The 57,671-nt window shown below is 36.9% G+C and carries 62 protein-coding genes (2 of these 62 cut by a window edge); 41 read left to right on the plus strand and 21 right to left on the minus strand.

What is annotated here, in order from left to right:
- On the minus strand, positions 1 to 4,127 hold the 5' end (the start) of the coding sequence (locus tag GS03_RS09890; RefSeq protein WP_136152381.1) for a T9SS type B sorting domain-containing protein. It extends 6,241 nt beyond the left edge of the window; only the first 4,127 of its 10,368 coding nucleotides appear in the window; the start codon lies at positions 4,125 to 4,127; its stop codon lies beyond the left edge, outside the window.
- 161 nt (positions 4,128 to 4,288) lie between these two features.
- On the opposite strand from GS03_RS09890, the gene folE reads away from it, so the two are divergent.
- The 4 genes from folE to lgt all read left to right on the plus strand — a co-directional run bounded on the left by folE (position 4,289) and on the right by lgt (position 7,820).
- Positions 4,289 to 4,960: a GTP cyclohydrolase I FolE gene (gene folE / locus GS03_RS09895; protein WP_136152382.1), complete on the plus strand. Its 672-nt coding sequence runs from the start codon at positions 4,289 to 4,291 to the stop codon at positions 4,958 to 4,960.
- A 105-nt stretch (positions 4,961 to 5,065) separates the two neighbouring features.
- Positions 5,066 to 6,544, plus strand: coding sequence for a cysteine--tRNA ligase (cysS, locus tag GS03_RS09900; RefSeq protein ID WP_136152383.1), 1,479 nt, complete (start codon positions 5,066 to 5,068; stop codon positions 6,542 to 6,544).
- A gap of 58 nt (positions 6,545 to 6,602) precedes the next feature.
- A complete protein-coding gene (yidD, locus tag GS03_RS09905) occupies positions 6,603 to 6,845 on the plus strand; it encodes a membrane protein insertion efficiency factor YidD (protein WP_136152384.1) in 243 nt (80 codons plus the stop codon).
- A 69-nt stretch (positions 6,846 to 6,914) separates the two neighbouring features.
- Positions 6,915 to 7,820 (plus strand): prolipoprotein diacylglyceryl transferase, encoded by a 906-nt coding sequence (gene lgt, locus GS03_RS09910; RefSeq protein WP_136152385.1) that lies wholly within the window; start codon positions 6,915 to 6,917, stop codon positions 7,818 to 7,820.
- Positions 7,821 to 7,874: 54 nt separating this feature from the next.
- Here lgt and GS03_RS09915 read toward each other — a convergent pair whose 3' ends face one another.
- Positions 7,875 to 8,921 carry an RluA family pseudouridine synthase gene (locus GS03_RS09915; protein ID WP_136152386.1) on the minus strand — a complete coding sequence of 349 codons (1,047 nt, stop codon included), beginning with the start codon at positions 8,919 to 8,921 and terminating at the stop codon, positions 7,875 to 7,877.
- Positions 8,911 to 9,528, minus strand: a complete 618-nt coding sequence (locus GS03_RS09920) for a PASTA domain-containing protein (protein WP_136152387.1) — start codon at positions 9,526 to 9,528, stop codon at positions 8,911 to 8,913. The genes GS03_RS09915 and GS03_RS09920 overlap by 11 nt, the downstream gene beginning before the upstream one ends.
- A gap of 93 nt (positions 9,529 to 9,621) precedes the next feature.
- Here GS03_RS09920 and GS03_RS09925 point away from each other — a divergent pair, with 93 nt between their 5' ends.
- The 3 genes from GS03_RS09925 to coaD are packed head-to-tail and all read left to right on the plus strand — an operon-like array spanning position 9,622 to position 11,673.
- On the plus strand, positions 9,622 to 10,596 hold the full coding sequence (locus tag GS03_RS09925; RefSeq protein WP_136152388.1) for a D-alanine--D-alanine ligase: 975 nt from the start codon (positions 9,622 to 9,624) through the stop codon (positions 10,594 to 10,596).
- A 3-nt stretch (positions 10,597 to 10,599) separates the two neighbouring features.
- The gene (locus tag GS03_RS09930) at positions 10,600 to 11,211 is read left to right on the plus strand and encodes a zinc ribbon domain-containing protein (RefSeq protein ID WP_136152389.1); all 612 of its coding nucleotides are present in this window, start codon (positions 10,600 to 10,602) and stop codon (positions 11,209 to 11,211) included.
- The gene (gene coaD / locus GS03_RS09935; protein ID WP_136152390.1) at positions 11,212 to 11,673 is read left to right on the plus strand and encodes a pantetheine-phosphate adenylyltransferase; all 462 of its coding nucleotides are present in this window, start codon (positions 11,212 to 11,214) and stop codon (positions 11,671 to 11,673) included.
- Positions 11,674 to 11,698: 25 nt separating this feature from the next.
- On the opposite strand, the gene GS03_RS09940 is transcribed toward coaD, so the two are convergent.
- The 8 genes from GS03_RS09940 to GS03_RS09975 form a co-directional block, all read right to left on the minus strand.
- Positions 11,699 to 12,400 (minus strand): VIT1/CCC1 transporter family protein, encoded by a 702-nt coding sequence (locus tag GS03_RS09940; RefSeq protein ID WP_136152391.1) that lies wholly within the window; start codon positions 12,398 to 12,400, stop codon positions 11,699 to 11,701.
- Between the two features lie 40 nt (positions 12,401 to 12,440).
- Positions 12,441 to 12,899 (minus strand): DinB family protein, encoded by a 459-nt coding sequence (locus GS03_RS09945; RefSeq protein WP_136152392.1) that lies wholly within the window; start codon positions 12,897 to 12,899, stop codon positions 12,441 to 12,443.
- A 59-nt stretch (positions 12,900 to 12,958) separates the two neighbouring features.
- Positions 12,959 to 13,387 (minus strand): hypothetical protein, encoded by a 429-nt coding sequence (locus tag GS03_RS09950; RefSeq protein WP_136152393.1) that lies wholly within the window; start codon positions 13,385 to 13,387, stop codon positions 12,959 to 12,961.
- 176 nt (positions 13,388 to 13,563) lie between these two features.
- On the minus strand, positions 13,564 to 14,451 hold the full coding sequence (locus tag GS03_RS09955; RefSeq protein ID WP_136152394.1) for a TIR domain-containing protein: 888 nt from the start codon (positions 14,449 to 14,451) through the stop codon (positions 13,564 to 13,566).
- Between the two features lie 142 nt (positions 14,452 to 14,593).
- The gene (locus tag GS03_RS09960) at positions 14,594 to 15,940 is read right to left on the minus strand and encodes a DEAD/DEAH box helicase (protein ID WP_136152395.1); all 1,347 of its coding nucleotides are present in this window, start codon (positions 15,938 to 15,940) and stop codon (positions 14,594 to 14,596) included.
- A gap of 27 nt (positions 15,941 to 15,967) precedes the next feature.
- The gene (locus GS03_RS09965; protein WP_136152396.1) at positions 15,968 to 16,333 is read right to left on the minus strand and encodes a DUF2200 domain-containing protein; all 366 of its coding nucleotides are present in this window, start codon (positions 16,331 to 16,333) and stop codon (positions 15,968 to 15,970) included.
- A 17-nt stretch (positions 16,334 to 16,350) separates the two neighbouring features.
- Positions 16,351 to 16,779 (minus strand): DUF1801 domain-containing protein, encoded by a 429-nt coding sequence (locus GS03_RS09970; RefSeq protein ID WP_136152397.1) that lies wholly within the window; start codon positions 16,777 to 16,779, stop codon positions 16,351 to 16,353.
- 29 nt (positions 16,780 to 16,808) lie between these two features.
- Positions 16,809 to 17,411 (minus strand): NUDIX hydrolase, encoded by a 603-nt coding sequence (locus tag GS03_RS09975; RefSeq protein WP_136152398.1) that lies wholly within the window; start codon positions 17,409 to 17,411, stop codon positions 16,809 to 16,811.
- A 7-nt stretch (positions 17,412 to 17,418) separates the two neighbouring features.
- Here GS03_RS09975 and pyrE point away from each other — a divergent pair, with 7 nt between their 5' ends.
- Both pyrE and GS03_RS09985 read left to right on the plus strand, forming a co-directional pair.
- Complete coding sequence (pyrE, locus tag GS03_RS09980) at positions 17,419 to 18,060, plus strand: orotate phosphoribosyltransferase (protein ID WP_136152399.1); 642 nt, start codon at positions 17,419 to 17,421, stop codon at positions 18,058 to 18,060.
- 51 nt (positions 18,061 to 18,111) lie between these two features.
- Positions 18,112 to 18,504, plus strand: a complete 393-nt coding sequence (locus tag GS03_RS09985; protein WP_136152400.1) for an SRPBCC family protein — start codon at positions 18,112 to 18,114, stop codon at positions 18,502 to 18,504.
- A gap of 105 nt (positions 18,505 to 18,609) precedes the next feature.
- Here the strand turns inward: GS03_RS09985 and GS03_RS09990 are convergent, their stop codons facing one another.
- A complete protein-coding gene (locus tag GS03_RS09990) occupies positions 18,610 to 20,535 on the minus strand; it encodes an LTA synthase family protein (protein WP_136153099.1) in 1,926 nt (641 codons plus the stop codon).
- A gap of 119 nt (positions 20,536 to 20,654) precedes the next feature.
- On the opposite strand from GS03_RS09990, the gene GS03_RS09995 reads away from it, so the two are divergent.
- The 25 genes from GS03_RS09995 (at position 20,655) to GS03_RS10110 (ending at position 40,322) form a co-directional block, all read left to right on the plus strand.
- On the plus strand, positions 20,655 to 22,433 hold the full coding sequence (locus tag GS03_RS09995) for an AMP-dependent synthetase/ligase (protein WP_136152401.1): 1,779 nt from the start codon (positions 20,655 to 20,657) through the stop codon (positions 22,431 to 22,433).
- A gap of 87 nt (positions 22,434 to 22,520) precedes the next feature.
- Positions 22,521 to 23,573 carry a proline iminopeptidase-family hydrolase gene (locus GS03_RS10000; RefSeq protein WP_136152402.1) on the plus strand — a complete coding sequence of 351 codons (1,053 nt, stop codon included), beginning with the start codon at positions 22,521 to 22,523 and terminating at the stop codon, positions 23,571 to 23,573.
- A 206-nt stretch (positions 23,574 to 23,779) separates the two neighbouring features.
- Positions 23,780 to 24,178 carry a hypothetical protein gene (locus tag GS03_RS10005; RefSeq protein WP_136152403.1) on the plus strand — a complete coding sequence of 133 codons (399 nt, stop codon included), beginning with the start codon at positions 23,780 to 23,782 and terminating at the stop codon, positions 24,176 to 24,178.
- 183 nt (positions 24,179 to 24,361) lie between these two features.
- Positions 24,362 to 24,556: a hypothetical protein gene (locus GS03_RS10010; RefSeq protein WP_136152404.1), complete on the plus strand. Its 195-nt coding sequence runs from the start codon at positions 24,362 to 24,364 to the stop codon at positions 24,554 to 24,556.
- A gap of 171 nt (positions 24,557 to 24,727) precedes the next feature.
- Complete coding sequence (locus GS03_RS10015; RefSeq protein WP_136152405.1) at positions 24,728 to 25,069, plus strand: cupin domain-containing protein; 342 nt, start codon at positions 24,728 to 24,730, stop codon at positions 25,067 to 25,069.
- Positions 25,070 to 25,188: 119 nt separating this feature from the next.
- Positions 25,189 to 25,749 carry a helix-turn-helix domain-containing protein gene (locus GS03_RS10020; RefSeq protein WP_136152406.1) on the plus strand — a complete coding sequence of 187 codons (561 nt, stop codon included), beginning with the start codon at positions 25,189 to 25,191 and terminating at the stop codon, positions 25,747 to 25,749.
- 104 nt (positions 25,750 to 25,853) lie between these two features.
- The gene (locus GS03_RS10025) at positions 25,854 to 26,399 is read left to right on the plus strand and encodes a helix-turn-helix domain-containing protein (RefSeq protein ID WP_136153100.1); all 546 of its coding nucleotides are present in this window, start codon (positions 25,854 to 25,856) and stop codon (positions 26,397 to 26,399) included.
- 16 nt (positions 26,400 to 26,415) lie between these two features.
- Positions 26,416 to 29,139, plus strand: a complete 2,724-nt coding sequence (locus GS03_RS10030; RefSeq protein ID WP_136152407.1) for a PAS domain S-box protein — start codon at positions 26,416 to 26,418, stop codon at positions 29,137 to 29,139.
- 3 nt (positions 29,140 to 29,142) lie between these two features.
- Positions 29,143 to 29,577: a response regulator gene (locus GS03_RS10035; RefSeq protein ID WP_136152408.1), complete on the plus strand. Its 435-nt coding sequence runs from the start codon at positions 29,143 to 29,145 to the stop codon at positions 29,575 to 29,577.
- A gap of 136 nt (positions 29,578 to 29,713) precedes the next feature.
- The gene (locus tag GS03_RS10040; RefSeq protein ID WP_136152409.1) at positions 29,714 to 30,100 is read left to right on the plus strand and encodes a hypothetical protein; all 387 of its coding nucleotides are present in this window, start codon (positions 29,714 to 29,716) and stop codon (positions 30,098 to 30,100) included.
- A 19-nt stretch (positions 30,101 to 30,119) separates the two neighbouring features.
- Complete coding sequence (locus GS03_RS10045; RefSeq protein WP_136152410.1) at positions 30,120 to 30,452, plus strand: ferritin family protein; 333 nt, start codon at positions 30,120 to 30,122, stop codon at positions 30,450 to 30,452.
- A 248-nt stretch (positions 30,453 to 30,700) separates the two neighbouring features.
- Complete coding sequence (locus GS03_RS10050) at positions 30,701 to 32,155, plus strand: OmpA family protein (RefSeq protein ID WP_136152411.1); 1,455 nt, start codon at positions 30,701 to 30,703, stop codon at positions 32,153 to 32,155.
- A gap of 235 nt (positions 32,156 to 32,390) precedes the next feature.
- Positions 32,391 to 32,711 (plus strand): hypothetical protein, encoded by a 321-nt coding sequence (locus tag GS03_RS10055; RefSeq protein WP_136152412.1) that lies wholly within the window; start codon positions 32,391 to 32,393, stop codon positions 32,709 to 32,711.
- 128 nt (positions 32,712 to 32,839) lie between these two features.
- The gene (locus GS03_RS10060) at positions 32,840 to 33,598 is read left to right on the plus strand and encodes an MlaE family ABC transporter permease (RefSeq protein WP_136152413.1); all 759 of its coding nucleotides are present in this window, start codon (positions 32,840 to 32,842) and stop codon (positions 33,596 to 33,598) included.
- Positions 33,598 to 34,335, plus strand: coding sequence for an ABC transporter ATP-binding protein (locus GS03_RS10065; protein ID WP_136152414.1), 738 nt, complete (start codon positions 33,598 to 33,600; stop codon positions 34,333 to 34,335). Before GS03_RS10060 ends, GS03_RS10065 begins: the two co-directional genes overlap by 1 nt.
- 15 nt (positions 34,336 to 34,350) lie before the next feature.
- A complete protein-coding gene (locus GS03_RS10070) occupies positions 34,351 to 35,076 on the plus strand; it encodes an MlaD family protein (protein WP_136152415.1) in 726 nt (241 codons plus the stop codon).
- A gap of 115 nt (positions 35,077 to 35,191) precedes the next feature.
- Complete coding sequence (locus GS03_RS10075) at positions 35,192 to 35,956, plus strand: DUF4382 domain-containing protein (protein WP_136152416.1); 765 nt, start codon at positions 35,192 to 35,194, stop codon at positions 35,954 to 35,956.
- Positions 35,957 to 36,363: 407 nt separating this feature from the next.
- Positions 36,364 to 36,516 (plus strand): lmo0937 family membrane protein, encoded by a 153-nt coding sequence (locus GS03_RS10080; protein ID WP_136152417.1) that lies wholly within the window; start codon positions 36,364 to 36,366, stop codon positions 36,514 to 36,516.
- Between the two features lie 32 nt (positions 36,517 to 36,548).
- The gene (locus GS03_RS10085) at positions 36,549 to 36,788 is read left to right on the plus strand and encodes a YtxH domain-containing protein (RefSeq protein WP_136152418.1); all 240 of its coding nucleotides are present in this window, start codon (positions 36,549 to 36,551) and stop codon (positions 36,786 to 36,788) included.
- Positions 36,789 to 36,821: 33 nt separating this feature from the next.
- Positions 36,822 to 37,178 carry a hypothetical protein gene (locus GS03_RS10090; RefSeq protein ID WP_136152419.1) on the plus strand — a complete coding sequence of 119 codons (357 nt, stop codon included), beginning with the start codon at positions 36,822 to 36,824 and terminating at the stop codon, positions 37,176 to 37,178.
- Positions 37,179 to 37,182: 4 nt separating this feature from the next.
- Positions 37,183 to 37,515 carry a hypothetical protein gene (locus GS03_RS10095; protein WP_136152420.1) on the plus strand — a complete coding sequence of 111 codons (333 nt, stop codon included), beginning with the start codon at positions 37,183 to 37,185 and terminating at the stop codon, positions 37,513 to 37,515.
- Between the two features lie 433 nt (positions 37,516 to 37,948).
- Complete coding sequence (locus GS03_RS10100; protein ID WP_136152421.1) at positions 37,949 to 38,713, plus strand: DUF4382 domain-containing protein; 765 nt, start codon at positions 37,949 to 37,951, stop codon at positions 38,711 to 38,713.
- A 281-nt stretch (positions 38,714 to 38,994) separates the two neighbouring features.
- A complete protein-coding gene (locus GS03_RS13350) occupies positions 38,995 to 39,153 on the plus strand; it encodes a hypothetical protein (protein WP_168710296.1) in 159 nt (52 codons plus the stop codon).
- A 123-nt stretch (positions 39,154 to 39,276) separates the two neighbouring features.
- Positions 39,277 to 39,597 (plus strand): hypothetical protein, encoded by a 321-nt coding sequence (locus GS03_RS10105; protein WP_136152422.1) that lies wholly within the window; start codon positions 39,277 to 39,279, stop codon positions 39,595 to 39,597.
- A 194-nt stretch (positions 39,598 to 39,791) separates the two neighbouring features.
- Positions 39,792 to 40,322, plus strand: a complete 531-nt coding sequence (locus GS03_RS10110) for a YceI family protein (RefSeq protein WP_136152423.1) — start codon at positions 39,792 to 39,794, stop codon at positions 40,320 to 40,322.
- A 185-nt stretch (positions 40,323 to 40,507) separates the two neighbouring features.
- On the opposite strand, the gene GS03_RS10115 is transcribed toward GS03_RS10110, so the two are convergent.
- The 7 genes from GS03_RS10115 to GS03_RS10140 form a co-directional block, all read right to left on the minus strand.
- Positions 40,508 to 41,401, minus strand: coding sequence for a lysophospholipid acyltransferase family protein (locus GS03_RS10115; protein WP_136152424.1), 894 nt, complete (start codon positions 41,399 to 41,401; stop codon positions 40,508 to 40,510).
- Positions 41,402 to 41,433: 32 nt separating this feature from the next.
- Positions 41,434 to 41,595, minus strand: coding sequence for a hypothetical protein (locus GS03_RS13355; protein WP_168710297.1), 162 nt, complete (start codon positions 41,593 to 41,595; stop codon positions 41,434 to 41,436).
- 59 nt (positions 41,596 to 41,654) lie between these two features.
- Complete coding sequence (locus GS03_RS10120; RefSeq protein ID WP_136152425.1) at positions 41,655 to 43,058, minus strand: efflux transporter outer membrane subunit; 1,404 nt, start codon at positions 43,056 to 43,058, stop codon at positions 41,655 to 41,657.
- A gap of 31 nt (positions 43,059 to 43,089) precedes the next feature.
- Positions 43,090 to 46,263: an efflux RND transporter permease subunit gene (locus GS03_RS10125; RefSeq protein ID WP_136152426.1), complete on the minus strand. Its 3,174-nt coding sequence runs from the start codon at positions 46,261 to 46,263 to the stop codon at positions 43,090 to 43,092.
- Positions 46,264 to 46,330: 67 nt separating this feature from the next.
- Entirely contained in the window at positions 46,331 to 47,461 is a 1,131-nt protein-coding gene (locus GS03_RS10130) for an efflux RND transporter periplasmic adaptor subunit (protein ID WP_136152427.1), read from the minus strand.
- A 204-nt stretch (positions 47,462 to 47,665) separates the two neighbouring features.
- Positions 47,666 to 48,244, minus strand: coding sequence for a TetR/AcrR family transcriptional regulator (locus GS03_RS10135; RefSeq protein ID WP_136152428.1), 579 nt, complete (start codon positions 48,242 to 48,244; stop codon positions 47,666 to 47,668).
- 301 nt (positions 48,245 to 48,545) lie between these two features.
- Positions 48,546 to 49,187 carry a DUF6266 family protein gene (locus GS03_RS10140; RefSeq protein WP_317128573.1) on the minus strand — a complete coding sequence of 214 codons (642 nt, stop codon included), beginning with the start codon at positions 49,185 to 49,187 and terminating at the stop codon, positions 48,546 to 48,548.
- Between the two features lie 398 nt (positions 49,188 to 49,585).
- Here GS03_RS10140 and GS03_RS10145 point away from each other — a divergent pair, with 398 nt between their 5' ends.
- From GS03_RS10145 to GS03_RS10155, 3 genes are all read left to right on the plus strand, one after another.
- On the plus strand, positions 49,586 to 50,638 hold the full coding sequence (locus tag GS03_RS10145) for a type I restriction enzyme HsdR N-terminal domain-containing protein (RefSeq protein WP_136152430.1): 1,053 nt from the start codon (positions 49,586 to 49,588) through the stop codon (positions 50,636 to 50,638).
- Positions 50,639 to 50,730: 92 nt separating this feature from the next.
- Positions 50,731 to 51,510: an FRG domain-containing protein gene (locus GS03_RS10150; RefSeq protein WP_136152431.1), complete on the plus strand. Its 780-nt coding sequence runs from the start codon at positions 50,731 to 50,733 to the stop codon at positions 51,508 to 51,510.
- 119 nt (positions 51,511 to 51,629) lie between these two features.
- Positions 51,630 to 51,959 (plus strand): YegP family protein, encoded by a 330-nt coding sequence (locus tag GS03_RS10155; RefSeq protein WP_136152432.1) that lies wholly within the window; start codon positions 51,630 to 51,632, stop codon positions 51,957 to 51,959.
- A 213-nt stretch (positions 51,960 to 52,172) separates the two neighbouring features.
- Here the strand turns inward: GS03_RS10155 and GS03_RS10160 are convergent, their stop codons facing one another.
- Both GS03_RS10160 and GS03_RS10165 read right to left on the minus strand, forming a co-directional pair.
- A complete protein-coding gene (locus tag GS03_RS10160) occupies positions 52,173 to 52,943 on the minus strand; it encodes a S1/P1 nuclease (RefSeq protein ID WP_136152433.1) in 771 nt (256 codons plus the stop codon).
- 465 nt (positions 52,944 to 53,408) lie between these two features.
- A complete protein-coding gene (locus tag GS03_RS10165; protein WP_168710298.1) occupies positions 53,409 to 53,666 on the minus strand; it encodes a helix-turn-helix domain-containing protein in 258 nt (85 codons plus the stop codon).
- Positions 53,667 to 53,978: 312 nt separating this feature from the next.
- Here GS03_RS10165 and GS03_RS10170 point away from each other — a divergent pair, with 312 nt between their 5' ends.
- The 4 genes from GS03_RS10170 to GS03_RS10185 form a co-directional block, all read left to right on the plus strand.
- Positions 53,979 to 54,386, plus strand: a complete 408-nt coding sequence (locus GS03_RS10170) for a hypothetical protein (protein WP_136152435.1) — start codon at positions 53,979 to 53,981, stop codon at positions 54,384 to 54,386.
- Positions 54,387 to 54,428: 42 nt separating this feature from the next.
- Positions 54,429 to 54,812, plus strand: coding sequence for a hypothetical protein (locus tag GS03_RS10175; RefSeq protein ID WP_136152436.1), 384 nt, complete (start codon positions 54,429 to 54,431; stop codon positions 54,810 to 54,812).
- 143 nt (positions 54,813 to 54,955) lie between these two features.
- Positions 54,956 to 55,387 (plus strand): MarR family winged helix-turn-helix transcriptional regulator, encoded by a 432-nt coding sequence (locus GS03_RS10180; protein WP_136152437.1) that lies wholly within the window; start codon positions 54,956 to 54,958, stop codon positions 55,385 to 55,387.
- Between the two features lie 76 nt (positions 55,388 to 55,463).
- Positions 55,464 to 57,671: the 5' portion of a 3-hydroxyacyl-CoA dehydrogenase/enoyl-CoA hydratase family protein gene (locus tag GS03_RS10185; RefSeq protein WP_136152438.1), read on the plus strand. 183 nt of this gene lie beyond the right edge of the window; 2,208 of the gene's 2,391 nt are visible here — the first part of the coding sequence; it begins with the start codon at positions 55,464 to 55,466; its stop codon lies off the right edge, out of view.

Here is a 57,671-nt window from a genome sequence, read left to right on the forward strand (position 1 = left end):
AAACTTGTATCAATGATACATGGCGCTGTTCCAGTCAAAGTATAAGTAAACGTTGAAGTAGTAGCCCCAATCGCAGGTGTATATGTCCCTGCTGCGGCATTAAAAGTTCCTCCGGTTCCCGAAGTTTGTGTCCAAACTCCACCAACCTGCTCACCAGTGATTAAACTGGATAGATTAATTGCCGTAGTACTGGTCTCACAAACAATAGTTCCACCATCTGTTCCTGCATTTGGTTGTGCATTAATAGTTATTGTAGCAACACTGCTATCAGTAGTACACGGAGCTGCTCCTGTTACTGTATAAGTGAATGTTGAAGTAGTGGCTCCAACTGCAGGAGTATAGGTTCCTGCAGCAGCACTGAAAGTTCCTCCGGTTCCTGTTGTTCTTACCCAAGTTCCACCAGCTGCTTCACCAGTAATTAAACTAAATAAATCTATAGCTGTTGTACTTGTTTCACAAACAACTGTGCCACCGTCAACTCCAGCTGTAGGTTGAACAACAATGCCTACAGAAGCAATACTCGCATCTGTGATACATGGAGCAACACCTAATATTGTATAGGTAAAGGTTGAACTCGTAGCACCAACTGCCGCAGTATATGTGCCCGCACCGGCATTGAAAGTACCTCCTGTTCCTGTGGTTCGTGTCCAAGATCCTCCTGTTTGTTCTCCTGTAATTAAACTAAATAAATCTATAGGTGTCGTGCTCGTTTCGCAAACAACTGTACCTCCGTCAACACCTGCGTCCGGCTGTGCGCCAAAAGTCACTGTTGCAACGCTACTATCAGGACCACAAGGTGCAATACCCGGTACTGTATAGGTAAATGTTGAGCTTGTTGCTCCGGCTGAAGGTGTAAATGTACCTGCAGCTGCATTGAACGTTCCACCAGTTCCCGTTGATCTTACCCAAGTTCCACCTGCTTGCTCACCTGTTATTAAGCTGAATAAATCTATAGGTGTAGTACTGGTGGCACAGATAACAATCCCTCCATCAGTTCCCGCAGTCGGCCCTGGAATGATATTTACAGTAGCAATACTACTATCATTAGCACAAGGAACTACTCCGGTTATCGTATAAGTAAATGTTGATGTTGATGTTCCTGCAGTTGGTGTAAATGTTCCTGCAGCTGCATTGAATGTTCCTCCGGTTCCTGTTGTTCTTACCCATGTTCCACCTGTTTGTTCCCCTGTTATTATAGTGAATAAATTAATAGGTGTAGTATCCCCATCACATATATCGATGCTTCCGTCTGCTCCTGCATTTGACATAGGGCTGACAATGAGATCAAAATCTGTCGTGTAATACGTAGTCGGAACAGCATTGCTCTGCATTCGGATGTAAATGGTCTGATTTGTCCCGACAAAAGCATTGATAGGACTTATTTCTGTGCCAGGTACACCGGCATTAGCTGCTGCCTGAGATGTATAATATGTTATCGTATAATCCGCAGGACTTTCACTGCCTAAAGCAATTGCTGTTTGAGGTGTTAAATTAAAGACCGCAGTTCCACTTCCTAATGAACTCTCACAGAGAGTCAAATCCGGAACCGGAGATATTGCTCCACAGGAAACTATTAAATTAAAAGGTTTGACAACTGTACATCCATAGGCATTCAGATAAATTGCCACATAAATAGTTTGTCCTGAACTCACAAAAGCAGTTGGGTTTGTAATCGGATTAGAAACCGTAGCTGCATCAGCAGCACTTAAGTGGTATGATATATCATAGTCAACTGGATTTAAAGATCCCAAAATAACACCCGCATTTGTTGTTAAGTCAAAAGTATTTGGACATTGAGTAATATCAACAGGTGAATTTGTTAAATCCGGATTTACATTTAGCGTTACTGATGTAGTTGCCGTTTGTGGTACACCGCAAACATTATAAACCGCATTAGCTGTATAGGTTGTGGTAGCAGTTGGACATACAGTTATATTTGCTCCTGTACCAATTGGTGTTGTTCCCTGTAACCAATTTATAACAACTGGAACCGGTGGCCCTGTTGGTGTAAATCTCCATGCTTCCGAAGCGGCTGACCAGTTTCCTGTATCTCTTCCAGGAGCAGCAACCCATTGTCCTGGTGTACCACCAATCAAACCTATTGCTCCAGAACCTGCCCAAGGTGATCCTGCAACTCTTCTTTGAACAAATACTTCAATTATATTTGATACTTCATACAAAACAATCTGAGATGTTTGTAGTCCCGGATTGGTTGCTGTAGAATTCCATTGTCCCAAATGATAAAAATTAACAATAAGTTTTCTACAAGGATAAGTCCCCTGAAGAACCCAATTGACCTGACGATCTGCAGCCGCAGGTGGTATAGCCATGTCTGTATCCTGATATACTCCGAAAATTGATTGAGATTGGTTTTGTCCAGATATTGGAACACTTGTCGATGGCCATGGACAAAATGACCCAGGTGTCTTTGGTACAAAAGTTAGTAAACCATTGGTTCCTGCGTTACATGAAGTATAATTATTTCCATAAAAACAAAAGTTAAACGGCAAATTAATTACATCTGACCAAAAATCATCTCCACCAGTAATAGGAACAACATTATAACTTGGGTCAGTAAAAGGATAAGGGCAATATGGTATCTGACTAGCCGCATAAGAACCTGTACCTGGAACATCAGATATGTTTGCCTGTATGTTTCTACATTCCCCTGTTGTGCATAAAGTCAAATCTAATGGTAAACTTGTTGGTCCCGGAATAGTTCCAACAGTAGCACAACCATTAGGAACAACAGTAATTGTTACTGTTACTCCGGAGTAATTACTTTGACAACCGGTAGCAAAATTTTTAATACTTACAAGAGTGTATGTGGTAGTTGCATTTAAAGCGGGAGTTGGCCATAAAAGTGTTCCTGAAGCAGGAATAAATGGAGCATAGGTATTCCCTAAATTATTCGTTATAGTTACACTGGAATTAGGAGTTCCTACAAAACTGAGAGTAGCCGTACTTCCCGGACATATTACTGAATTTCCACTAACAGTCATAGTAACAGTAGGCAAAGGATTTACTGTGATGTTAATCGATTTTGTTATAGTACAGGCTCCAATTGTTGAAGATGCTGTGTATGTGTGGACAACTGCAGCTGTTGGGGTAACTGTTGGATTAGCAACGCCAGGAGTTGTTAATCCAGCCGTAGCAGCCGGAGTGGCTGTCCATGTGTAAGGATTCGAACTTCCAGTAGCAGTAAGTGTGGTCGGACTTCCTAAACAAACTGCCGAACTGGTAGGAGTTATAGCAAGGCTAGGCCCCACTACGACATTACCCATCGATACCGTGGTAGGTGTTGGAAGCGAACTATCCGTAACCGAAACGGAATAAATCCCCGGAGGTACTCCGGCAAAAACACCTGTTGCATTATTTAAGGTTACCGGTCCGGTAATGTTATAATTTGTATAAGGCAATGTACCACCTAAACCACTTACTGTAATAGAACCGTCACTAGCAGTAGCACACAATCCATCTGTAACATTATAGGTTACCATAAGGTCATCAGTAAGCATAAAATCGTCAACAGCAAAGTCATTACCCGTTGCGCTTGTATTGTTATTCCATAACTCAATAGTAGCTGTTGTAGCGGTAGCCGTGAAAGAATAGACCACATGTCTCCATCCCATAGCCGGTAAAGGAGCTAATGTCGTTCCCGACACTAATGTTGCAGTTCCACCTGTAATCTGTACTCCGATATCAGCTTGTGAAGCAGGTCCTGTAACTAAACTAGAAACCGATTTAATCCAATAACTAAATCTGTAAGTAGTTCCTATCGTGAGTGTTGTAATTCCGGCTCCGGTATTACCTGCTCTCCAAAATCTTGGATTTCCAGCAGTCGTATTACCATCAATAATCAGCATTCTTCCGGCTCCTGATGTATGATCAGAACTTGGGATAAAATTGGCTGTATTTATTAAACTGGGGTTTGTTGTAAATGCAAAATTTCCTGTAGTCGTGGTTCCGGAATAAGGGGCGGTCAAAAGCGAATAACCGGCACCGTTAGTGACAAAACCAACCCCAGAGCCGCCTAGTTCAAAGCCTGGATTGACAATTAAATTCTGAGAAAAAAGAGCATTTGTAAATAAAAAAATAAAAAGTAGTAGTGTTGATTTTTTTTTCATTTTTGGGAACAATTTTTTTTAGCAGCGAAATTTAAGCTTTTTTGGGAAATAATTATCTTAAAATTTTTAAATTTTTAATTAATACAACTATTCCCAACAGATTAATTATAATTATTTATCTTTGTTTTTTAATTTCAAAACCCAAATTAATAAAGAATTTGATGATAAATAGTGACCAAATTAATGACGAGTTAGGCGAAAATCATATTGCAACTAGTGCTCAAAATCCTGTAAGAAATGATGCGTTTACTTTGTCCGATGAACAAAAAATTGAACTAATAAAAAAAGATGTTGAGAATATTCTTCATACACTGGGAATGGATTTAACAGATGACAGCATAAAAGGAACACCAAATCGTGTCGCTAAAATGTTTGTCAAAGAAATTTTTGGTGGCTTACATCCTAATAAAAAACCGAAAGCTTCCACTTTTGCCAATAACTATAAATATGGTGAAATGTTGGTCGAAAAAAATATAACCCTCTACTCTACCTGTGAGCATCATTTATTGCCAATTATTGGTAAAGCGCATGTTGCTTATATTTCAAACGGAACCGTTGTCGGACTTTCAAAAATGAACCGAATTGTAGATTATTACGCCAAAAGACCTCAAGTCCAAGAGCGTTTAACGATGCAGATTGTTCAGGAATTGCAACAGGTTTTAGGTACAGAAGATGTGGCTTGCGTGATTGATGCCAAACACCTTTGCGTAAATTCCCGTGGTATTCGCGATATTGAAAGCAGTACCGTAACTTCTGAATATGGCGGTAAATTCAACGACGAACAAACCAGAAGAGAATTTCTGGATTATATCCAATTAGACACCAAATTTTAATAGCCCGGATTGTAGTGAAAATCCTTTTGTTTTGTCATCCTGAGCTTGTCGAAGGACAAAACAAAAGATTGAAACGAAAAGCCGGAAATAGCTCCTAAAAAAACTATGCAATTATATAAAAACCATCAACTAAAAATATACAACTCTCTTTCGGGAGAAAAAGAAGTTTTCAAGCCTGTGCATGACGGAAACATTGGCATGTATGTTTGCGGCCCAACGGTGTACAGCAATGTGCATCTTGGAAACGTTCGAACGTTCATGTCGTTTGATATGATTTTCAGATACTTTTTGCATTTAGAATATAAAGTCCGCTATGTGCGAAACATTACCGATGTGGGTCATATTGTAGATGATGTGGATGATGGTGAAGATAAAATTGCCAAAAAAGCAAGAGTTGAGCAACTCGAACCAATGGAAATTGTACAGCGTTATACTGTCGATTTTCACGATGTTTTAAATCAGTTTAATTTTCTTCCACCAAGCATTGAACCTACAGCTACCGGACATATCATTGAGCAAATTGAAATCGTAAATCAGATTATTGAAAAAGGATTTGCTTATGAAAAAAATGGCTCGGTGTATTTTGATGTGGTGAAGTTTAATGAGAACAATCATTACGGAAAACTAAGTGGCCGAAACATTGACGAAATGCTCGCCAATACTCGAGATACCGACGGTCAGAGCGATAAGAAAAACCCACAGGATTTTGCGCTTTGGAAAAAAGCCGAACCGGAACATATTATGCGTTGGCCTTCGCCTTGGGGCGTTGGTTTCCCGGGCTGGCATTTAGAATGTACTGCTATGAGCACCAAATACCTTGGTGAAACTTTTGATATTCACGGTGGCGGAATGGATTTAAAATTCCCACATCACGAATGTGAAATTGCACAAAACGAAGCCTGCACAGGACAAAGTCCGGTGAATTACTGGATGCACGCCAATATGCTTAATCTGAATGGCAAAAAAATGTCGAAATCTACCGGAAATAATTTACTTCCGGGTGAAATTTATTCAGGTGGAAGTCCGTTTTTGAGTAAAGCTTTTTCTCCTAATGTGGCACGTTTCTTTATGATGCAGGCACATTACAGAAGTATACTTGACTTTACCAACGACGGAATTTTAGCTGCAGAAAAAGGCTTTAACCGATTGATGGAAGGTCTTGATGTTTTAAAAGATTTACAGCCAGCTGCTGCTTCTACGCTTGATATTGCAACTTGGAAACAGGCTTGCTATGATGCGATGAATGACGATTTCAATACGCCGATTTTGATTGCCAATTTATTTGAAGGAATTCGTTTTGTCAATTTAATAAATGACGGAAAAGAAACGCTTACTGCTGCCGATTTAAAAATGCTTTCCGACACTTTAAACACTTTCACTTTTGATGTGATTGGCGTTAGAGATGAAAAATGTGCGGCAGATAATTCAGAAAAATTAGATGGTGTTGTCGAAATGCTAATCGGTATGCGAAATGAAGCCAGAGCCAATAAAAACTTTGCGTTGTCTGACCAAATTCGGGATCAGTTGTTAGCACTCGGAATTCAATTGAAAGACGGAAAAGACGGAACAACCTTCAGTATTTAATTAAATCTAGAGTAATTTATAACCGAATGTCCACTGGACATTCTCCTCTTAATATCAAATGTTGAAAAAAATTGCCATAGCGCCATTACTTGTACTTATTTATTTTTACAAAATTGTGCTGTCTCCATTGATGCCGGCAACTTGTAGGTTTCAACCAACCTGCTCCAGCTATTTCATCGAAGCATTAAAAATTCATGGTCTATTTAGAGGAACTTATTTAGGAATAAAAAGAATTGGAAGCTGTCATCCTTGGGGAAAGAATGGCTACGATCCGGTTCCCGAAAAAAAATGTTCTCATTAAAGTTTCCTTAATTTGTATAGACTTTTGGCACAAATTCTTATTTTTACAATCTAACTCACCCAACTAATCATGATTTGGAATCCATCAGAAGGAATTAATATTGGTTTTTTTACTATCCGTTTTTACAGCTTGATGTTCGTCATAGCCTTCGCACTTGGATGGTACATCATGAAACATATTTTCGTTAGAGAAAAAGAACCACTTGAAAAATTAGACACATTATTCATCTGGACCGTTATTGCTACCTTACTTGGAGCTCGTTTAGGCCATGTGTTTTTCTACGATTGGGAGTATTACAGAAATAATTTATTAGAAATTTTACTGCCATTCCGATTTACTCCAAAATTTGAATTTACCGGTTTTCAGGGTTTAGCCAGCCATGGCGCAGCTGTTGCCATCATAATTTTCATGTATTATTATAGTACAAGAGTAATCAAAAGACCTTTGCTTTGGGTGTTAGACAGAGTTGTTATTCCGGTAGCATGTGGTGCTGTTTTTGTTCGAATTGGAAATTTTTTCAACTCTGAAATTGTGGGTAAAATAACCGATTCGCAATTCGGAGTTCGATTTGTTCGAGATTACTATTCTTCGAAAGACGTTGTTAATGCTACTAAGATTTCCAATGTAAACGATGCTTATCACGCATTGGTAAACGACCCAAAATACGCTTCACTTTTAGAAAAAGTTCCGGCAAAACATCCGGCACAATTGTATGAAGCCTTTGCTTATGTTTTTGTGTTTTTGATTCTGTTTTTCTTGTATTGGAAAACTAAAACTGCTGAAAAGCATGGATTACTGTTTGGTTATTTCCTAATACTGCTTTGGTCAGTTCGATTTGTTGTTGAATATGTAAAAGAAAGCCAGGGCGGAATTGAAGATACTTTTGGATTGCTTTCAACCGGACAATGGTTGAGTATTCCTTTTATATTAGTCGGGATTTATTATTTATTCGTTGCCGAAAAACCGATGGAATAATTTCAAATTTATATAACAAAAAACCTCAATTTAATTGAGTTTTTTTTTATTCTTCTATTCTTCACTTTCTGTCAAACCAGTCTTAGCATAATTGCGCCATTTCTCAATGCAATCCTGCATGTCTTGTGGCAATTCGGTATCAAATGACATAAATTCTTTTGTTACCGGATGCGTAAATCCCAATGTTTTTGCGTGCAACGCCTGTCTTGGCAACGTCTTAAAGCAATTATCAATAAACTGCTTGTATTTGGTAAATGTGGTTCCTTTCAGAATCAAATCGCCACCATAACGCTCGTCATTAAATAAAGTGTGTCCAATATATTTCATGTGCACACGAATTTGATGTGTTCTTCCTGTTTCCAATTTGCAGGAAACCAAAGTAACATAACCAAAACGCTCCAAAACTTTATAATGAGTAACCGCGTGTTTTCCTATATCGCCTTCAGGAAAAACAGCCATTTGCATTCTGTCTTTCACGTGTCTTGCAATATTGCCTTCAACGGTTCCTTCGTCTTCTTTTACATTACCCCAAACCAACGCAATGTATTCACGTTCCGAAGTTTTATCTTCAAATTGCTTTGCCAGATGTGTCATCGCCTGCTCTGTTTTGGCAACGACCATAAGTCCGGAAGTGTTTTTATCAATTCGATGCACCAATCCGGGTCTGTCGCTGGAATTTTTTGGCAGGTTTTCAAAATGAAAAGCCAAAGCGTTTACCAATGTTCCTGTATAATTTCCGTGTCCGGGATGAACAACCAGTCCAGGTGGCTTATTGATAACCAACAACGAATCATCTTCATAAACAATATCAAGCGGAATGTTTTCGGGAAGGATTAAGTTTTCAAATGGCGGATGAGCCAGCATCACACGAACCACATCAAAAGGCTTGACTCTGTAACTCGACTTTACCGGAACATCATTTACCCAAATGTTTCCATCATCCGCGGCTTTCTGAATTTTATTCCGCGTAGCATTGGCAACCAACTGCATCAGGAATTTATCGACACGCAACAACGATTGCCCTTTGTCAGCAACATGTCGGTGGTGTTCGAATAATTCTTCGTCTTCTAATTCGGGAGTATTATCAATATTATTGTCCATCTAAAGGTGGCATTTCAACAGAATCTACAACCGTAGAATCAACAGTTTCTTCATAAGTAATTTTCCCGTCGCCAAGAACCAAATCAATTTTGGATGATTTCAGGACTTTGTCACCCGCTTTTAATTTCTTTCCGTTTTGACGCAATTCAAGAACCATGTCTTTACCTAAATAAGGTTTATAAGTAATCGTTCCTTCTAATAAACCTATAGCTTCAAGTGTTGGCACAGCCTGACGATACGTTTTCTCAATCAAATCGGGCACGGAAACCATCGTATATTTTGAAGCGTTTATTTTAATATAAATCTTTCTGCCTTCTTTTACTTTCGCACCTGCCTTTGGCTCCTGCTCAACAATAGTCAGCTTTGGAAAATCAGGTTTGAAATCAACGGTGTCAAGGATTATATAATCTAAATCGACAGCACTTAATTTTTCTTCTGCCTGTTCTGCAGAAAGTCGGGCTAAATCAGGAACGGTAATTTCCTGTCCGTGATGTGTGGTATATGTTATCCAATGAAAAAATAAATAGGCGATTCCGGTAACAATTGCCATCGAGGCAAGAATTTGGAGAAAAAAAACGCGACTGGTTAAATACTTTCGTAAACTCATAAAGAAATTTAATTTGCACAAAGATATAAAAAACATAAAGGTTTTTCGTTTCGAAAAAAATGATAATTTTGTTTAACCTAACATATATTACAAATGAAAAAAATTGCCATCATCATGGGCGGTTATTCCAGCGAATACAAAATATCGTTAACCAGCGGAAATGTAGTTTATCAAAATTTAGATAAAACAAAATTCAAAGGATACCGCATCCATATTTTTAAAGAAAAATGGGTTTATGTTGATGACAATGATGCCGAATTCCCGATAGACAAAAACGACTTTTCGGTTACGGTAAACAATGAAAAAATCACCTTCGATTGCGTGTTTAACGCCATTCACGGAACGCCTGGCGAAGATGGACTAATGCAGGCTTACTTTGAATTGCTTGGAATTCCGCAAAACTCCTGTGATTATTATCAGGCAGCATTGACCTTTAACAAACGTGATTTATTATCGGTTTTAAAACCTTATGGTATAAAATCGGCGACATCTTATTATTTAAATCTTGGTGACGAAATCAAACAGGATGAAATTCTGGAAAAAGTGGGATTGCCTTGTTTTGTAAAACCAAACAAATCGGGTTCCAGTTTTGGAATCAGTAAAGTAAAAACCAAAGACGAGCTTTTGCCTGCCATTGCCAATGCGTATAAAGAAGACAACGAAATAATCATCGAGAGCTTTCTTGATGGCACCGAAGTTTCTGTTGGTGTCATAAATTACAAAGGAGAAACCGTAGTTTTACCTATTACGGAAATTGTTTCCGAAAATGATTTCTTTGATTACGAAGCCAAATATCTTGGAAAATCTCAGGAAATCACACCAGCCAGAATCTCTGAAGACATTGCCGAAAAAATTCGGGCTGTTGCCAAAAAAGCCTATACCATTTTAAAAATGAGTGGCTTTTCGAGAAGCGAATTTATAATTGTAAACGGAGAACCCTTTATGTTGGAAATGAATACCATTCCGGGATTGACAACCGAAAGCTTGATTCCGCAACAAGCAAGAGCTGCGGGTATTTCACTGGAGGATTTGTTTACCAACTCCATTGAATTAGCTTTACAAAAATAAGCTATGTTTTTCTACGGCGTCAGATCAAAATCCATAAAAAAAGGAATGTTAACCAACATTCACTGTGACTATTGCGAGGAAGAAAGCGATATGGAATATAACTTCCTTCAGAAGTATTTCCATCTTTATTTTATTCCGGTTATTCCATTAAAAAAGAAAACAACTGTTGGTTGTGAAAACTGTGGTTACCTTTATGAAGATAAAGAATTCACAAAAGCAATTGATACAAAACTCAACCGTGTAAAAGACCGCTATCCAATCCGCACGCCTATTTGGGCATTTTCAGGATTAATTATCATAACTTTGTTTTTCTGTTGGGCTTTTTGGCAATCCGGCAGGCATGATGTCGTTGAAGGAGATTATATAAATAATCCCAAAAAAGGAGATGTTTATTTTTTAAATTTTACTTCAGGCAATTACACAACATTGCGAATTGATAAAGTAGATAAGACTAATGTTTATTATACGCTGAATGATACTTCGGTTTATAAATACACCAAAGTTTTTTCAATTACGAATGATAAGTATTACACCAACAAAAAAGGAATTTATACACGTCAAAAAATTCAGGATTTGTACAAAAAAGACAGTATCATTTCCATAACACGCAAGTAGATGAAAAGAAAAGCCGTTTTCCCAGGTTCGTTTGACCCAATTACAAATGGTCATTATGATATTATCAAAAGAGGCATTTCGCTTTTTGATGAAGTGATTGTAGCCATTGGTATCAACGCCGATAAAAAATATATGTTTTCACTCGAAGAACGAAAAAAGTTTATCGAAGAATCCTTCAAAGACGAACCAAAAGTAAAAGTGATTACCTATGAAGGTTTGACGATTGATTTATGCCGAAAATTAGATGCTGATTTTATCCTTCGTGGCTTGCGAAATCCGGCAGATTTTGAGTTCGAAAAAGCGATTGCGCACACCAACAGAAGATTGTCAAAAATTGAAACGGTCTTTCTTTTAACCGCTTCCAAAACATCTTATATTTCCTCAAGCATTGTTCGTGATGTTATTCGGAATGGTGGCGATTATACGGTTTTAGTGCCGGAGAGTGTCGTGGTTAAAAAATAGTGTTAGACGCAGTTTTGTTGGTCAATTAAACTTTCACACCGAATAAATAGCCAACAAAAGCTGATAATCCCATAGCAATTGTACCCCAAATCGTAATTCTTAAAATCGCTTTAATGATACTGGAACCGCCAGTTTTTGCCGATATTGTTCCTAAAATAATTAAAAACAAAATCGTAAAACCATAAAGCCAATACTCCATACTTTTTACAGGTGCAAAGAGTATAACCAAAAGCGGTAAAAAACCACCTACTGTAAATGATGCTCCTGAAGCGAAAGCAGCTTGAATAGGGTTAGCCTGACTAATTTCATTGATGCCTAATTCTTCTCTTATATGTGTTCCCAAAGCATCTTTCTCACTCAACTCAATTGCTGCCTGCATCGCAGTTTCTTTTTTCAAACCTCTTTTTTCAAAGATTTGAGCCAATATTTTTAACTCCTCTTCCGGCATATCTTTCAGTTCCTGAATTTCTCGTTCAATGTCAGCTTTTTCGATATCCGTTTGCGAACTTACCGAAACATATTCACCGGCAGCCATTGATAAAGCTCCGGCTACAAGCCCTGCGACAGTAGCTAAAATAATTGGTTCCCTTGTAGCACTTGCTGCAGAAACTCCAATTGCAAGACTGGAAATAGATATAATTCCGTCATTTGCTCCTAACACTGCAGCTCTTAGCCAATTGCTTCTGTGTATGTAATGACTGTCTAAATAATTGTCAATTGTAATCATATATATATTTTACAAATGTTGTTTAACGTTCGTTATTCAACTAAACACATTTAACTAAAAGACTGATTTGTCCCAAATGATAAGCATCATGTTGTATGATGCCGTGAATATGTTCATAATACGTCATGGTATTCGTTGGATAAATATCAGAAAATGTATTGGTATTCATTTCTTCCAGAAAAGTAAGCCACTTTTCTTGTGATTCCTGCAGCCTTTCTATCGTTTTTTCCCAGGCAGCCTGCGAAGTATCTTTTACAGGTTTAAAATAATTATCATTTGGAGTTATCAGCACTTTTCCCTGAACGCGTTGCAATACGTTTAATCTCCAATCAATAAGATGATTTACAATTTCCCAAATGGAGTTTGAAATTGGCGGAAACTTTCCCGAAGCCTTTTCTGCTGTTACATTTTTAAGCGTTCCCAATATAGTTACATCAAGCCATGGATTGCCTTCAAAGAGATCTTCGAATAGTTTTTTGATTAATTTATTTTCTTGCATCGACTTCCTTTTGAGTAATTTTCAGCTTGCGCCAAACCGCTGTTAGTAGCAGTACTTTTCTACTTTTTCTTTAAGTCTTCTAAAATACTAGATTTATTACTTGCAGTATTATGTTCAACCATACCGAACAATAATATTATAAAAGCAAAAATAAGACATGAAATTTGGATGATGAACTCGGGAAATAATTCGCTGAAAAAACACATCATAAAAGAAAATAATAAAAATGAAACGGATCTTATTCTGCACCTCAATTCTTCTATACCTATCATATACCGCTCGCTTGGGTTTGCTTTTAAAAATTCCATCAATTCACTTCTTTCTTTTTCCTTTTTGGCATTTCTCTGTCTAACTCGATTTGATATTTTTCCAAAAAAATTGTCTATGCCTTTTTTTAAATATGAACTAAAAACATTTAGAAGTATACCTACTAAAGCTACACTTATCCACCATTTGACGGTGGTCATTTCTTTTAAAAAATCATCCATATATTAAATTTGTAGTGTTTGTATTGCTGCTAACTTTCCGCCGCTTGTCGTCAGTGGCGACAAGCTTAACGGTTAGGTGTAAAGATATAAAAATTTCCGGCGCTCGATTTTCTGTTTACGGAAAATAGGCACAAGCCATTGCGACAAACGGCTGTTGTGTGCTGGCTTTATTTTCATTATAAATCATCAGCAGTTACAATATATCCTGCTGCTTTTAATTCTCTAACAAGTTTTAATTTCCAACCTTCAGTTTTATCAATCGGTATGTAGACTATTCCATCTAAATCTCCTGGTTTATCAACTCCATCTTCTAATAACAAAAACACTCTTTCTCGTCCCAATTTTCCAATAAAATACCCCATTTCAAAAACAACATTTTGTCTTGCTCGAGTTTTAAAATCAGTTTCATTTTTAGCTTTTCCTTCATCATCCGCAGTTAAAAGAATAATCGCAAAATTTACATCAGAACTATTTTTCTCAAACTTCTCAATTATTGTTTTTCCTTGTTCTATCTGTTCGTGTAGAATAATTGGTTCAAGTTTTAATTTGCTGATAGTTCTTGCTACTATTTGTTTAATTTCATTGTTATGACCATGAACAATAAAGATTTTATTAGTTGATATTTTTTTTTCTGTAACTACAATTTTGTCATCAAAATTTGTTGGAATTAAAGGTAACCTTTCAATTATGCTTTCAAATATTGTAATTTGTCGTTGAATATCCTGTTTGCGTTCTTTTACCCAATCTGACCAAACGGAATACTCTGCTTTTTCATATTCTTTTAAATATTCATTGTCCGCAAAATCAAATGAACGTTTGAGTAATTCTATATTAAATTGTTTCCATTTATTATATTCAGAAATAAAATTTTGTTGTTCTGTTTCGTCATATTTTGCATAAGGTTTTCTTCTGCTATCAATACTTGTTGATACGACTTTTACAGAATAATCTAAAAGAGTTTTTCCTTTGTCAATTCTATCATTAATTTGCGTTTTAAACTCTTCTTTACTAATGATGAGTTTACTAGTAGTAATCGCAGTTTGTATTGTTTTTTTTTGTACCATATTTTTTAGATATTCTTTCTGTTTTACGCACGGTTCTTAAGCTTGCACACAACTAGTCTATAGGTATGATTACTATCATTCCTAATTCAGCTAATATATAAATTTATTACGAATTATCCGTAAACTGCAACCGAGTACTTCCCTACTCCTCTTTCTTAATCACTTTTCGCGCGACTTCAATCTTAAACTTTTTGCCTTTCATTTTCTCGTCACGAATGGCGTTTAGTAAGTCTTTTACTTTTTTGGATTTTACCGCGGCAAACGAAATGAAATCCTTTACTTCAATTAATCCCAAATCGCCTTTTTCGAGTTTTCCTTTTTGGGAAAAGAAGCCAACAATATCAATCTTGTTCAGTTTGTTTTTCTTGCCTCCACTGATGTAAATCGTTTGGAATTCGGGTGGTTTTGGTAGCGTTGTGGAATTATCAACATTCAACACTTTCATGCTGTAATCAAGATACTCCATTTTCTTTTCGCTTTCGTGGGCAATGATATAAGCGGTTCCGGTAGCTAACATTCGGGCTGTTCGTCCGTTTCGGTGTGTGAATTCGTCTTCCTTTGAAGGCAGATGATAATGAATGACGTGTTTCATTTCGGGTATATCCAAACCACGTGCGGCCAAATCGGTAGTAATCAAATAAGGCATGCTGCCGTTTCTGAACTGAATCAAAGCGCGTTCGCGTTCGTCCTGATCCATGCCACCGTGATAATAGGTAGCGTAAATTCCTTTTTCGTTTAACGTATCGCTAATGCGTTCTGCAGCATCACGATGATTACAGAAAATAATCGCCGCTTCCGATTTCAAAGAACAAATCAGATTGAAAAGCGAATTGATTTTATCTTTCTCTTTAGAAACCACCATTTTCATATCGAGATTGACATTGGCTTCGTTATTCGGAATAAAATCTAAAACCGTTGGATTAACTACCCGAGTATATTTTGGAATTTCAATTCCAGCTGTTGCAGAAACCAAAATACGTTTGTTGACTTTAGTCAGTCTTGAAATAATAAACGACATCTGCTCGTGAAAACCCAGCTGCAGTGATTTATCAAATTCATCCAGAACCAAAGTTTCAATATAATCTGTTTTGAAAGTGCCTCTGTCAATATGATCCATAATTCTTCCGGGCGTTCCAATTAAAACCGCCGGAGGATTTGACAAATTCTTGATTTCGGTTTCAATGGAATGTCCGCCATAGCAGACATTTACTTTGTAATTGGTACCCATTTTTTTCCAAACCTGCTCAATCTGTAATCCCAATTCGCGTGACGGAACCAAAATCAGACATTGCACTCTGGTATTGATATCCTCGTTAAGCATTTCAAAAATCGGAAGTAAAAAAGCAAGCGTTTTTCCTGAACCTGTTGGCGAAAGCAATAAAACATTGGAATCATTTAAGATGGCAGCCGAGGCTGTTTCCTGCATTTCGTTTAGACTATCAATGCCTAAATTCAGTAATAAGTTGTTGGAATGTGGATTTTTATACATGCCGCAAAGGTAGACAAAAGTATTGGTCTAAATAGTCCGCAAAATTTTATCCATTTGGCGTCCTTTTGCCAATTCATCTACCAATTTATCCAGGTATCGTACTTGTTGCGTCAAGGGATTTTTAATTTCTTCTATTCTATAGCCACAGATAGTGCCGGTGATGAGATGCGCATTAGGATGCATAGTAGCATTTTGAAAGAAGTCTTGAAAAGTATGCTTTTCATCAATCACTTTTTGCAGGCTATTATCATCATAACCCGTTAACCAAAAAATTACCTGATGCAGTTCTTCTTTTGTTCTTCCTTTCTTTTCCACTTTTGTGATATAATGTGGATATACCGAAGCGAAGGTCATTTTTGCTATGCGTTCATCGTGATGGCTGGTATCATTCATTTGAATCGTAATTTAGTTTAATTACCTGTTGCTTCAAAACCATCTCGTATTGCCGCTTCAAGAACAGGAATGTTTACAGCTGCCAGCGTTTTGAATTTAATGCAATAGCCGGTCACGCTCGCCTTGCCAATTTTGTCTCCGTAGGTTTTGGCTAAATACGTCTTGTCTTCGAGACCAATTATGTAGACCGAGATTCCAGTTGTATTGGCACTGACACCAATTTGATAAAAGTCTCTGGTTTCTCCATTAGCATATTTCATGGTTTGAAATCCATAGCCAATATTGGGATTAGAAACAATTTTACCATTATCGTCTTTGCCATCCAGGAACCATAATTTACATTCTGGCTTTAGCTGCAGCATAATGTTATGCAGGGTTTGCATGTCGCTGCTTTTTGGCTCAGGTTGGCTGCTGATATACGCTTTTATTTGTTCTTGTACACTCATTATGCTTACTGATTACTAAAGACTGAACACTATTTTAAAAGTCTTTCTTCTTCGAATAATAATTTGATATTCTCATACGAGTTTTTCAACGCTTCTTTTATTTGCTCCGGATTGAGCCAAACCGCTTTTTCGATACCTTCATTGGCTTGCGGAAATGGTATTCCGTCAAATTTAGTCTGCATCTCAAACCAATGCGTGACTTTGAGTTTATACTTTCCGTTGCGTTTAAAAATGTGATAGGTTTTTTGAAGTTTTCGGGTAATCGCTAATTTATCAACGCCGGTTTCCTCTTCTACTTCACGCATTGCGGTATCTTCAATATCTTCTCCTCTTTCGATGCCGCCTTTTGGCAAATCCCATTTTCCGTTTCTGAAAATGAATAAAACATCGCCATTTTTGTTGAAAACCAAACCGCCGCCAGCTTTGCAAACCGGAATTTTTTCTTTTAGTTTTTTCAGAATGGCTTTTTCATCAGGATAATACAAGGATGCCTTTTGAATTTTGTTTTGAAACATTTTGATGATGAGTTGCTCAATATCAATGCTTTCCAACAAAAACAACTGAAAATCGGTCTCTTTAGCGATTTCGTTGGTTAAAAAAAGTGGTTTATCGTTGACAAAAACTTTATACATTTGTACTATGATTTTTAATAAAGACACAGCCGAAAAAACAGCCGAATTGCTTTTACAAATAAATGCAATTAAATTGAATCCAAAAAATCCTTTTACGTGGGCATCGGGTTGGAATTCTCCAATTTACTGCGATAACCGACTAATACTCTCATTCCCAGCGATAAGAAATTTTGTACGGGAAGAATTTTCTAAACATATTGAGAAAGAATTTGGCAAACCTGACGTAATTGCAGGAGTAGCTACCGGAGCGATTGGAATTGGTATGCTTGTAGCGGAATACATGGGATTGCCTTTTGTTTATGTTCGTCCGGAACCAAAAAAACACGGAAGACAAAATCAGGTGGAAGGATTTTTGCAAAAAGGGCAAAACGTTGTTGTAGTTGAAGATTTAATCAGCACCGGAAACAGTAGTTTGATTGCCGTTGAAGCTTTGAAAGAAGCCGGAGCACATGTCAAAGGAATGGTCGCAATTTTTACGTATGGCTTTGATGCTGCCGTTGAGAATTTCAAAAAAGCAAATGTCGATTTACACACGCTGGCCGATTACAATCATTTACTAGAATTGGCTGTTGCCAAAAATTATATCACCGAAAAAGAATTGAAAACATTACAGGAATGGCGAGAAAGTCCGTCGACGTGGAATGTTTAATTAAGTAAAAAGGGATAAGTCTCCCAAATAACCAAATAACCGAATAACCAAATGAACTTAGAAAGTCCAAAAGTTACCGTAGCAAAATCAGCACAACACATCTTTGATGCTTTATCGGATGTAAAAAACTTTGAAAAACTAATGCCCGAGAATATTGCCAAATTTGAAGTTTTGGGTGATGATATTTTCAACTTTGGTCTAAAAGGAATGCCGGAAATCAAATTGAAGATGAAGGACAAAACACCTCATTCTAAAGTAGTTTTGGCTGCAGCCAGTGATAAATTACCATTTACTTTAACGGCTAACATTGATGCCATTTCTGATGCTCAAAGCGCAGTGCAATTACATTTTGAAGGTGATTTTAACCCAATGATGGCAATGATGATTAAAGGGCCAATTTCAAAGTTTATTGAGACGTTGGCGGAGAATATGAATAAGCTATAATTGGAGTTCCAAAGATGAAACACAAAAGACACAAAGAAAAGTAAAGACACAAAGCTCTTTGTGACTTTTGAAACCTTTTGATTCTTTTGTGGTTAAAAATTAAATCTATTTAACTGTCGTCAATCGTTTGTCAATCACTCTCTCCATATAATCTTGAACGAATGCTTTACATCTTAACTCCAGTAAATCCATAGCGGCATTTCGTTTTGAAATTAAGTTGTGTTCCATTGCTTTGTCATCCTTATCATAAAACCCAATCGCTTTCTTACCATCAAAGGTGCAGATATAATCGCCGCTCATAAATTGGTACATATTCGAACCGTATTTAACCACAAATGGCGCGACCTTTTTTTCGTTAATCAGGCTTCTGCCCCAACTTCTAAAAGGTTTCTGATACCCTATCATATCTAACAGCGTTGGGTAAATATCTATTTGCTGTGCCCAATCCGTATTCACACCAACATATTTCTCATTTGGTGAAAAGAACAAAATCGGAACTGTATGTTTATTGAATTCCTTTTTATATTCATCGTAAGCAATAGTATTTCCGTGATCGGCAACAAGAACAAATATGGTGTTTTTGTACCACGATTGCTTTTTGGCTGCAGCAAAAAACTGCTTTAATGCATAATCAGTGTAGCCAATACTTTCATTGATATTTACTTTTCCTTTTGGAAATTTACCGGCATATTTCTCGGGAACTTTGTATGGCTCATGCGAAGAAACTGAGAACAAAGTCGCCATAAAAGGTTGCTTTTTCTGCGATAAGGTTTTGTTGAAATATTGGAAGAAAGGCTCATCCCAAATTCCCCAAACGCCATCAAAATCGGCATCATTATTATATTCTGTTTTGCCATAATAATGGTCATAACCTAAGATGTTTCCGAAACCAAGAAAACCCATCGAACCATTGGGTGCACCATGAAAAAAAGAAGTGTCATAACCTTCACTTTTTAAAGTCGAAACCAGCGATTCTATTTTTTGTTTTGGATAAGGCGATGACGTAAACGCATTCTGAAACGACGGAATTCCCGCAATTACAGAGGAAACGCCGTGTATTGATTTCCAGCCATTGGCATACGCATTGGTAAAAATCAAACTGTGCTGCGATAACGAATCTACAAAGGGCGTGTAGCCTTCATAATCCGGGATTTTTGTTCCTTTATTGAACGCACCATTGTATTCTCGTGCAAAGCTTTCCAGAATAAAAATAACGATATTCGGTTTGGTCTGCGGATTGTTTTTGTATTGCTTTATTGGCATCAATAAACTATCAACCTGCGCCTTGGAAATCAGATTTACTTTCTTAAACGTATTGGTATTCCAGGTTCTGATAATGGCAAATGGCGTATTCAAAACAATATCTGACTGCGACACATTAGTAACAAATCTGCTGGCATCGAGAATATTAATTGGTCGTGTGCTTTTCTTGAAATCACCACGTATCCCACCAATACAAAGTGTCACGATTAATAAAAAACTAAATATTGATGTAGCAAAGTATTTGATATTTGGCGTTTCTGCTTTGTGATGCACTTTGGTTTTTTTATATAGCAAAATCCAGATAAAAGAAAGCGCAAAAAACAATAAAAACACATGCCAATAATTAAGCAGAAAATCAAAAAGCAAAAGCATCTTATTACTCTCATTTTCAAGCGTATCAAGCGATGCTCTTGTACTTCTGCTAAAAGTATAGCGGTAATAAATAAAATCAATAAAATTGGCTGAATACGCTAGTAAATTCGGAATGAAATACAAGTAGAAAAGTACCTTTTGATAGTTTTTCTTGGAGTTATAAAGCACCGGAATTATGGAAGCCAGAATAAACAAACCATTGACATACAAAATGGTTGTGGTGTCAAAAGCCAAACCGTGGAAACACAGTTTCAGAAAATCTATTACGCTGTCAACTTTTATTAAAGAACTGTTATATACATAGAATAAAATTCTGGCTATGGAGTAAAAAACATAAGCCAATAGAATTCTAATGGCTAACACTTTATACTCTTCAATACGCGGGTATTTTTTCATTTTCAGCATAAAATTAAAGGAAACAAAACTACATATTTCGGTGGTAAATGCTGCATATTTTGAATTAATATTGTGCATGACACTAATATTAATTAATTTGCATTAAAATTAGCAGTACAATGACTCAAATCTCGAGACTTTTTGACTTTCCTTACCATCAACTTGAAAAATACAATCTTCAGGATGCATTAGTTACTAAACATAACGGACAATGGGTTAAAACCTCAACTAAAGAATATCTTGAAAAAGCCAACATTATTTCGAGAGCCTTGCTGCGTTTGGGAGTTCAGAAAAACGATAAGATTGCCATCATTTCTTCTAATAACAGGACAGAATGGCATATTATGGATATTGGAATTTTACAAACCGGAGCGCAAACAGTTCCGATATATCCAACCATTTCAGAAACTGATTATGAGTATATTTTGAATCATTCGGAAGCTATTTATTGCTTTGTTTCGGATGAAGAAGTTTTGGGTAAATTGAATTTTATTAAAAATAATGTTCCAAAACTCAAAGAAGTGTATTCTTTCAATGAAATTACCGGATGCAAAAACTGGTCGGAATTACTTGAATTAGGAAAAGACGAAAGCAATCAGAATGAAGTTGAAGAACGAAAAAATAATATTGCACCTCTAGAATTAGCCACAATAATTTATACTTCGGGAACAACCGGAAAACCAAAAGGCGTAATGCTTTCACACAACAATATCGTTTCAAATGTTTTAGACAGTGCCGAACGCATTCCATTTGACGCGGGAAAAAGTCGTGCGTTGAGCTTCCTGCCTATCTGCCATATTTATGAACGAATGGTGACTTACATTTATCAGTATTATGGCGTGGCTATCTATTTTGGCGAATCGATTGAAAAGATATCTGATAACATAAAGGAAGTCCATCCTAACGTAATGACAGGCGTTCCCAGACTTATTGAAAAAGTCTATGACAAGATTATTGCCAAAGGTTCGGAACTGACCGGAATTAAAAAGAAACTGTTTTTCTGGGCAATTGAAATCGGATTGAAATATGAGCCATATGGAGTCAATGGCTTTTGGTATGAGTTTCAATTAAAAATCGCGCGCAAGCTTATTTTCAGCAAATGGAAAGATGGTTTGGGCGGAAAATTAGATTTGATTGTTAACGGGAGTGCAGCCTTACAGCCGCGTTTAGCCCGAATATTTGCAGCGGCAGAAATCTATGTAATGGAAGGTTATGGTCTGTCTGAAACCTCACCTGTTATATCGGTAAATGATTTGAGAAACAAAGGTTTCAAAATTGGGACTGCCGGAAGGATTATACAAAATGTAGAAGTAAAAATCGCTGCCGATGGCGAAATCCTTTGCAAAGGACCGAATGTGATGATGGGTTATTACAAAGACGAAACCTTAACCAAAGAAGCTATTGTTGACGGATATTTCCACACCGGTGATATTGGAGAAATTGATGCCGATGGTTTTCTCAGAATTACAGACCGTAAAAAAGAAATGTTCAAAACATCGGGCGGAAAATATATTGCGCCGCAGTTACTTGAAAACGCCATGAAACAATCGCGTTTTATTGAGCAAATCATGGTCATTGGCGATGGACAAAAAATGCCTGCTGCCTTTATTCAACCCAATTTTGAATTCGTAAAAGAATGGGCAAAACTGCACAAAACAAACATTGGAACAACCAACGAAGAAATTATAGCAAACGATGAAGTCATTAAACGAATTCAACAGGAAGTTGATACCATTAATGAAAAATTCGGAAACTGGGAAAAAATCAAGAAGTTTGAGTTAACTCCGGATTTATGGACCGTACCAGCCGGACATTTAACACCAACTATGAAGCTGAAGCGTAAAGTTGTCATGGAAAAATATATCAATTTATTCCATAAAATATACGACTCAAACTAATCTTAACCCAAGGCGCTGCCGACTCGAAGCTTTAGCTGAATAGGCGAAGCAATTGTATGGAGCGCAGCGGAATAAATCCTTTAGAACATGAAAATTAGAACAATTGTAAGCAGCTTGTTATTGATAATTTTATTTTCAGGCTGCAAAGAAAGTAAAACAGAAGACACTACAAAAGCCAACTATCTGGATTACTCCAAAAGTGATGATCAGGCAACCGGTGGAATCAAAATGATTCCAATCACTACTCCAATTGGCAAATTCAATGTCTGGACAAAACGTGTTGGTAACAATCCCAAAATAAAAGTCCTTTTATTACATGGCGGTCCGGGCGGAACGCACGAATTCTTTGAAAGTTTTGATGGCTATTTCCCTAATGAAAGCATTGAATACATTTATTACGACCAATTAGGTTCCTACTACAGCGACCAGCCTACTGACAATAGTTTATGGACGATTGACCGCTTTGTTGATGAAGTTGAACAAGTGCGCAAAGCATTGAAATTAGACAATTCTAACTTCTATTTAATGGGACAATCCTGGGGCGGAATCCTTGCCATGGAATACGCTTTAAAATATCAGAAGAACTTAAAAGGATTAGTCATTGCTAATATGATGGCAAGTGCTCCGGCTTATAACAAATATGCTGAAGATGTTCTGGGACCAATGCTTCCTAAAGAAGTATTTGCACAAATCAAAGAGTTTGAAGCAAAGAAGGATTATACAAATCCAAAATACATGGAATTGTTGTATAAATATTATTATTCAGAACACATATTGAGAAAACCTGTTGAACAATGGCCGGAATCTATAAACCGTGCTTTCAAGCATTTAAATCCGGATGTGTATGTGTTTATGCAAGGTCCAAGTGAATTCGGAATTACAGGTGATGCTACTTTAAAAGATTGGGATATCACTTCAAAACTAAAAACGCTTACGATTCCAACCTTGGTTATCGGCGCAAAATATGATACGATGGATCCAAAACATATGGAATGGATATCCAAAGAAGTCCAAAACGGGCGCTTTTTATATTGTCCAAACGGAAGCCATTGTTCGCAGTACGATGATCAGGAACATTATTTTCCGGGTGTAATTTCCTTTTTGAAAGATGTCGACAGCGGCAATTTTAAAAAATCATAATGCTTACTAATCTCATTCACAGCAAAGCTTCCTGCCATTTTTCAGGAAGCTTTTTGCATTCCGTTTATACCAAAAATTCATAATAGTTTATTAAATAGGTTATTAACAATCCTCATTTTTAAATAGTTAATAATTAATTATGTTAATTTTTAACAATTGTTTAATAATGGGTAATTTTATTTCATTAACCAATAAAACTTTTAATTATGAATGTAAAAAACTTTATTGTCGGCGGAATTGTAGGTGGTATTGTAGACTTCTTATTAGGATGGGTAGTTTACGGAATGCTGCTTAAAGACACTTTTCCAAAAAGCGCATGTGATGGTCCAGCAGAAAACATGCTGTTTATTTTCTTGGGATGCATGTCTTTCGGATTTTTAATCTCCTGGGTTTTTTCACAAGGTGAAGGAATTTCAAACATGGCTGCCGGAATTAAAATGGCACTTGGTATTTCCGTTCTAATGGGAATGTGCAGTTGGTTCTTCATGAATATGACACAAGAAACCATTGACGTTAAACTAATGGCAATTGACATAGTTGCCGGAATGGTATTGGCTACAGGTGTTGGTGCTGCCGTTGCAATGGTCAATGGAAAAATGAAGTAGTACATAATAATTTTCATAGTGTGAAAACGTCCGGGATTAAGTTCTCGGGCGTTTTTTGTTTGCCTAAATGTGTGAATTATACAATTAAATAAAATTATTATAGAAGTTTAGGTTATTTAAAAGAATAACCTTTGAGGTTGCCTTATACAACAAAAAAGGCTAACTAATTTTAAATAAAAAATCATGAATCTTAAAAGAATATTTGGAGCCTTACTTACCTTACTTGGAATCATAAGTCTTATTTATGCAGCACAGGTTTTCCTGACAGCAACAGAAAGCACAAGAGATATTAAAACACTTATTATCTATGGTGCCTTAGGCATAATTTTCTTTGCATCAGGTATCAGTTTAGTGCGTACTACAAAGGATGAATCGTAGGATATAAAAAGCATATCTCTTGTCTTTTATATTACGATACGAAAATAAAAAATCATTTACTCAATTATGGGATAATAACCATTTTAAAGAGACTACCTTTAACAGATAATTATATCATGAATAAAACCATTTTTGTGAAATTGTTATATAATATATACCTAAACAAAAATCATGGATACTTCAGAAATTGAAAAATCTAAATCGCACATTATCGTTGAAATTATTCAATACATACCCAACGCCGTGGTAAGCAAAACTATTATCAAAAAAACGACGGGTAATATTACTGCCTCCTCATTTGATGCCGGCGAAGAGCTTGCCGAAAAAACATCTCCTTATGATAATTACATTCAAATTATTCACGGAGCGGCAGAGATTATCATTAAAAACCAAAAACACAAACTTGGATTAGGAGAAGGTATTATAATTCCGGCTCATGCGCGCCATAGTTTCAATGCCAACGAACAATTCAAAATGATTTCCACTATCATTAAAAGTGGTTATGAAGATTAAATAGTAATCTTCATAATTATATTGTTGCTGAAAAATTTCATTGCAAATGAAAAAAAGGTAAAACTCCGAGTTTAATGTTGGGAGCACACTAAAGTGCTTTTCAAATGAACTTCAAAAAAATGAAACTCTACGTTAAGTATATGGTTAGTCTGCGTTGTAAAATGTTAGTCAAGGAAGAATTAAAAAATTTAGGACTACATCATACTTCTGTTGAGCTTGGTGTGGTCGAAATAATGGAAGATCTTAGCAACGAACAACGAGCCAAATTAAAAGCTGCTTTATTGGAATCGGGTTTAGAATTGATGGACGATAAAAAGGCTATGCTGATTGAAAAAATAAAAATTGTCATCACTGAGATGATCCATTACAATGATGAGTTGCCCAAAGTAAACTACTCCGAATACATCAGCAAAATGATGGACTATGATTACACTTATCTGGCCAATATCTTCTCTGAAGTTAAAGGGGTTACCATCGAACACTATATCATTGCCCACAAAATAGAAAAAGTAAAAGAACTGCTGCTCTATGATGAACTCAACCTCACCGAGATATCATACCGAATGAATTACAGTAGTGTCTCGCATTTATCCACCCAATTTAAAAAAGTAACAGGACTAACACCTACCTTTTTCAAAAACCTTAAAGACAAAAAGCGTATCAACTTAGATGATGTGTGAATTATATCATTTAATTCCAATATTATACAATAGGTATTTGATTTAAAAACACACCTTTGACTAAACAGTCTAAACAAACTATTTTGAAACTCTACATAAAATACATGGTCAGTAACCGCTGCAAAATGATGGTTAAAGACGAACTCAAAAAATTAGGTCTTCACTTTATCATTGTAGATTTGGGTGTGGTAGAGATCATGGAAGACATTTCTGAAGAAAAGAAAGCACTATTAAAAGCGAACTTGTTTGAATCCGGTTTAGAACTGATGGATGACAAAAGAGCAATAATGATTGAAAAGATAAAAAATGTAATCATCGAAATGATTCACTATGCTGATGAGCCTATCAAAATAACTTTTTCGGAGCATTTGAGTGAAAAATTAAATCAAAATTATACCTATCTCGCCAACTTGTTTTCAGAAGTACAAGGCACTACCATAGAGCAATTTTTGATTTTACACAAAGTAGAACGCATCAAAGAATTGATTATTTATGATGAGCTGAATATTACTGAAATTGCCTGGAAAATGAACTACAGCAGTGTGGCACATTTATCCACTCAATTCAAAAAAGTAACCGGCTTATCGCCTTCCCATTTCAAAGCATTAAAAGACAAAAGAAGAAGCCCCATTGAAGAATTGGGTAATTAATCTTAATATAAAACCTATGAACAAAACCGAACTATCGGAAACTTTACCTGACAATCCAACGGATTTGTTTTTTGAAATGTTTGAAAACAGCGCTATTGGTATGACTTTTACCGATGCAAAAACGTCTCGCTTTCTCTATGTGAACAAATCGTTTCTGCATTGTTTTGGCTATACTAAAGCCGAAATCATGGGAAAAACGTCAACAGAATTGGGAATCATTGCACCTGAAATTCGCGAGAAAATAACTTTACAGTTAAAAAGCACCGAGGTTTTAGACAATATCGAAATCAGTCTCAAAAATAAAAAAGGAAAATCCTTTTGGTTTCTCATTTCCATTCAAGTCATGAAATTAGGTGAAACGGAATGCATACATACTTCCTTTATTGACATCACCGAACAAAAGAAAACTACGGCCGAACTGGTGGTTGCCAATAAAGAACTGGCTTTTCAAAATGCCGAAAAAGAAAAACGCGCCGCTGAATTAGCCATTGCCAATATAGAACTCGAACACCAAAACAGCGAAAAAGAAAAACGCGCAGAGGAATTACTCATCGCCAACAAAGAATTGGAATACCAAAACAAAATAAAAGAAAAACGGGCAGCCGAATTAATCATTGCCAACAAAGAATTATTATTTCAAACCGGAGAAAAGCAAGATCGGGCAGATGAATTGGTAATAGCCGATAAAGAGCTTGATTTTCAAAATCAGGAAAAAGAAAAACGGGTTTCCGAAAACAAAGAACTCGAAGCCTATAATTACTCCTTAAAAGTAGCTTCGCAATATTCGTTAAGTCTTATCGAAGCCAGTCGGGATCCTTTGTTTACCATAAGCCCCAAGGGAAAAATTACCGATACGAATCAAGCTTCTGTCAGGGTAACCGGCGTTTCAAAAGAAGAACTAATTGGATCCGATTTTTTTGATTATTTTACAGAACCTGAAAAAGCAAAAAAAGTATACAAAGAAGTTTTTGATAAAGGATTTATCATCGATTATCCACTAGTCATTACCGATGGCGAATTGGTTCATGTACTGTTTAACGGCTCTGTTTATAAAGATGAAAAAGGAAATATTATTGGTGCCGTTGTAGTGGCTCGGGATATCACCGAACAAAAAAAGGCGGAAAAAGAATTAATTGAAGCCAAAACTTTTGCCGAACTGGCATCCTCTATTGCTGAAGAAGCCAAAATTATAGCAGAAGCAGCGACTACGAAAGCCAATGAAGCGGTAAAATCTAAACAACAGTTCTTGTCGAATATGAGTCACGAAATTCGGACTCCAATGAATGCCATCATCGGATTTACCAAAGTGGTGCTCAAAACCGAACTGACCGCCAAACAAAAAGAATACCTTACTGCTATTAAAATGAGTGGCGATGCCTTAATTGTACTTATCAATGACATTCTCGATTTAGCCAAAGTCGATGCCGGAAAAATGACTTTTGAAAAAACACCTTTCAAACTAAAGCTATCCATAAAAGCGATGTTGCATCTCTTTGAAACTAAGATTCAGGAGAAAAACTTAAAATTAGTTACACATTATGATGCCACTATTCCTGAGGTTTTAGTCGGCGATCCGGTGCGTTTACATCAAATCATACTGAATTTAGTTAGTAATGCTGTTAAATTCACAAGCATAGGAAAAATAACAATCAGTGTAAAATTGGTTTCTGAAACCGATGACGATGTAGCCATACGATTTTCGGTAGCTGATACCGGCATTGGCATTAGCGAAACCAAAACAGATAAAATATTTGAAAACTTTCAACAGGCAACCAGCGGAACTTCCCGAATATTTGGCGGAACCGGTTTAGGACTAGCCATTGTAAAACAATTAGTAGAAGCTCAAAATGGAACAATTGAAGTAGAAAGTACAATTGGCAATGGCTCTACTTTTAGCTTTATGCTCTATTTTGATAAAACCCATGTTGAAACCGTATTAGAACCCGAAATTTTCGAAATCGATACCGAAATAAAAGACACCAAAATATTAGTCGTAGAAGACATGGAACTAAATCAGTTGCTAATGAAAACGCTGCTGGACGATTTTGGTTTCGAATGTGAAATTGCTGCCAATGGCAAAATTGCCGTTGAAAAGCTGCAAAAAAACAAGTATGATATTATTCTAATGGACTTGCAAATGCCCGAGATGAATGGCTTTGAAGCCACCGAATATATCAGACAAACGATGAAACTAACCTTGCCTATCATAGCCTTAACCGCTGATGTAACTACGGTTGATGTGGCCAAATGCAAAGCCGTTGGCATGAACGATTATATTTCGAAACCGGTTGACGAGCGTTTGTTATACAGCAAATTAATCACCTTTATAAAAAAACCAATCGCCATAATCGAAAATGAAATCAAAGGTAACAGACAAACCCAAACCATAAAATATGTGGATTTGAGTTATCTGACACAACTCACCAAAGCCAACCCGAAATTAATGACCGAAATGATACAGGTATATCTAAAACAAACACCGCCATTACTGCTCTCGATGAAGCAAAGTTTCCGGGATAAAGATTGGCCATTATTAAAAGCCACCGCACACAAAATAATACCTTCTTTTGCCATAATGGGCATCAATGTGCAATATGAAGAACTGGCTAAAAAGATTCAGGATTATGCCGAAAAATTAGAACTGTCGGAAGAGTTAAATGATTTGGTCACAGAACTTGAAAAAGTATGCTTACAATCGTTTGTAGAATTAGAAAATGAATTAATCCATTTAAAAAAATAAGTTATGAAAGCTGAACATAAAGTAAAACTCTTCCTGGTCGATGATGATGCCGTTTTCTTAAAATCATTGGAGATACAATTTATGGAACATACCAATTTTGATGTAGAAACCTTTTCAACCGGAGAATTGTGCATTCAAAATTTAGCCAAAAAGCCCGATGTCATTGTATTGGATTACCATCTGGATGGAGTAGTAAAAAATGCTATAAACGGAATGCAAACTTTAGATATAATCAAAGATACCAATGGCGGCATTCCTGTAATCATGCTATCGAGTCAAGATAAGATTGAAGTGGCGGTAAGTTGCATGCATCACAAAGCATTTGATTATGTTGTGAAAAGTGAAACCGCTTTTATTCGTTTGCAAAAGGTAATTTCCAACATCTTTAAATACCAAAAAATGGAAAAAGAACTCAGTTGGTATATGGACCGCATGTAATCCCTAGACAATGTGTGAATTATAAAAAATAATGCATAAATTTTATAATCGATTATTACCGCTTCTATGGCAACTTTGTAATACTAAAATAAACTTCTAGTAATAACTTTATTAGAGTTAGTAAAACAAAATCAACATGGAAACTACAGCAAAAAAAATCGGCATTTGGATGGATCATTCCATTGCTCATTTAATGGAATTTTCAAGCAATCCGTTTGAAGTTCAAACTATCGAATCCAATTTTACACATCAGGAAAAAATGGAAAGCCTTCTAAAAGGCGAGGATCATTTGCACAATAAAGAGCAACAGAAACAATCCAAATATTATAATAAACTGTTGGCTGCTGTCAAAAAGTATAATGAAGTTATTCTCTTTGGTCCAACCAATGCCAAAGAAGAACTTTTCAATGTTATAGTGGCCGATGCCCGTTTCCATAATATTAAAATCCAGGTAAAGCAAACCGATAAAATGACGCCAAGAGAACAACATGCTTTTGTCAGAGACTTTTTTTCGAATAAATAAATTCAAAAACGAAATGAAGATGAAGAACAGAGCAAGCAATTTTCTGACCAGAACTTCCCATGACCAGGTTAAAAGTATGGCCGATAAGAAGAAACATTTCGCTACTAAAGCTTTGTGTGAAGAGGCTATGAATGAATTAAAAAAAATCTATTGGCATGAAAAACAACTTTTGGTTGTCGTTCCAATCTTAATGAGAAGTGCTACCACATTTGAATTAGTAGAATCGCTTACCTTACTTTCAGACTATACAGGAGAACATATTAATTTACTGGAAAGCAAATTTCCGGAGATTAATAAAATCCCAAAGATAAAAAAAGCATACAAAGCCGTCACTTATGAAAATATAGTGTGACTATAAAAATACTTCGATGAATACTGCATGCCATACAGTGTATAAATGTTAAAAATGTTTAGGTTGATTTTTTTGGTTAGTTGATGATAAGTGGGGAACACTTATTATCTAGCCCTGTCGCACTTAACGGCAGGGTTTTTTTGTCAATTTTTAAAAAGTGTGAATAACACAAACTATAATAATAGTTGTATAACACTATGGCAACCAATGTTAGTAACCTTTGCCTTAAATAATAAAAAACTCAAAACATGAAAAAATTACTACTCTTATGTATATGCCTGGCATCTACACTTACAACAAAAGCGCAAACCGAAGACAAGAAATGGAACGTTGGTCTTCATGGCGGAATCATTCAATACAATGGAGATTTAGGCAGAGATTGGTACAAAACTGATAAAACCATGTATGGCTTTGCCGGTCTAAGTGTGTCAAGATATTTATGGAAATATATAGATATAAGCGCTCTATATACTCGTGGAACGCTAGGATACGACAGCGGTGTTACCGGATTTAAAAGTGATTACAGTTCAGCTTCCATTAATTTAAGATTAAACCTTATTGGACCAGAATTTGCCGTTAGACCTTATGTATTTGGTGGTTGGGGTGGTATTCTTTTTGACAGACAACTTAACTTTCATAAACCAAAAATCGACACTACTTTTCCTGTAGTCGGTGGAGGTATTAATTTCAGATTATCTCCTGTAGTTTCACTTAACCTTCAGGAAACATTTGTATTTACCAATAACGATAGACGAGACGGAATCGTAAATGGAAAAAAAGACGATTACTTGATGCACATGGCCGGATTGACATTCAATTTTGGAAGCAAAAAAGACGCTGATAATGATGGCGTTTCTGATAGTAAAGACAAATGTCCGGATACTCCGGCTGGTGTTTCCGTTGATAAAAAAGGATGTCCATTAGACCGTGATGGTGATGGTGTATATGATTATTTAGACTCTTGTCCAGATGTCGCAGGAAATGCACTTATGAATGGTTGCCCTGATAGAGATAATGACGGAGTTACAGATGCTGAAGATCGTTGCCCGGATACCAGAGGAACAGTTGCGCTAAAAGGTTGCCCGGATGCTGATAATGATGGCGTAGCTGATTTAGATGATAAATGTCCAAACTCAACTCCGGGAAGCAAAGTTGATGCAGTCGGATGTGCTTTGGATAATGACAAAGATGGTGTCAATAACGACGAAGATCGTTGCCCTGATACTTATGGTCCGGTTAGTTTAAAAGGTTGCCCTGATACCGATGGCGATGGTATAGCCGATATTGATGATCGTTGTCCAAATGCCAAAGGAACTGCAGAAAATAAAGGTTGTCCGGAAATTGCCAAAAAAGACGTAGTAAGAATCACTTATATCGGAAGTAAAATTTTCTTCGAAAACAATAGTGATAAATTAAAAGTTGCTTCTTTAGTTTTATTAGATGAATTAGTTGCAATCCTTAACAAGTATGATGCTGCCAATCTGACAATCGATGGTCATACCGACAGCAATGGTTCGGATGAATTCAATATGGTGCTATCACAAAAACGTACCAATTCTGTTCGGGCTTATTTAATCAGTAAAGGGGTTTCTGACTCTCATTTAACATCAACCGGATTTGGAGAAACCAAACCGATTGCGGATAACAAAACTTCTTTAGGACGTTCAAAAAACCGTAGAGTGGAATTGAAAATTGCCTACTAACATATAAAATATTATGCCCTAGTTTTTTTAAAAGGTTGCCTCGTTGAGGCAGCCTTTTTTTATTGACACCTATTGACTCACCCTTTACCGAAAGTGTGAATAATGCAACTTATACAAATAGTTGTATAACAACTATGTACCTAAATATTATGAAATTTATACCTGCGAATAAATCCTTTTTACTAACCAAAAAAGCAAAAAGGGAATTTTAATTAATCCTTAAAAAAATTAAATTATGAAAACAATTTCAAAACTCAGAATGGCGGTTGTAGCACTAACATTGGCTTGTACTGTACCGACATTTGCCGAACCGGTAACACCGGAAACTACATCAATCAGTAACAAAGCTGCAGAAGATGCTAAAACAGAAGTATTGCTCAACCGATTAAAAGAAATCAAAGATATGGATAAATCCAATCTAACAAGAGTTGAGAAAAAAGCATTACGTAAAGAAGTCAAAGAAATCAAAGCAACGATGAAAGCCAGCAACAACGGGGTTTATCTTTCTGTTGGAGCCATTATCATTATCATTTTATTATTGATTTTAATCTTATAGTCAAAAAATACTTCGATGTACCTTTTTACGTTCTCATACCTTTAATTCTCTGAATCTTTTCAGAGAATTTTAGTTAAAAGCAGTGTCAAACAAATTTCTGTTTACTACAAATTATAACTTATAGAACTATGATTACTGCCTTAAAAAATATTTTCACTGATACCGGTAACATTACCTTATTTGCTGCAAGGTTTTTTAAAGAAGTCTTTAGACCACCTTTTCAGATAAATGAATTTATAAGACAGTGTTATGCTGTGGGCTATAAATCATTACCGTTGGTAACTATAACCGGTTTTATCATGGGTTTGGTGCTCACGATACAATCGCGTCCAACGATGGCAAAGTTTGGTGCCGAATCCTGGTTGCCAAGCATGGTCTCGCTTTCATTGATACGGGAAATTGCTCCTGTAATCACTGCCTTAATCTGTGCCGGAAAAATTGCTTCAGGCATTGGTGCCGAATTAGGTTCGATGAAAGTGACCGAGCAGATTGATGCTATGGAAGTTTCGGCTATTAATCCGTATAAGTATTTGGTAGTAACCCGAATATTAGCTACTACCATAATGATTCCCATTTTGGTTATTTATGCCGATTTTGTTGGGATTTTTGGTGGATATATTGGCTATAACGTTCATGGCAATATGAGCATGTACCGCTACTTTGCCGGTGTTTTTGAACATTTGGAATTTCTCGATGTCATGCCTGCCACTATTAAAACCTTCTTCTTCGGGTTTTTCATTGGACTGATTGGCTGCTACAAAGGGTTCAATGCATCCAACGGAACTGCGAGTGTTGGTATTGCAGCCAACTCGGCAGTGGTAACCGCTTCACTTTCTATTTTTATTATTGATATGCTGGCCGTACAAATAACTGATTTATTTTTCTAATGGAACGAAATTCACCAGTCATAGCAATCACTAATCTACACAAAGCCTTTGGCGATAATGAAGTGCTGAATGGCGTCAATATCACCGTAAACAAAAGTGAAGATGTAGTAATCCTTGGTCGTTCAGGAACCGGAAAATCGGTGACGATTAAATGTTTAGTCGGATTGGAAAAAGCCGACCAGGGAGAAATAAAAGTCTTCGGTATCGATATCACCAAACTCAACAACAATGATCTCAATACCATCAGAGCGCGCATAGGTTTTATGTTTCAGAATGGAGCACTTTACGACTCCATGTCGGTAAGACAAAACCTGACGTTTACCTTAAAACATCACGATAAGACAATCTCAAAAGAAGCTATTGAAACCCAAATAACAGAAGCCCTTCAGAGTGTAGGTTTATTGGAAGCGATTGACAAAATGCCTTCTGAACTCTCGGGAGGTATGCGAAAGCGCATCGGTATGGCCAGAACATTAATCATCAAACCGGAAATCATATTGTATGACGAGCCTACTTCGGGACTGGATACTATAACGGCGAGAGAAATCAGTGAATTGATGGTTTCCATTCAGAAAGAATACAAAACCACTTCGCTCGTTATTACGCACGATATGGCTTGCGCCAAATTAACAGGCAATAGGATCCTGATTTTAAAAGATGGTGTCATTCATGCGGAAGGCACTTATACCGAATTGGAAAAAAGTAAAGACTCGTGGGTTAGGTCTTTTTTTATATAATTTAAAATAACAGCTATGATAAAAAAAACAGGATATATATGGAAATTAGGCATGTTTGTCATTATTGGAGTACTACTTTTTATAATTGGCATCTATTTTATTGGTAAAAACAGAAATCTATTTGGTGAAACGTTTCAGTTAAAAGCAAACTTTAGTACTGTAAGTGGATTGAAAGTAGGCAACAATGTTCGCTTTTCAGGTATCAATATCGGTTCCGTAAAAGCTATCGAATTTGTTTCCGACACCTCGGTTGTGGTAATAGTAGTCATCAAAGAGGAAGTCCGCAAATACATCAAGACCGATGCCATGGCCAGTATTGGTTCTGACGGATTGATGGGAGATAAAGTATTGACCATTTCTCCGGGGACAAAGTCAAAAGTAATCGTGAAAAACAATGCTACCATCGCCTCAACCAAAGCCATCGAAATGGAAGACATTATGAAAAGTGTAAAAGTCAGTGTAGATAATGCACAGATAATCACCTATGAACTGGCTGAATTCACATCCAAAATGAATAACAAAAACAGTATGCTTTCCAAGTTGGTAAACGACGATAAAATGGGTAAGTCACTTGATGCTACACTTAATAATATGCAAAATGCAACCAAAGGCTTAAACGAAAATATGGAGGCTGCTAAACACAACATTCTTTTACGTGGTTATTTTAAGAAAAAAGAAAAAGAAGCCGCCAAAAAGAAAAAAGAACTCGAAGAACAAAAGCTTGAAAGCAAGAAAAAATAAGCCGATTGCGCCTTAGATGTGAATCTTGAAACTTTCAAAAGATATGTTGTAACAAAATAGCATTGAAGTTAGTTGAACTTTGTAATGTATTAATAATAACTTAAATACTTTAAAAATGAAAAAGATAATTCTAATGCCGTTCATGATTGCCTTTGCAATTACATTAAACTCTTGTAGCAGTGATAATTCTTCTTCAGAAAATTATCCATACAAAGTTCGTATGACTGATGATCCCGGACCTTATAGTGAAGTAAATGTAGATATTCGAAGTGTTCAGGTTACCGGAGCCAATGGCGAAACTGTTTCTTTGAATACGAATGCCGGAATCTATAATTTGTTAGATTTTACTAACGGTGCCGATACACTTATTGCATCCAGCACATTACACGATGCTGATGTAAGTCAAATTAGATTGATTTTAGGATCCAACAACTCTATAGTACTTGATGGTGTAACCTATCCGCTAAGTACTCCAAGTGCCGAACAATCAGGTTTAAAACTACAAGTACATCAAACCTTACAGGCTGATATTGACAACAGTATTCTTATCGATTTTGATGCTAATACTTCAGTAGTCCAAACCGGAAACGGAACCTTTAAGCTAAAACCGGTATTGAGAACAGTAGTAGCTGCCCTTTCAGGAAACATTGAAGGAAGCATTACTCCGATTGGTACATTAGCCATGGTAAGTGCCGTTTCTTCAACTGGTATCGAATATGGCAGTAATGTAGATTTTAACGGAGATTTTAGAATCACCGGATTGCCACCAGGAACATATACGGTTACGATAACACCGGTATTGCCGTTACTTCCGGTTATACAAACAGATGTTGTAGTACAAGCTGGGGTTACTACCGATATTGGTGTGGTCGTTTTTTAGAGTTTACTACTCATAACAATAAATAATTTTTGTTCTTGAATGTTGAAAAGAGATTGTCAGATATACTTGGTACTAAGAGAAAAAGTAATCTATAGCTGAGTATCGCCCTCAAAGATTAAACTGGCTCTAGGCTGCAATAAGAATTAGCTGTCAAATATTACTGTTACAATCTCTTTTTTTTCTCAAGTCCAACATTCAAAAATAAAAATTAAATGCTGTTTGCCTCAAATGACAATAGCAGTAAAAAGCACCAAAGTTTTGGTGCTTTTTTTTTAAAAAAACTATCTAATCCGGATACGTGTGAATAATACAATCTTAAGAAGTAATTGTGTAAAACGGATTGACTTGTAAGACAGTATCTTTATGGTATATCAAAATAAAACTAATAATACTTAAAAAAAATTATCATGAACAATTTACTATACACTATCGCCGTAATTCTCCTCATTTTGTGGGCTATCGGATATTTTGCTTTCAGTACCGGAGGGCTTATACACATACTGCTGCTTATTGCAGTGATTGCCGTAATATTAAGAATTATACAAGGAAGAAGACTTTAAAAACAATTAAATAATTAAATACAATTAAAATTATGAAGAATAGCAATGTTATATTAGGTGTTTTAGGTGGCGTGGCCGTTGGAGCCATAGCCGGAATCCTTTTTGCCCCTGCAAAAGGAACTAAAACAAGAAAAAGAATTATGAAAAAAGGGAATGATTACACCAAAGAACTTAAAAACAAATTTGGTGAATTGTATAATGGCATAAATACCAAATATGAAAATGTGATGGAAGATGCCAAAGAGTTTGCTTCTGATCATCAAGAGAAGTAAGCCCTTTAATACTTAACTTTTTTTAAAATACTTATGGAAAATAGCGCCGCTACGATTGAAAAGCTCTTCGAAAGAATAGAAAAGTACAGCAAGACTTCTTTTGAACTCTACAAGTACTCAGCTATTTATGAAACAGCAGCGCTATTTTCTTCTTTAGCTGTAAAATTAGTAATGACTTTAGTAGTTTTTGTTATTGCCTTACTCTTTACAGTAGCCCTATCTCTTTGGATAGGTGATATGCTGCAAAATACAGCTTATGGGTTTTTAGTTATGGGACTATTCTATGTTTTACTAGGTATATTTCTTTTTGTTTTCCGAAAAACCTGGATTAAAAAACCAGTAAGTAACTTTGTTATCCGAAGTTTTGAGCTTCCAAACCATAATAAATAGTCTGATGAAAACCCCAGAAGAAAAAGACTTCCTGATGGAACGCATTATAGCCCTGGAAATCAAGCAAAAGGTCGAGTTAGAACTACTCAAACTGCAGTTTCACAGTACGGTCGAGCAGTTAAATCCGTTGTACTTCATAAAAAACAGCTTTAAACAACTTACGGCTGCCCCTGAAATAAAATCAGGTTTATTGGACAGCGCTGTTAACATGACATCTCAATATTTAACCCGAAATCCATTTCTGGGTCGTTTCCAAAAACCCATAAAAAATATACTCGGAAATGTATTGATGACGGTATTAAATAAACTAAGTCCCAAAAAAGAACCGCAACATTAAATGTTAAAATCGAAAGTACTACCAGCAAACGGAATCGAAGAAAAACAAAGCAAATTAGATCTTTTGTATTGCATCGTATTTCTTATTTCCTATCTTTCTTTAAAAGCCATAATCGATGGCAACCATTTCGTATGGGAAGCATTCACACAGAAGACAAATACCACTATATAAAAACTCCTCAGCAATGGGGAGTTTTCATTTAAGAAAAAAGAAGCAAGAGAAAAGAAGCAAGAGGATTTACAATAAATAAACGTTCTCTGTATCCTAAACCTAACCAATCTTTTCTCTTGCTTCTTGCCTCTTGTTTCTTGTCTCGCCTCTTTCGTCTGTGAATTATACAAACCTTGCACATTATAGTAGAACAATCCAAAAAAACAATAGCGCCACCTTTGTAATGTTGTGAAACCTAATTCACGGCATTAAATATATTAATATGAAAAAGACACTTTTAATTGCATCGATTATTGTTTTCGGAATTACATTAAATTCCTGTAGTAAAGATTCTGACGACTCTGGACAGTATGCGTACAAGGTACGTATGACAGATGCACCAGGACCTTATGACGAGGTGAACATTGATTTACAGGCTGTAGAAGTAATAGGAAGTAACGGACAAACTATTACCTTAAATACTACTGCAGGCATTTACAATCTTTTGGATTTATCTAATGGTATTAGCACCATCATTGCTACAAGTGATTTAGGAGATGTTAAAGCATCGCAAATCAGATTGCTATTGGGTACCAATAATACCCTTAAATTAAATGGTATTTCTTATCCGTTAGCTACCCCAAGTGCTGACCAAACGGGTTTGAAAATTAATGTAACACAAACATTAAACGAAAACGTAGAAAATAACATCTTAATTGATTTTGATGCCAACACATCAATAGTAGAAACAGGAGTTGGAACTTACAAATTGAAACCGGTCCTAAGAACTATAGTGGCTACAACCACCGGAAGTATCCAGGGAACCATCACTTCAGTGGGCTCAAAAGCTACGGTAACGGCTACTTCAGCTTCAAACGTAGTGTACTCGAGTACGGTGAATGCTGCAGGTCAGTTTCAAATTTCAGGACTTCCTGCCGGAAACTATACGTTTACTGCAACGCCTAAATTGCCGGCACTTCCGGTAACACAAGTGAATGTTACTGTATCAGTTGGTGTAACTACAAATATTGGTGTTATCAATCTATAAACTTTTTTAAGTTCTGTGGTCTAGCGTACTAGGGGTATTCAAACCCAGAACGTAGAAGAAACTGTCTGTGAAGCAATTTGCAGATGGTTTTTTTTTTAGAAAAAAGAGGAAAGAAGAAAGAACATATACAATAAGAAGACGTAAGTACTATTTTAGACATCATAAATCTTTTCTCTTGCCTCTTGCTTCTTTTCAATATCTGTGAATCATGCAATACCAATCTAGAATACTATAAATGAAACGGTTAGCCATTTTGTAAATTTACAGAAACAATAGAAATTATGACTCCTGAAACTTTACCTCCGCTACACACCTTTAGTGAAGAAATGGAAACGGAACTGCTCCCGACCATTCCTTTAGACGATACTGCTGATATTTCTCCAACCGATGAGGAAATCGATTACGAAACGCTTCGTGTATTTTACGGTTCAGGATTTTAAAACAAACTATATATGATATTACTAATACTCCTCACCGCGGCTTTTGCAGCCACTGCCCTAAAGACTATTTTTAGCTATGTTACCGCACAGCTGTTCCACCAACCCTATCAAGAACCCTATCTTTTGTCCGCTTTGGTTCGCCATTTTAATGTCAGCGATACCAAAACGAACCGATATATAGGCGTAGGCATTCAATATGTCCTGGGGCTATTGTGTGTCATTGGCTTTCAGGCGATGCTCAACACCGGATTGATGACACTTTCCTATGACAGCATACTGATTTACGGATCATTAATCGGAATTCTCAGCATGATAGGCTGGCTGTTTATATTTATGCAGGCCAGAAGCAAACCACAGATGAATGTTTATGGTTATTACACCCAGCTTTTTATGGCGAATATTGTCTTTGCTTTTACTATGGCGGGCTGTTATATGATTATTTGAAAAAGAAGCAAGAAGAAAGAAGCAAGAAGAAAGAGCGTTTGCAATGAGTAGACGTTAGTTCTATTTTAGACGATACCTATCTTGTTTCTTGCTTCTTGCTTCTTCATTTCTTAATCTAGGTTAAGTGCTCCTCTTAAACGCTCATCATACCTTTGTACTATCAAAATGAATATAACAATTTAAAAAATAATACAATGACAAAATCAACATGGGCTATTGACCCAACACACTCAGAAATTGGCTTTAAAGTAAAACACATGATGTTTACCAATGTTTCAGGTAAATTTGATCAGTTCGATGCGCTAATTGAAAACGAAGATGATGCTTTCGAAACTTCAAAAATTGACTTTACCGCTCAGGTGAATTCTGTTAATACCGGAAATGCCGACCGTGATAATCATTTGAGAAGTGCCGATTTCTTTGATGTAGATAACTTTGCTACACTTACTTTTAAAAGTACAGGGGTACAAAAATTAAATGAAGGTGCATTCCAAATTACAGGTGACTTAACTATTAAGGATGTTACTAAAAGTATAACATTGGAAACCGAATACAGTGGACAGATGAAAGATCCATGGGGAAATACAAAAATCGGACTTTCAGTAAATGGTAAAATCAACCGTAAGGACTTTGGATTAACATGGAACGCAGCATTAGAAACTGGCGGTGTATTGGTTGGTGAAGATATTAAACTGGTTGCTGAAATTCAGTTTGTAAAACAATAAGAATAGAGTATAAAAATAGATGTTAGGTTGATTGAAAACCGTTTGCAAATAATACTGTAGGCGGTTTTTTTATATAAAAAAAGCCCCGGACATCACTCCGGGGCCCAACAAAAACCTAATCACATCCATCACTCGCATAAGCCGCCTAACCCGCGGTACAGCATTTAATTGGATATCTCTTGTTTTTAGTGTGCCATTATCGATTTATCAAAAAATCGTTTACTGTATTCATTTTTATAAATATGTTTCCATCGCTTATGGCTCCACAGATAATTCTCAGGATGACTCTTAATTGTATCCTCCAGTTTCTCTGTGAAAATTGCCGTAAGTATTCCCGTTTTGTACTGTTGGGTAAAATCAAAAACAGGTGTCAATACAAACTTGTAATGCCCTCGCTCCTCTCTGATTATTTCTGCAAAAAGCAGCGGCGTCTTGTGCGAGGCAGTATACAATTCGGTGCCACTGATAAAGGCAGTTGGCTGCGATAAAAAAGACGTCCAGAAACTCTTCATTGGTTTGTTCGGATTCTGATCCGCTACCAATACCAATACATGTTGTTTATCAGCATACGCCTCCATTTCTTTTTTCATATTCATGGATGATACCATTTTAGAACCAAAGCGGCTTCTTATCTTCAACATCAAATTATTGAATGATTTACTCGATATAGGTTTATAGGCTACAACAACATTCGTATTTTTAAATGCCGAGGCTACATGTGCATTAGCCCATTCCCAATTGAACTGGTGTCCAAGATATACATGACAACTTTGATTGGTTGCCAATATCTTTTCAAGTTCAGAATAGTCAGCCGTAATATGTTGCCTTAACTCCTGTTCGGTCATCGTCAATAACTTTAAGGTTTCAATAAAGTGGTCGCAAAAGTTCTTATAGAATCTTTTTTCAATAGCCAGCCGTTCGGTTTCATCAAGATAATGGAACGACCTGTCGATATTGGCTTTCACAACCTTACGACGGTATTTGAAAACATGGTACAATAAATAAGCAAACACATCCGATATGACGTATAAAATACGCAGCGGAATCAGTGAGATTGGATAAAGCAATAAGTTGATCATTCTTATATATGGTTTAGGTTATCGGTTTAAAATCAATTGGCAAAAACGGTATCTATATCAAAGCCATGAAATTCTTCTTCTACACTTTCGGCTTGCGTTTCTTCCTGCTGATTTTCGTTTGTGTATTCTAGTTCTGAATTGCAATCACTGCTAATCACACAAATCAAATGTTCTAAGAGGGTTGTATTTTTCATATCGTTGTTAGTTTGGTTGTTATTTTTAATCTTTTTCTTTACTCTTTCTTCTTTTTTCTTTACTCCCATCCGCCACCTAACGCACGATATAACTCTACATTAGATGACAATCTTTCTTTTTGAATGGCAGCCAATTCTAATTCTGCCTGCAAAAGATTACCCTGTGCATTGTTTACCTCATAATAGGTAGCCATACTGCTTCTGAAAAGCAAATTAGCATTGCTAACCGCTTTGGTAAGTGTTGCTACTCTTTGACTGGCAAGTGTGAATTGTTCTTTTTGTTTTTCAATTTTTACTAAAGCATTAGCCACTTCACCAACCGCAACCAAAACAGTCTGTCTGAATTGTATCGCTGCCTGGTCACGCTCTAGTTTGGCAACTTCGTATTGGGTGCGCAGTCTTTTTCCATTCAATAGCGGAGCGGTAAGACCTCCGGCAACCGAACCAAATAGTGATGCCGGTATCGTAAACCAATTACTCGACTCAAAGGCATTAACTCCGCCGGCAGCCGTAATGCTTAATGAAGGATACAAGCTCGCTTTGGTAATTCCAACTCGGGCATTGGCAGCTTTTAAAGCCAACTCCGCACTTTTCACATCAGGTCTTTTACTTAACAATTGTGACGGAACTCCAACAGCAAGGTTTTCCTTTACTATGATGGCTTCCAACTTACTTGCTCTTTCCTTAGCATCCGGAAAAGTCCCCGACAATACACTCAATCCGTTTTCCTGAAGCTGGATGTTTTTTTCCAATTCCGGGATCAATTGAGCTGCAATCAGTCTTTGTGCTTCGGTTTGTTCTTTGGCTAACAAGGTAACCTGCCCTGCTTCATACTGTAGGTTTACGGCAAAAAGGGTGCTGTCATTCAGCTCTAGTGTTTTTTTGGCAATCGCCAATTGCGCATCCAGCATCAGCAAATCATAGAAACCTTTTGAAACGTTGGCAACAATTACTGTCTGTAATGCTTTCTTCGCTTCGGCTGTCTGAAGGTAAGCTGCCTGTGCGGCTTTTTTACGGTTTCTGATTTTACCCCAAATATCGGCTTCCCAAGATAAATTTAATCCTGCCGAATAGTCATCCACATGGTGTTGTCCTAAGGCTTGTTGAATGTTAATCCCATTAAAACTGTTATCCGAAAGCCGTGTACTTGATGCATTTACAGCAGCATTCAATTGCGGAACGTTGCCCCATTTACTTTGTTTGAACTGCTTGTTGGCAATCTCGATATTCTTATCGGCAATTTGCAAATCGTTATTTTTTGCCAAGGCGCCGTCGATTAGTTTTACCAAATCGGTTTCCTCAAAAAAGGATTTCCATTTGATGTCAGCTATAGTTGTGGTGTCGCTAACCGTTGTGTTTCTGTAAGTTCCGGGAACCTCAGCTTTTTGCTTTTCCTGGGCAAATGCTGTGAAGCTGGCCATTACAGCCAACATCACTACACTCGCTTTTATATATTGTATCATAATCTGATTATTTTTTTACTATTGGTATAAATTATACTTGTTCACGTTTTTCGTTATTAATAACCGCCAATGGCTTACCCGTTACCAACTCTTGTAAATACTGGAACGTAATGAACAGCACCGGGATGATAAAGATTCCTAAGATTACTCCTGAAACCATTCCACCTGCCGCACCAATACTAATTGAGTGGTTACCCAATGCCGATGGTCCTGTAGCGCGCATCATTGGCGTAAGCCCAACAACAAAAGCAAAAGATGTCATGATAATTGGTCGCAAACGTAACTTGGCTGCTTCTAAAGCTGATGCTAATAATGATTTCCCTGCTTTTCTTCTTTGCACTGCATATTCTACAATCAGAATCGCATTTTTAGCCAGCAATCCGATAAGCATGATTAAGGCAACCTGTACATAAATATTGTTCTCAATTCCCGTTAAGCCAATCGCTGCAAATACTCCGAAGATTCCTGTTGGTATCGATAATAATACCGCCATCGGAAGTATATAACTTTCGTATTGCGCTGCCAATAAGAAGAATACAAACAACAAACTCAATCCGAATATCAAGGCCGATTGTCCTGAAGATTCTATTTCTTCTTTAGTCAAGCCAGAGAATTCAATGGTATAGCCTTTTGGCAACTTGGTTTCGGCAACTTCCTGTACCGCTTTGATGGCAGCACCTGAACTAAACCCTGGTTTGGCAATGGCATTAACTCCAATAGAATTAAACAGATTGTAACGCGAAGCCGTTTCTGAACCATTGATAGGTTTCATTTTTACCAGCGAAGCTATAGGCACCATTTCACCATGTCTGTTTTTGACAAAAATGTTATTCATAGATTCTACACTGGTTCTTGACCCAACTTCTGCCTGAACCATGACACGGTAGTATTTTCCGAATCGATTGAAATCTGACGCCTGAGCACTACCGTAATAGGTTTGCATCGTTTGGAGAATATCTCTAACATTCACACCCAATTGTTCGGCTTTTACATCATCCACTTCCATTTCGAGTTGTGGGTAATCGGCTTTGAAACTTGTAAAGGCAAATGCAATCTCAGGTCGTTTCATCAACTCGCCAATAAAGGCATTGCTCACACCACTAAATTTGCTGATGCTTTCGCCTGTTTTATCTTTTAAGACAATATCCAAAGCGTCAACATTACTAAAACCAGGAACGGTTGGGAAAGTAAACACAAAGAAATTTGCTCCTTTTATGCCGGAAAGTCTGCCACGCACATCATTCATAATATCATTGATATCCTCATGCTCTCCGCGCTCTTTTGCAGGTTTCAGCAATATGAAAGCCACTCCCGCCGAAGCACTGGTTGAAGATGTCAGCATATTAAAACCTGAAATGACATTCAATACTTTTTTAGATGGCAGGTTCCCTAAGCTTCCTTCTACTTCTTTCATTACATTTTTAGTTCTTTCCAAAGAAGCACCTGCCGGCATTGAAAGCGAAATAGCAATAAACCCTTGGTCTTCCGAAGGTATAAATCCGGTAGAAGTCGTTTTTACCATATAAACGGTTGCCACGATTACGACAGCCAATCCACCAAAACTCACCCACTTGTTTTTGATTAAAAAGCGTAAGCTGTTGATGTATTGATTGGTTAATTTGGTAAAACCACTATTGAAACCAACAAAGAATTTCTCTTTAAAGTTTTTAGGCTTAGCTTCTCCATGATGGTGATCATCATGAGGTACATCTTTTAAGAATAAAGCCGCCAGTGCCGGACTTAACGTCAACGCATTTATTGCTGAAATCACAATGGCGATTGCCAGGGTAAAAGCAAACTGACGGTAGAAAACCCCTGTTGAGCCTTCCATAAATCCAACCGGTAGGAACACCGCCGACATTACTAAAGTAATCGAGATAATCGCACCTGTAATTTCGCTCATCGCTGAGGTAGTAGCCGCTTTGGCAGACAACCTTTTACTGTGCATTTTTTCGTGAACGGCTTCGACGACGACTATCGCATCATCAACTACAATTCCGATGGCTAACACTAGGGCAAAAAGGGTTAGTAAGTTGATTGAGAATCCAAAGACCTGCATAAAAAAGAAGGTTCCCAATATAGAAACCGGAACCGCAATCGCCGGAATTAAAGTTGCTCTAAAATCCTGAAGGAATAAAAACACTACAATAAATACCAATATAAAGGCTTCAATCAAAGTATGCTCTACCTGTGCAATAGATAAATCTAAAGAGTCTTTGGTGTTATACAGAATAAGGTGTTTTACATCTTTCGGAAAATCTTTAGAGGCTTTTTCCATCATGGCTTTAATCGCAATCTGAACATCGCTTGAATTCGAACCCGGCAATTGGAAAATACCAATATTCAATCCTGATTTACCATCAATACGTGTGCTGCTTCCATAAGTGTATGAACCAAACTCCACTCGGGCAACGTCTTTTAATCGAAGTACAGAACCATCTGCATTGGAATGAATTACAATGTTTTCATAGTCCAATGGCTTGTTCAATTTTCCTTTGTATTTAATTACATATTCAAAAGCTTCTTTGCTCCCTTCTCCAAATCGTCCCGGTGCTGCTTCAAGATTTTTGTCCTGAATGGCTGCCAAAACTTCCTGAGAGCTTAGCTTATAACTTGCCATTTTGGAAGGATTCAACCAAACACGCATCGAATAATCCTTATTACCTCCAAAAATAAAAGCCTGTCCTACTCCGGGAATTCTTTTAATATCAGGGATAATGTTTATCTGCGCATAATTGTTCAAAAAGGTTTGATCGTATTGTTTTTCATTCTCGGTGTATAAATCAACTACCATCAACAAACTGTTTTGTTTTTTGGTAGTCTGTATTCCCGCCTGAACTACTTCCGTAGGCAATTGGCTTGTGGCTTGTGATACTCTGTTCTGTACGTTTATGGCTGCCTGGTCTGGGTCGGTGCCCAATTTAAAGTTTACCGTAATAACCAAGGATCCATCATTACTGGCGGTCGAGCTCATATAGCTCATATTCTCCACTCCGTTAATGGCTTCTTCTAGTGATGGTGCTACCGAACGCAATACCGTTTCGGCATTAGCTCCCGGATAAAGGGCAACTACTTGTATTGATGGTGGCGCAATATCGGGGAATTGTTGCAACGGAAGGGCTTTTAACCCAATGAATCCGAGGATAACAATAAGTATAGCGATGACTGTTGACAGCACTGGTCTGTCAATAAATTTTTGTAACATGATTAAGATTTTTTTTCCGCTGCGCTCCAAACAATTCGGCTACGCCTCGGGTGTTGTTAGATGTTGATTATAATTTGGCTACTGCTTTTTTAGCGGCTTCTGGAACTATAGTAGCGCCATCAGGTAAGTTTTCAAAACCTTTAAGTACGATTCGGTCTCCCGTAGCAATGCCTTCACTGATTAAATAATCGGTACCGCTTTTTCCTGACACCACAACTGGCTGTCTGGCTACCGCGTTCTTTTTATCTACAAGGAATACATATACCTTATCCTGAATTTCTATTGTTGCATCTTGTGGAATCACAATGGCATTCTGATGGCTGATGCTGATTTTTACCTTTCCTGTATTTCCCGAACGTAACAAACCGTTGGCATTTGGGAATTTGGCTCTCAATGTAATAGCGCCCGTTGTTTTGTTAAACTGACCATCTATCATATCAATCTTTCCTAGTTGTGGATAAACCGTATCATCTGACAATACCAACGATACCGGAGCTAATCCTTTCAGTTTATCATTAAGGGAATTCCCTTTGTACTGCGATTTAAAGTTGATGAAATCATTTTCACTCAAAGAGAAATAAGCATATACCTCTTTGATATCCGAAAGTGTCGTCAATGCTTCAGGGTCAGCCTGGCTGATTAAGCTGCCTTGTTTTTTTGGAAGTCTTCCAATGTAACCACTAACAGGAGCTTTTATAATAGTATAGCCCAAATTAATCTGCGCTGTTCCTACCACCGCTTTTGATTGTGCTACCGTTGCTTTCGCGATAGCTAAATTAGCTTTGGCTGTTTTTAACTGATAGTCAGATACCACTTTGTTGGCTACTAAAGGTGTTAGTTTTTCTACTTCCAACTGGGCGTTGATTACGGCTGCTTCTGCCGCATTCAAACTTGCCGTAGCATTGTTGTATTGCTGACGGTACGGATTGTCATTAATTTTAAACAAAGGCTGTCCTGCTGTTACATAGGCTCCTTCATCCACATAGATTTTATCCAATGTTCCACTTACCTGTGGACGGATTTCAACATCTGTTTTTCCTTGTATGGCTACAGGATATTCAGTGTCGGTGCTGGCTGAAGCATAAGCCACATCCATAACCGGTAAGGTTGCCGGAGCAGGTGCCGGAGCGCCCGCATTTTTATCGGCACAGCTCGCTAAGAATAGAGCAACTAGGCTCAAAGTAATAATTGACTTCATAAGATTAGATTTTGTTGTTAGTATTGATTGTTTCTGTTGATTTCGTGTTTTCATAAGAATAGAGTTGTTAGTTATTGATGCTTGTTAACTTCTTAATTCTGAAACGATTGTTCCAGAATTAAAGCTGTTTTTAAAAAATAATATACTTTTTCCACACATTCATTTTTGAAATGATTGTTCCAGAATTAGTGTTAAAAAAAAGTATTAACGGGTAATACTTTTAATAAGGTATTCAGACATTTTCTTTATAATGATTGGATCCTGGTTTAATATAAAAGCCTGTTTCCATCCGGTAAATGTCGTCATGATATATTCTGCCAATAAAGACGCTTCTTCTCTGCCATCCAACTCTTTGTCGTCTATTGCTTTTTGGATTATGTCTGTCAATAGCTTCAGGTACAATTCACCATTTTTCATTAAGACATTTCTAACCTCAGCATCTTCGGGTGCTATTTCAAAAACGGTTTTGATACCCAAACATCCTCTTTCAGAATCGACTACCCAGGCTGCCTTATCACGAATGATATTGATTAACGCCTGTAACGCTGATTTTTCCTTAGCAACCTTTTCCTTGGTTTCCTTTAATGCAGCTTCGGCATAAACGGTAACACATTTTATAAATAAACAGTGTTTGTCACCAATGGTATTGTATAAACTGCTTCGGTTAATCTGCATGGCGTCTACTAAATCCTGCATTGAAGTACCGTGATAGCCTTTTTCCCAAAAGACGTTCATTGCTTTTTCAATAATCTCACATTCATTAAATTCAACACTGCGTGCCATGGTATTCAAATTTCTGGGACAAAGATATAATTAATTTTGAAACGATTGTTCCAGAATTAACTTTTTTTTACAATTATTTTTTAAATTCTGCAGAAAGCCAGTGAAATTAAGGGGTTAAGGATAAAAAGAAAATAGATGAAGAGATGACTTACGTCAGTTCGAGTGTTTTTTGTGAAACAAAGTGGAGCAAAAAATGTATCGAGAACCCTCACTTTACGCAAAGCTTCTCGATACTATTTTTAAACTCGTGAACTATCGTTCCCAATTTTAAAAATCACTCGAAGTGACGAATGTAGAAATACTAACTCACCGTAACCGCCCCCAAATACACACTCGTCGCATAACTTTTCCCCGTTGCTGAAGCAAACGTAATCCAAACCTGCACTTCCAACCCTGAGAAATAAGCAGGCAATGTTAGCGTAACTGTTCCGGCATCACGGGTAGCGGCATTACCATTGGTATAATAAATATCCTCCATCGGAGAATACAACACCACTACCAGTTGATCTGTAGCTTTGGCACTACCCTGCTCAGAGTTGTTTTCCCAGGTAAACTTAATTTCCCCCGGAGACGAACTCGAAGCCGCAGGGTTTTGAACACCCAACAAATCCCCTTTGCTTATCTGCACCTTGTCGAACAGGATTTCAAAGTTGGGGTCAACATAGGTTACGGCATCCTTCATGTGATAGGACATCGCCTGGTTTCTGCGGGTAAGCTCCCCACTACCCGACCCATAATACAATGAGAGTACATTGCTGATGGGAGTTAAAAAATTGCTTACCGCGGTAAACTTCTCGCGCTGCAACAGCTGCGTCTCGGTTGGCGTACGATCTGTCTTTTTTGGCAGTGAACGCATCACGTCTTTACCGCGCCAGTTGGCACCAACCACTGTACCAACTTTTCCTGAAAATGGGCCAAGTATGCCCTTGTTGTATGTTCCCATAATTGTTACTTTTTTAGGGATTACTAAAATGATTCCTCAGCCCATTTGGTAACTGATTGGGACAAAGCTACAGTAGCCCGTTTACCACCACAACAGCCTGACACCTAGTGAACCGTATTGACACCTTATGAGTCTTTTTGACACCTACTGACTCGTTTTGACACCTTATGACACCTCAAATAGCCTTTTTTGATAACGCGCTTCGGGTGTTGTTCGGGTAACGTTCGGGTGTTGTTCGCAAAAAGGGTGGTTTTTGCGAACAACACCCGAACAATGATGGAATAAAACACGTTAAAATGTAGGTAAGTTATTAACAATTAGATGTAAGATATAGAGGATTTGATTAAGTTAGCTATTCGATAAACGTATTGTTTTTCAAATAAATAAAAAACTAATCTATGGCTCTCGACTCAAAAAGACTACGACAAGTAACCAATAACCTAAAAAAGAGTTTGGATAATTGGGATTTTAAAAAAGCAATTGCAGCTAGTAAAGATGAAACGCAAACACGGGATAACCTGATTCATACTTTTCTAAATCATTTAAACTATAAAAAAATTGACCATTATACTCACGAGTACTATGCAGACATGGCCGATAAAAAAAATAGACGTGTTGATATTGCAATTACTTTAGGTAAAAAAGACCCCGTAATGTTAGTTGAATGCAAAAGTGTAACCACGAACTTAAACGACAACCATTTTAGACAGTTGAATGAATATTGTTTATATACTCCATCAGCCAAAATTGGTATAGTCACAAATGGAATCATATACAATTTTCATGCAATTGATATCAAACAAAAGAAAGGATTAAATCCAAAGCCCTTCTTTACATTCAACTTATTGACATATGAAACGGCTGATATAGAAAAGTTAGCATTATTTAATCATCAAAATCTTGAAATAAAAGATATTCTAGTCGAAGCGGAAGATATTTATTTTCTGGATGAATTTGATAACGCTCTTTATCAAACCTTATCTAATCCGAGTGATGATTTGGCTAAACTGATTTATAAAAACATGGGCGGTCAACGCTCCTCTGATAAAATACTTAACCAGATAAAACTATTAGTAAATTCTGTTTCTATTAAAACTGCATTAGATAAAGTAATTAGAAAAGAAATTGCTGATTCAAATTCAGGTATTATTACTACTGATGAAGAAATTAAAGCTTACAATGTTGTAAAAACAATTTTAGCAATGTCAACCAAGATCAAGGAACCTCAACTCACGAGAATTAAATTTCGTGATATGAAAAATAAATTTGCAATTATAGTTGATGAAAATCAGACCAAAAATATATGTTCATTTGTCTTTAAGGAAAAAGTAAAAACTATTGAAATCAATGGCTTTCGCTATGATTTAGAAGAAGTAACTGTTGCATCAATCACAAAATTGAAGAAAGAGTTATTAGATTCTGCTTTGAATAACTTGGGATTGATAGTTTAAATCAATAGCAACTGAACCAAGCCACTGAACATAGTGTACAATTAGTTATTAAATTAAGGAATTGAATCTAAGGATTGAAAAATATTTAAAATATGTTTAAAGGCACCGATTTTTTGCAATCAGTAAAGACAATAAAATCACTTGAGGAATACATTATTCATATTGACTTTGCTAGTCAAGAAATTTTTAAATCAAATAAAATTTGGTTTCGTGGGCACGCAAATAAAAACTACAAACTAATACCAAGTATTTTTAGGACAAAAGAGTATTCAATTGAATCTGAAAAAAATCTAACAGAGGAATTTCTTGATAAAGCAAAAGGGTTTATTGCAGGTCAAACTTTTGATAACAATGAATGGTATTTCCTTATGCAACATTTTGGTTTAAAAACAAGGCTCTTAGATTGGACTGAAGGTTACTTATTTGCATTATTTTTTTCATTAAAACTCAATAAAGGAGATAATCCATTTATTGATCCTTGCATATGGATTATTAATCCTGAAGAATTAAATATGTTGTCATTAAATAAAACAGTAATTATCCGAACTAATGATGATTTGAATAAAACATTAATTTCGGAATATTTAAATTTTCAGAATCAGAAAGAAGAATTACCAATTGCAATTTCCCCAACATATTCAAACGAACGTGTTTTACGTCAAAAGGGATGCTTCACACTTCACAGTGGGAACACAACAATAAACTCAGTTTATAAAAAATATAGGTCAAAAAAAATTGTTAAAATCAACATTTCATACAAAGAGCGTAGTCAGATGTTAGAACAATTAAAATTAGCAGGAATAAGCGAATCATCAATTTTTCCAGACTTGGAAGGGTTATCAAGAGAATTGAATTCTAAGTATAAATTCTAACTACAGTCCCACTCCAGATGTCGCGAAATTACATTCCCTGATAAACATGCTTTTGTGATAAAAGTATTTTCTGTAACTTTGTGTAAACATACTAATCAAAAAACTTAAAAACATAAAATATGGGAAAATTCGTGATTACCAAAAGAGCAAATGGTGAGTTTCAGTTCAACCTGAAAGCCGGTAACGGTCAAACTATTTTAACAAGTGAAGGTTATTCCTCAAAAGCAGGTTGTACCAATGGTATAGAGTCAGTTAAAAAGAACGCAACTGATGATAACCGTTATGACAGAAAAACATCATCAAACGGTAAGCCTTATTTTAATTTAACGGCTACCAACGGACAGATTATAGGCAGCAGTGAAATGTATGAAAGCATCGCTTCAAGAGATAATGGTATTGAATCGGTAAAGAGTAATGCACCATCGGCAGATGTTGATGACCAAAGCTAATGGCTTTTTAAAGCATCTAAATAAAAAAGCGAAAGACTCACATCTTTCGCTTTTTTTTATGACTCCCCTATTATTACCTAACACTCATGAAAGCTTTAGAGAAAAAAAGAAAGAATAAAGAAGCAAGAGAAAAGATTGATAAGGTTTACAATAAAGCGAAAGTCTATTCATTGTGAATACTCTTTCTTCTTGCTTCTTGCCTCTTTGCTTTTTTTAAGCCGTTTTAAAATAGTGCTCTAACACACTTGCCAAACGAATACCGGCATCCAATAATTGCGTTTTGATAATAGGATATACCGCATCTACATAACGGTCATCAACCTTGGTACCTGCCGTATAGGCTTCCTTTAGATACCCTCTTGACTGTTTTGCCCAGCCTATTACATCTATTTTCTGTACGGCTGCCAATGCCTCCGGGCTGTATTTTTTGCTGTTCAGCACCTCCGATAATGTAGTTGCCTTGTATTCAATAATCTTTGAATCCCACGTAGAATGAAGGTTGGTTCCCTGACTTCCCATAAAGTTAAGCTGCACAGTATTCCCACCCTTATCAGAAAGATACCCCACGTGAAGCGGCTGGTGTAAATCGCCTATAAGATGGAACAGTAACAATATCCTTCTTTTGATTTCGGCCTGCGATAAGGTTTCCTTGTGGTCGAGTTCCTTTAAGATGCGGTTTAAGATGATGACAATATTGTCGCCTTCAGCCGGTGTCGTAGCCCCTTTTTCAATATTGATATAATGCCATGGTTTCATATAATCGTTTGCAGAGTCGCTTTTGATGGCATCCATCCAGTTACCTGCCTCCTCAAGGCTCATGCCATCAAGGTATTGCATGACGTTCTTTCTGGTGCTTTCATTCATATAGTTAAAGGCAACTTCGGCAACGAGTTTGTGCCCTTCGTTACCCCAGGCAAATAGTTGGGTACTGCCCAAAAGCAGTGCAACGGTCAAAACCGTTGTGGTGTAGATTCTATGTCTCATAAATTGTGGATTTATGAGGGTAAAAGTAATGGAATTACAAATGCAGGGAGTTAGTATTTTGTTAAAAAACCTTAAGAAAGAAGAAAGAGAATAGAGAATAGATAATAGACTTTAAAGCTTAAAGAGAACTAATCTATGTTCTTTGTTCTATTTTCTATTTTCTTTCTCCTTGGTCTAGCTAACGTGAGTACATGGCATCAAGGCAAAAGAAAAAAATATCGAGAACCCTCGCTTTACACAAAGCTTCTCGATACAATTTTTAAAATAAAGAACTGCGTTCTTAATTTTAAAAATCACTCGAAGTGACGACTACCAGCTTACCGTCAGTTCGAGTGGTTTTTGTGAAACGCAGTGGAACAAAAAGTGTATCGAGAACCCTTACGTAAACAGAAGCTTCTCGATATTATTTTTAAAATAAAGAACTGCGTTCTCAATTTTAAAAATCACTCGAAGTGACGTTGCAGTTCAATCATCAAACTTCTTTGACGGATCTTCCCCTTTAATAATGCTATTTACAAATTCCTGAGTAAAAAAACTCTTTGGATAAAAGTATCTTCTGCCTACTTTGTTGCAGGGTATGTCTCCATTATTGCGTAGCCGTTGTAAAGTCGACTTGCTGCAGCGGAGTAATTGCTGCATATCAAGACTGTCTAATAAAACTTCTTCTGTTTTTGTGGTGTGTAGGGCTTCAATGCGGGCTTCCAGCTCGGATAACTTCCCCATAATCATGATAAGGTACTTTTGGTTCATAAGCTAAAGTATTAATCAGGCTGTGAGACGGCAGTCCTTAGTTCTTACAAGCCAACTTACAAAAGCTGTGCCTGTAGGTTTTGGTTTATTGTAGGTTTTTTCAATCTTAAGGGAATTTTAAGAAATAGACTAATAGATGATAGACGGATAGATAATAGATAGTCTCTTTAAAGTTTAGCCTCTATAGTCTATTTTCTATCCGTCTATCATCTATTCTCTTAATTTAAAAACCTAAACCATACCAATACTCCCACTAATTTCCGTACCTTTATAAAAACCCAAAAAATGAAAGAGAAAATTTTAACCTATGCCGTGATTAGCTTTGTGCTGTTAAACATCTGGAGCTTGTATCTGTTCTTTGACTATTTCACCGAAAAGGATGAGATAATCCACAGCTTGGGCTTATTCCTCAATTTCGTATATACCGCAGTGGCAGCAGTGGTGCTTGGTGGTCTGCTATTACTTATCCGGTTGATTTTTCACTTCAGGAAGAAAGCAAATCCGGTAGAGGCTAATTTCTTTTATATACTTTCGGGCATCTTCAACGCAAACATCTTTATCATTTGGTTGATTAGTCTGTCGTTACATATTCTTGAAATTGGAACCGGAAGATTACAGGTTTGTGCTTTTTTCTCCTTACTTTTAGCTATCATTATCCTTTCAGATACCTACAAGTCGTATAAAAAAAGATAAAGGCTCAACCATCATAACAGTGTAGCTTAATATAAAAAAGCTATGCTAAAATATTTTTTGCTTTGGTTCCCCATGCTTATTCTTGCTATCATTAATGGTGCAGCAAGGGATTTATGGTATACCAAATACAGCAATGAATTGATTGCGCATCAGATATCGACGGTGTCGCTAATGTTGCTTTTAGGGATTTATATTGCTTTCGTCATTAAAAAACACCCTCCACAATCAGAAACTGAATCATTAGGTATTGGATTAGTATGGATGATGCTAACCTTAGGATTTGAATTTGGTTTTGGTCTTTACAGAGGGAATTCCTGGGCTCAATTATTGGATGCTTACAATATCACCAAAGGACATTTATGGTTATTGATTCCTATTTGGCTTGTCTTAGCTCCTTATCTATTCTTTAAACTATTGAGAACATAGAAGATCAACTTTAAAAGAACTGTCTATTATCTATTCGTCTATTATCTTTTTTCTCTTTCACTAATAAATTTAACACAAATACTATGCGTGCATAATAAATATTTTGTATCTTTGAACTTCAAAAGAAATCGATATAGTAAAATATGAAAGATAAAACTATAGATTATATCCTCCGCGCTACCTGGCAAGCCGTTGCCAGAATGTATAATGAAGAAGCTTCGAAGTTTGAAGGTTCGATGGCCATTGGTTTTGCGCTCTTAAGCATCGATAAAGAAGACGGAACACCATCTACAGCCATAAGCACCCGAATGGGAATGGAACCAACGAGTTTAACCCGTACACTAAAAACCTTAGAAGAAAAAGGCTTAATCATCAGAAAGAAAAACCCTGATGATGGTCGTGGTGTTTTGATCTACTTAACCGATTTCGGAAAAGAGATGAGAGCACAGTCTAAAGAAACGGTATTGAAATTCAATGACACTATCCGAAAGAATATATCAGAGGAAAAGCTTCAAAACTTTATGGAAGTGGCTGATGTGATTAATGAGTTGATTTCGGAAAAGAAAATATTTTAAAATAGATAATAGACGGATAGATAATAGACAATCCGCAATAAAGAGTCTCTCATCTATCATCTTTAACAAACAACATATGAAAAGAACAATCAAAAAAGTGGCAGTAGTCGGATCCGGAATCATGGGTTCAGGGATTGCTTGTCATTTTGCTAACATCGGTTTGGAAGTATTGCTTTTGGATATCGTTCCGAATGCGCTAACTGAAATCGAAGAAAAAAAAGGATTAACGCTCGAGAGTAAAGCCGTTCGCAATCGTATTGTGAATGAGCATTTAGCCAATGCGTTGAAGTCGAACCCATCTCCTATTTACAGTCAGAAGTTTGCCAGTAGAATTACTACCGGGAATACTACGGATGACATAGCTAAAATAGCCAACTACGATTGGATTATCGAAGTGGTCGTAGAGCGTTTGGACATCAAGAAATTGGTATTTGAACAAATAGACAAATTCAGAAAACCGGGAACCTTAGTGACTTCAAACACTTCGGGTATTCCAATTAAGTTTATGAGCGACGGTCGCAGCGAAGATTTCCAAAAGCATTTCTGTGGCACGCACTTCTTCAATCCTGCCCGTTATTTAAAGTTATTTGAAATCATTCCGGGTCCACATACTTCGCAGGAAGTATTGGATTTCCTGTTTGATTACGGTTCAAAATATTTGGGTAAAACTTCGGTCGTAGCCAAAGATACTCCGGCGTTTATTGGTAACCGTATCGGAATCTTCGGAATCCAGAGTTTGTTTCATTTGGTAAAACAAATGGGCTTAACCATTGAAGAAGTGGATAAGTTAACCGGACCTGTTATTGGCCGACCAAAATCAGCTACGTTCAGAACCGTTGATGTGGTTGGTTTGGATACGTTGGTTCATGTGGCAAACGGTTTGTATGAAGGCTGCCCAAATGATGAAGCGCATGATTTATTCAAACTTCCGGATTTCATCAACAAAATGATGGAAAACAAATGGCTGGGAAGCAAAACCGGACAAGGTTTCTACAAAAAAGTAGATAAAGATATCTTGTCTTTGGATTTAGATACGATGGAATATCGCCCGGCAAAAAAAGCCTCTTTCGCTACATTGGAATTGACAAAAACGATTGACAAACCAATTGACCGATTTAGAGTTTTAGTAAAGGGAAAAGACAAAGCAGGTGATTTCTACAGAAAGAATTTTGCTGCGATGTTTGCCTATTGCTCTAACCGTGTTCCCGAAATCACAGACGATTTCTACAAAATTGACGATGCTATGAAAGCCGGTTTCGGTTGGGAAAACGGACCATTTGAAATATGGGATGCCATCGGTGTCCAAAAAGGAATTGAATTAATGGATGCCGAAGGATTAAAACCGGCAGCCTGGGTAAACGAAATGTTCACTTCAGGTAATACCAGCTTTTATACTGTAAAAGAAGGAAATACGTATTACTATAACATCACAACAAAATCGCAAACTAAAGTTCCGGGACAAGACAGTTTCATTATCCTGAACAACATCCGCGAAAGCAAAAAAGTGTGGAGCAACAGCGGTGCTGTATTGCACGACTTAGGAGACGGAATCCTGAATTTAGAATTCCAATCTAAAATGAATACGATTGGTGGTGACGTTTTAGTCGGAATCAACAAAGCAATCGACATCGCCGAAAAAGAGTACAGCGGATTGGTTATCGGAAATCAGGGAGCCAATTTCTCTGTCGGTGCCAATATTGGAATGATTTTCATGATGGCGGTTGAACAGGAATACGAAGAACTAAACATGGCAATCAAAATGTTCCAGGACACGATGATGCGTGTGCGTTATTCATCAATCCCTGTAATTGTTGCGCCTCACGGAATGACCTTAGGTGGCGGTTGCGAAATGACCTTACACGCTGATAAAGTGGTTGCTGCAGCCGAAAGCTATATCGGTTTGGTGGAGTTTGGTGTAGGTGTAATTCCCGGCGGCGGTGGTTCTAAAGAAATGGCATTGCGTGCTTCTGATTTATTCCGGAAGAATGATGTGGAGTTGAATGTGTTGCAGGAATATTTCTTAGCCGTAGCTATGGCAAAAGTATCAACTTCAGCTTATGAAGCCTTTGATACCGGAGTTTTACAAAAAGGAAAAGACATCATCGTAGTCAACAAAGACAGACAAATTGCAGAAGCTAAAAAACACGCATTGCTAATGGCTGAAGCGGGTTATACCCAACCTATTAGAAGAACGGATGTAAAAGTGCTGGGCAAACAAGCATTGGGAATGTTCTTGGTTGGAACCGACCAAATGGTAGCCGGTAAATACATTTCGGAACACGAC

The organism is Flavobacterium sangjuense (genome assembly GCF_004797125.1).
Taxonomy (GTDB): domain Bacteria; phylum Bacteroidota; class Bacteroidia; order Flavobacteriales; family Flavobacteriaceae; genus Flavobacterium; species Flavobacterium sangjuense.

Coding starts and splice junctions, on each gene's coding strand:
- folE (WP_136152382.1), top strand. CDS start 4,289: ATGATAAATAGTGACCAAATTAATGACGAGTTAGGCGAAAATCATATT.
- cysS (WP_136152383.1), top strand. CDS start 5,066: ATGCAATTATATAAAAACCATCAACTAAAAATATACAACTCTCTTTCG.
- yidD (WP_136152384.1), top strand. CDS start 6,603: ATGTTGAAAAAAATTGCCATAGCGCCATTACTTGTACTTATTTATTTT.
- lgt (WP_136152385.1), top strand. CDS start 6,915: ATGATTTGGAATCCATCAGAAGGAATTAATATTGGTTTTTTTACTATC.
- GS03_RS09915 (WP_136152386.1), bottom strand. CDS start 8,921: ATGGACAATAATATTGATAATACTCCCGAATTAGAAGACGAAGAATTA.
- GS03_RS09920 (WP_136152387.1), bottom strand. CDS start 9,528: ATGAGTTTACGAAAGTATTTAACCAGTCGCGTTTTTTTTCTCCAAATT.
- GS03_RS09925 (WP_136152388.1), top strand. CDS start 9,622: ATGAAAAAAATTGCCATCATCATGGGCGGTTATTCCAGCGAATACAAA.
- GS03_RS09930 (WP_136152389.1), top strand. CDS start 10,600: ATGTTTTTCTACGGCGTCAGATCAAAATCCATAAAAAAAGGAATGTTA.
- coaD (WP_136152390.1), top strand. CDS start 11,212: ATGAAAAGAAAAGCCGTTTTCCCAGGTTCGTTTGACCCAATTACAAAT.
- GS03_RS09940 (WP_136152391.1), bottom strand. CDS start 12,400: ATGATTACAATTGACAATTATTTAGACAGTCATTACATACACAGAAGC.
- GS03_RS09945 (WP_136152392.1), bottom strand. CDS start 12,899: ATGCAAGAAAATAAATTAATCAAAAAACTATTCGAAGATCTCTTTGAA.
- GS03_RS09950 (WP_136152393.1), bottom strand. CDS start 13,387: ATGGATGATTTTTTAAAAGAAATGACCACCGTCAAATGGTGGATAAGT.
- GS03_RS09955 (WP_136152394.1), bottom strand. CDS start 14,451: ATGGTACAAAAAAAAACAATACAAACTGCGATTACTACTAGTAAACTC.
- GS03_RS09960 (WP_136152395.1), bottom strand. CDS start 15,940: ATGTATAAAAATCCACATTCCAACAACTTATTACTGAATTTAGGCATT.
- GS03_RS09965 (WP_136152396.1), bottom strand. CDS start 16,333: ATGAATGATACCAGCCATCACGATGAACGCATAGCAAAAATGACCTTC.
- GS03_RS09970 (WP_136152397.1), bottom strand. CDS start 16,779: ATGAGTGTACAAGAACAAATAAAAGCGTATATCAGCAGCCAACCTGAG.
- GS03_RS09975 (WP_136152398.1), bottom strand. CDS start 17,411: ATGTATAAAGTTTTTGTCAACGATAAACCACTTTTTTTAACCAACGAA.
- pyrE (WP_136152399.1), top strand. CDS start 17,419: ATGATTTTTAATAAAGACACAGCCGAAAAAACAGCCGAATTGCTTTTA.
- GS03_RS09985 (WP_136152400.1), top strand. CDS start 18,112: ATGAACTTAGAAAGTCCAAAAGTTACCGTAGCAAAATCAGCACAACAC.
- GS03_RS09990 (WP_136153099.1), bottom strand. CDS start 20,535: ATGAAAAAATACCCGCGTATTGAAGAGTATAAAGTGTTAGCCATTAGA.
- GS03_RS09995 (WP_136152401.1), top strand. CDS start 20,655: ATGACTCAAATCTCGAGACTTTTTGACTTTCCTTACCATCAACTTGAA.
- GS03_RS10000 (WP_136152402.1), top strand. CDS start 22,521: ATGAAAATTAGAACAATTGTAAGCAGCTTGTTATTGATAATTTTATTT.
- GS03_RS10005 (WP_136152403.1), top strand. CDS start 23,780: ATGAATGTAAAAAACTTTATTGTCGGCGGAATTGTAGGTGGTATTGTA.
- GS03_RS10010 (WP_136152404.1), top strand. CDS start 24,362: ATGAATCTTAAAAGAATATTTGGAGCCTTACTTACCTTACTTGGAATC.
- GS03_RS10015 (WP_136152405.1), top strand. CDS start 24,728: ATGGATACTTCAGAAATTGAAAAATCTAAATCGCACATTATCGTTGAA.
- GS03_RS10020 (WP_136152406.1), top strand. CDS start 25,189: ATGAAACTCTACGTTAAGTATATGGTTAGTCTGCGTTGTAAAATGTTA.
- GS03_RS10025 (WP_136153100.1), top strand. CDS start 25,854: ATGGTCAGTAACCGCTGCAAAATGATGGTTAAAGACGAACTCAAAAAA.
- GS03_RS10030 (WP_136152407.1), top strand. CDS start 26,416: ATGAACAAAACCGAACTATCGGAAACTTTACCTGACAATCCAACGGAT.
- GS03_RS10035 (WP_136152408.1), top strand. CDS start 29,143: ATGAAAGCTGAACATAAAGTAAAACTCTTCCTGGTCGATGATGATGCC.
- GS03_RS10040 (WP_136152409.1), top strand. CDS start 29,714: ATGGAAACTACAGCAAAAAAAATCGGCATTTGGATGGATCATTCCATT.
- GS03_RS10045 (WP_136152410.1), top strand. CDS start 30,120: ATGAAGAACAGAGCAAGCAATTTTCTGACCAGAACTTCCCATGACCAG.
- GS03_RS10050 (WP_136152411.1), top strand. CDS start 30,701: ATGAAAAAATTACTACTCTTATGTATATGCCTGGCATCTACACTTACA.
- GS03_RS10055 (WP_136152412.1), top strand. CDS start 32,391: ATGAAAACAATTTCAAAACTCAGAATGGCGGTTGTAGCACTAACATTG.
- GS03_RS10060 (WP_136152413.1), top strand. CDS start 32,840: ATGATTACTGCCTTAAAAAATATTTTCACTGATACCGGTAACATTACC.
- GS03_RS10065 (WP_136152414.1), top strand. CDS start 33,598: ATGGAACGAAATTCACCAGTCATAGCAATCACTAATCTACACAAAGCC.
- GS03_RS10070 (WP_136152415.1), top strand. CDS start 34,351: ATGATAAAAAAAACAGGATATATATGGAAATTAGGCATGTTTGTCATT.
- GS03_RS10075 (WP_136152416.1), top strand. CDS start 35,192: ATGAAAAAGATAATTCTAATGCCGTTCATGATTGCCTTTGCAATTACA.
- GS03_RS10080 (WP_136152417.1), top strand. CDS start 36,364: ATGAACAATTTACTATACACTATCGCCGTAATTCTCCTCATTTTGTGG.
- GS03_RS10085 (WP_136152418.1), top strand. CDS start 36,549: ATGAAGAATAGCAATGTTATATTAGGTGTTTTAGGTGGCGTGGCCGTT.
- GS03_RS10090 (WP_136152419.1), top strand. CDS start 36,822: ATGGAAAATAGCGCCGCTACGATTGAAAAGCTCTTCGAAAGAATAGAA.
- GS03_RS10095 (WP_136152420.1), top strand. CDS start 37,183: ATGAAAACCCCAGAAGAAAAAGACTTCCTGATGGAACGCATTATAGCC.
- GS03_RS10100 (WP_136152421.1), top strand. CDS start 37,949: ATGAAAAAGACACTTTTAATTGCATCGATTATTGTTTTCGGAATTACA.
- GS03_RS13350 (WP_168710296.1), top strand. CDS start 38,995: ATGACTCCTGAAACTTTACCTCCGCTACACACCTTTAGTGAAGAAATG.
- GS03_RS10110 (WP_136152423.1), top strand. CDS start 39,792: ATGACAAAATCAACATGGGCTATTGACCCAACACACTCAGAAATTGGC.
- GS03_RS10115 (WP_136152424.1), bottom strand. CDS start 41,401: ATGATCAACTTATTGCTTTATCCAATCTCACTGATTCCGCTGCGTATT.
- GS03_RS13355 (WP_168710297.1), bottom strand. CDS start 41,595: ATGAAAAATACAACCCTCTTAGAACATTTGATTTGTGTGATTAGCAGT.
- GS03_RS10120 (WP_136152425.1), bottom strand. CDS start 43,058: ATGATACAATATATAAAAGCGAGTGTAGTGATGTTGGCTGTAATGGCC.
- GS03_RS10125 (WP_136152426.1), bottom strand. CDS start 46,263: ATGTTACAAAAATTTATTGACAGACCAGTGCTGTCAACAGTCATCGCT.
- GS03_RS10130 (WP_136152427.1), bottom strand. CDS start 47,461: ATGAAGTCAATTATTACTTTGAGCCTAGTTGCTCTATTCTTAGCGAGC.
- GS03_RS10135 (WP_136152428.1), bottom strand. CDS start 48,244: ATGGCACGCAGTGTTGAATTTAATGAATGTGAGATTATTGAAAAAGCA.
- GS03_RS10140 (WP_317128573.1), bottom strand. CDS start 49,187: ATGGGAACATACAACAAGGGCATACTTGGCCCATTTTCAGGAAAAGTT.
- GS03_RS10145 (WP_136152430.1), top strand. CDS start 49,586: ATGGCTCTCGACTCAAAAAGACTACGACAAGTAACCAATAACCTAAAA.
- GS03_RS10150 (WP_136152431.1), top strand. CDS start 50,731: ATGTTTAAAGGCACCGATTTTTTGCAATCAGTAAAGACAATAAAATCA.
- GS03_RS10155 (WP_136152432.1), top strand. CDS start 51,630: ATGGGAAAATTCGTGATTACCAAAAGAGCAAATGGTGAGTTTCAGTTC.
- GS03_RS10160 (WP_136152433.1), bottom strand. CDS start 52,943: ATGAGACATAGAATCTACACCACAACGGTTTTGACCGTTGCACTGCTT.
- GS03_RS10165 (WP_168710298.1), bottom strand. CDS start 53,666: ATGGGGAAGTTATCCGAGCTGGAAGCCCGCATTGAAGCCCTACACACC.
- GS03_RS10170 (WP_136152435.1), top strand. CDS start 53,979: ATGAAAGAGAAAATTTTAACCTATGCCGTGATTAGCTTTGTGCTGTTA.
- GS03_RS10175 (WP_136152436.1), top strand. CDS start 54,429: ATGCTAAAATATTTTTTGCTTTGGTTCCCCATGCTTATTCTTGCTATC.
- GS03_RS10180 (WP_136152437.1), top strand. CDS start 54,956: ATGAAAGATAAAACTATAGATTATATCCTCCGCGCTACCTGGCAAGCC.